63 protein-coding genes, 1 tRNA gene and 1 pseudogene (1 of these 65 running past the window's edge) are annotated in these 53816 nt (G+C 69.9%); 24 read left to right on the forward strand and 41 right to left on the reverse strand.

From position 1 onward, the window contains the following. The 5 genes from AC1DYN_RS13515 to AC1DYN_RS13535 form a co-directional block, all read right to left on the reverse strand. Positions 1-1355: TFIIB-type zinc ribbon-containing protein (locus AC1DYN_RS13515; RefSeq protein WP_477960265.1), on the reverse strand; the 1355-nt coding region annotated here is incomplete at its 3' end. Positions 1356-1387: 32 nt separating this feature from the next. Beyond that, entirely contained in the window at positions 1388-1852 is a 465-nt protein-coding gene (locus AC1DYN_RS13520; RefSeq protein ID WP_477960266.1) for a DUF6152 family protein, read from the reverse strand. 16 nt (positions 1853-1868) lie between these two features. Then, complete coding sequence (locus tag AC1DYN_RS13525; protein WP_477960268.1) at positions 1869-2288, reverse strand: hypothetical protein; 420 nt, start codon at positions 2286-2288, stop codon at positions 1869-1871. Positions 2289-2298: 10 nt separating this feature from the next. Then, complete coding sequence (locus AC1DYN_RS13530) at positions 2299-3579, reverse strand: NAD(P)/FAD-dependent oxidoreductase (protein WP_477960270.1); 1281 nt, start codon at positions 3577-3579, stop codon at positions 2299-2301. Further along, positions 3576-3896 carry a c-type cytochrome gene (locus AC1DYN_RS13535; RefSeq protein WP_477960272.1) on the reverse strand — a complete coding sequence of 107 codons (321 nt, stop codon included), beginning with the start codon at positions 3894-3896 and terminating at the stop codon, positions 3576-3578. The genes AC1DYN_RS13530 and AC1DYN_RS13535 overlap by 4 nt, the downstream gene beginning before the upstream one ends. Before the next feature lie 139 nt (positions 3897-4035). Between AC1DYN_RS13535 and AC1DYN_RS13540 the strand changes: the two genes are divergently transcribed. Genes AC1DYN_RS13540 through soxA form a run of 6 tightly spaced genes read left to right on the forward strand, consistent with a single transcriptional unit; the run spans position 4036 to position 8679 of the window. After that, complete coding sequence (locus tag AC1DYN_RS13540; RefSeq protein ID WP_477960274.1) at positions 4036-4539, forward strand: (2Fe-2S)-binding protein; 504 nt, start codon at positions 4036-4038, stop codon at positions 4537-4539. After that, complete coding sequence (locus tag AC1DYN_RS13545; RefSeq protein ID WP_477960276.1) at positions 4536-6734, forward strand: xanthine dehydrogenase family protein molybdopterin-binding subunit; 2199 nt, start codon at positions 4536-4538, stop codon at positions 6732-6734. The genes AC1DYN_RS13540 and AC1DYN_RS13545 overlap by 4 nt, the downstream gene beginning before the upstream one ends. Next, a complete protein-coding gene (soxX, locus tag AC1DYN_RS13550; protein ID WP_477960278.1) occupies positions 6734-7150 on the forward strand; it encodes a sulfur oxidation c-type cytochrome SoxX in 417 nt (138 codons plus the stop codon). The genes AC1DYN_RS13545 and soxX overlap by 1 nt, the downstream gene beginning before the upstream one ends. Then, a complete protein-coding gene (locus AC1DYN_RS13555) occupies positions 7147-7596 on the forward strand; it encodes a SoxY-related AACIE arm protein (RefSeq protein ID WP_477960279.1) in 450 nt (149 codons plus the stop codon). The genes soxX and AC1DYN_RS13555 overlap by 4 nt, the downstream gene beginning before the upstream one ends. A 7-nt stretch (positions 7597-7603) precedes the next feature. After that, positions 7604-7924: a thiosulfate oxidation carrier complex protein SoxZ gene (locus AC1DYN_RS13560; protein WP_477960281.1), complete on the forward strand. Its 321-nt coding sequence runs from the start codon at positions 7604-7606 to the stop codon at positions 7922-7924. Next, the gene (soxA, locus tag AC1DYN_RS13565) at positions 7921-8679 is read left to right on the forward strand and encodes a sulfur oxidation c-type cytochrome SoxA (protein ID WP_477960284.1); all 759 of its coding nucleotides are present in this window, start codon (positions 7921-7923) and stop codon (positions 8677-8679) included. Before AC1DYN_RS13560 ends, soxA begins: the two co-directional genes overlap by 4 nt. A 4-nt stretch (positions 8680-8683) precedes the next feature. Here the strand turns inward: soxA and AC1DYN_RS13570 are convergent, their stop codons facing one another. After that, positions 8684-9856, reverse strand: a complete 1173-nt coding sequence (locus AC1DYN_RS13570; protein WP_477960286.1) for an MFS transporter — start codon at positions 9854-9856, stop codon at positions 8684-8686. A 128-nt stretch (positions 9857-9984) separates the two neighbouring features. Here AC1DYN_RS13570 and AC1DYN_RS13575 point away from each other — a divergent pair, with 128 nt between their 5' ends. Beyond that, positions 9985-10611: a TetR/AcrR family transcriptional regulator gene (locus AC1DYN_RS13575; protein WP_477960288.1), complete on the forward strand. Its 627-nt coding sequence runs from the start codon at positions 9985-9987 to the stop codon at positions 10609-10611. Here the strand turns inward: AC1DYN_RS13575 and AC1DYN_RS13580 are convergent. From AC1DYN_RS13580 to ispB, 9 genes are all read right to left on the reverse strand, one after another. Further along, on the reverse strand, positions 10566-11258 hold the full coding sequence (locus tag AC1DYN_RS13580) for a hypothetical protein (protein ID WP_477960290.1): 693 nt from the start codon (positions 11256-11258) through the stop codon (positions 10566-10568). The genes AC1DYN_RS13575 and AC1DYN_RS13580 overlap by 46 nt on opposite strands. A gap of 89 nt (positions 11259-11347) precedes the next feature. After that, on the reverse strand, positions 11348-11560 hold the full coding sequence (locus AC1DYN_RS13585) for a DNA gyrase inhibitor YacG (protein ID WP_477960291.1): 213 nt from the start codon (positions 11558-11560) through the stop codon (positions 11348-11350). After that, entirely contained in the window at positions 11557-12312 is a 756-nt protein-coding gene (zapD, locus tag AC1DYN_RS13590) for a cell division protein ZapD (RefSeq protein ID WP_477960293.1), read from the reverse strand. Before zapD ends, AC1DYN_RS13585 begins: the two co-directional genes overlap by 4 nt. A gap of 73 nt (positions 12313-12385) precedes the next feature. Continuing rightward, positions 12386-12994, reverse strand: a complete 609-nt coding sequence (gene coaE, locus AC1DYN_RS13595; RefSeq protein WP_477960295.1) for a dephospho-CoA kinase — start codon at positions 12992-12994, stop codon at positions 12386-12388. A gap of 4 nt (positions 12995-12998) precedes the next feature. Next, positions 12999-13850: a prepilin peptidase gene (locus AC1DYN_RS13600; protein ID WP_477960296.1), complete on the reverse strand. Its 852-nt coding sequence runs from the start codon at positions 13848-13850 to the stop codon at positions 12999-13001. Positions 13851-13859: 9 nt separating this feature from the next. Further along, on the reverse strand, positions 13860-15083 hold the full coding sequence (locus AC1DYN_RS13605) for a type II secretion system F family protein (RefSeq protein ID WP_477960298.1): 1224 nt from the start codon (positions 15081-15083) through the stop codon (positions 13860-13862). 76 nt (positions 15084-15159) lie between these two features. After that, on the reverse strand, positions 15160-16881 hold the full coding sequence (pilB, locus tag AC1DYN_RS13610) for a type IV-A pilus assembly ATPase PilB (protein WP_477960300.1): 1722 nt from the start codon (positions 16879-16881) through the stop codon (positions 15160-15162). Positions 16882-17053: 172 nt separating this feature from the next. Then, a tRNA-Pro gene (locus tag AC1DYN_RS13615) sits at positions 17054-17130 on the reverse strand. 74 nt (positions 17131-17204) lie between these two features. Further along, positions 17205-18146, reverse strand: a complete 942-nt coding sequence (gene ispB, locus AC1DYN_RS13620; protein ID WP_477960302.1) for an octaprenyl diphosphate synthase — start codon at positions 18144-18146, stop codon at positions 17205-17207. 266 nt (positions 18147-18412) lie between these two features. On the opposite strand from ispB, the gene rplU reads away from it, so the two are divergent. From rplU to proB, 4 genes are all read left to right on the forward strand, one after another. After that, entirely contained in the window at positions 18413-18724 is a 312-nt protein-coding gene (gene rplU, locus AC1DYN_RS13625; protein ID WP_477960304.1) for a 50S ribosomal protein L21, read from the forward strand. A gap of 15 nt (positions 18725-18739) precedes the next feature. After that, complete coding sequence (gene rpmA, locus AC1DYN_RS13630; RefSeq protein WP_477960306.1) at positions 18740-18997, forward strand: 50S ribosomal protein L27; 258 nt, start codon at positions 18740-18742, stop codon at positions 18995-18997. A gap of 78 nt (positions 18998-19075) precedes the next feature. Further along, the gene (gene cgtA, locus AC1DYN_RS13635) at positions 19076-20143 is read left to right on the forward strand and encodes an Obg family GTPase CgtA (RefSeq protein ID WP_477960308.1); all 1068 of its coding nucleotides are present in this window, start codon (positions 19076-19078) and stop codon (positions 20141-20143) included. 5 nt (positions 20144-20148) lie between these two features. After that, a complete protein-coding gene (gene proB / locus AC1DYN_RS13640; RefSeq protein ID WP_477960311.1) occupies positions 20149-21267 on the forward strand; it encodes a glutamate 5-kinase in 1119 nt (372 codons plus the stop codon). Positions 21268-21271: 4 nt separating this feature from the next. Here the strand turns inward: proB and AC1DYN_RS13645 are convergent, their stop codons facing one another. Beyond that, positions 21272-21892: an RNA pyrophosphohydrolase gene (locus AC1DYN_RS13645; protein ID WP_477960312.1), complete on the reverse strand. Its 621-nt coding sequence runs from the start codon at positions 21890-21892 to the stop codon at positions 21272-21274. A gap of 137 nt (positions 21893-22029) precedes the next feature. Between AC1DYN_RS13645 and AC1DYN_RS13650 the strand changes: the two genes are divergently transcribed. Both AC1DYN_RS13650 and AC1DYN_RS13655 read left to right on the forward strand, forming a co-directional pair. After that, positions 22030-23775: a proline--tRNA ligase gene (locus AC1DYN_RS13650; RefSeq protein WP_477960315.1), complete on the forward strand. Its 1746-nt coding sequence runs from the start codon at positions 22030-22032 to the stop codon at positions 23773-23775. Then, positions 23772-24419, forward strand: coding sequence for a lytic transglycosylase domain-containing protein (locus tag AC1DYN_RS13655; RefSeq protein WP_477960317.1), 648 nt, complete (start codon positions 23772-23774; stop codon positions 24417-24419). The genes AC1DYN_RS13650 and AC1DYN_RS13655 overlap by 4 nt, the downstream gene beginning before the upstream one ends. A 6-nt stretch (positions 24420-24425) precedes the next feature. Here AC1DYN_RS13655 and AC1DYN_RS13660 read toward each other — a convergent pair whose 3' ends face one another. From AC1DYN_RS13660 to hemA, 6 genes are all read right to left on the reverse strand, one after another. Beyond that, positions 24426-24989 (reverse strand): UbiX family flavin prenyltransferase, encoded by a 564-nt coding sequence (locus AC1DYN_RS13660; protein WP_477960387.1) that lies wholly within the window; start codon positions 24987-24989, stop codon positions 24426-24428. 11 nt (positions 24990-25000) lie between these two features. After that, a complete protein-coding gene (gene grxD, locus AC1DYN_RS13665) occupies positions 25001-25318 on the reverse strand; it encodes a Grx4 family monothiol glutaredoxin (RefSeq protein WP_477960319.1) in 318 nt (105 codons plus the stop codon). Positions 25319-25415: 97 nt separating this feature from the next. Further along, positions 25416-25985, reverse strand: a complete 570-nt coding sequence (locus tag AC1DYN_RS13670; protein WP_477960320.1) for a hypothetical protein — start codon at positions 25983-25985, stop codon at positions 25416-25418. Between the two features lie 120 nt (positions 25986-26105). Then, positions 26106-26981 (reverse strand): peptide chain release factor N(5)-glutamine methyltransferase, encoded by an 876-nt coding sequence (prmC, locus tag AC1DYN_RS13675; RefSeq protein WP_477960322.1) that lies wholly within the window; start codon positions 26979-26981, stop codon positions 26106-26108. Further along, the gene (gene prfA, locus AC1DYN_RS13680; RefSeq protein ID WP_477960324.1) at positions 26978-28063 is read right to left on the reverse strand and encodes a peptide chain release factor 1; all 1086 of its coding nucleotides are present in this window, start codon (positions 28061-28063) and stop codon (positions 26978-26980) included. The genes prmC and prfA overlap by 4 nt, the downstream gene beginning before the upstream one ends. A 97-nt stretch (positions 28064-28160) precedes the next feature. Then, positions 28161-29453, reverse strand: a complete 1293-nt coding sequence (gene hemA / locus AC1DYN_RS13685) for a glutamyl-tRNA reductase (protein ID WP_477960326.1) — start codon at positions 29451-29453, stop codon at positions 28161-28163. A 130-nt stretch (positions 29454-29583) separates the two neighbouring features. Between hemA and AC1DYN_RS13690 the strand changes: the two genes are divergently transcribed. After that, positions 29584-29865, forward strand: coding sequence for a hypothetical protein (locus tag AC1DYN_RS13690; RefSeq protein ID WP_477960328.1), 282 nt, complete (start codon positions 29584-29586; stop codon positions 29863-29865). A gap of 21 nt (positions 29866-29886) precedes the next feature. Here the strand turns inward: AC1DYN_RS13690 and miaB are convergent, their stop codons facing one another. Then, on the reverse strand, positions 29887-31245 hold the full coding sequence (gene miaB, locus AC1DYN_RS13695) for a tRNA (N6-isopentenyl adenosine(37)-C2)-methylthiotransferase MiaB (RefSeq protein WP_477960330.1): 1359 nt from the start codon (positions 31243-31245) through the stop codon (positions 29887-29889). A 10-nt stretch (positions 31246-31255) separates the two neighbouring features. Next, positions 31256-31660 carry a hypothetical protein gene (locus AC1DYN_RS13700; RefSeq protein WP_477960332.1) on the reverse strand — a complete coding sequence of 135 codons (405 nt, stop codon included), beginning with the start codon at positions 31658-31660 and terminating at the stop codon, positions 31256-31258. A 74-nt stretch (positions 31661-31734) separates the two neighbouring features. On the opposite strand from AC1DYN_RS13700, the gene AC1DYN_RS13705 reads away from it, so the two are divergent. The 4 genes from AC1DYN_RS13705 to AC1DYN_RS13720 all read left to right on the forward strand — a co-directional run bounded on the left by AC1DYN_RS13705 (position 31735) and on the right by AC1DYN_RS13720 (position 33579). Beyond that, positions 31735-32487 carry a S1 family peptidase gene (locus AC1DYN_RS13705; RefSeq protein WP_477960334.1) on the forward strand — a complete coding sequence of 251 codons (753 nt, stop codon included), beginning with the start codon at positions 31735-31737 and terminating at the stop codon, positions 32485-32487. A 65-nt stretch (positions 32488-32552) separates the two neighbouring features. After that, on the forward strand, positions 32553-32816 hold the full coding sequence (locus tag AC1DYN_RS13710) for a hypothetical protein (RefSeq protein WP_477960336.1): 264 nt from the start codon (positions 32553-32555) through the stop codon (positions 32814-32816). 211 nt (positions 32817-33027) lie between these two features. Continuing rightward, on the forward strand, positions 33028-33246 hold the full coding sequence (locus AC1DYN_RS13715) for a cold-shock protein (protein ID WP_073462332.1): 219 nt from the start codon (positions 33028-33030) through the stop codon (positions 33244-33246). Positions 33247-33330: 84 nt separating this feature from the next. Beyond that, positions 33331-33579 (forward strand): hypothetical protein, encoded by a 249-nt coding sequence (locus tag AC1DYN_RS13720; protein ID WP_477960338.1) that lies wholly within the window; start codon positions 33331-33333, stop codon positions 33577-33579. A gap of 1 nt (position 33580) precedes the next feature. On the opposite strand, the gene AC1DYN_RS13725 is transcribed toward AC1DYN_RS13720, so the two are convergent. After that, positions 33581-33850 carry a DUF1488 family protein gene (locus tag AC1DYN_RS13725; protein ID WP_477960340.1) on the reverse strand — a complete coding sequence of 90 codons (270 nt, stop codon included), beginning with the start codon at positions 33848-33850 and terminating at the stop codon, positions 33581-33583. A gap of 200 nt (positions 33851-34050) precedes the next feature. Between AC1DYN_RS13725 and AC1DYN_RS13730 the strand changes: the two genes are divergently transcribed. Further along, positions 34051-34245, forward strand: a complete 195-nt coding sequence (locus AC1DYN_RS13730) for a hypothetical protein (protein ID WP_477960342.1) — start codon at positions 34051-34053, stop codon at positions 34243-34245. Between the two features lie 14 nt (positions 34246-34259). Here AC1DYN_RS13730 and AC1DYN_RS13735 read toward each other — a convergent pair whose 3' ends face one another. From AC1DYN_RS13735 to AC1DYN_RS13765, 7 genes are all read right to left on the reverse strand, one after another. Beyond that, positions 34260-35039: an SDR family NAD(P)-dependent oxidoreductase gene (locus AC1DYN_RS13735; protein WP_477960344.1), complete on the reverse strand. Its 780-nt coding sequence runs from the start codon at positions 35037-35039 to the stop codon at positions 34260-34262. A gap of 19 nt (positions 35040-35058) precedes the next feature. Then, entirely contained in the window at positions 35059-35946 is an 888-nt protein-coding gene (locus tag AC1DYN_RS13740; protein WP_477960346.1) for a 2-dehydro-3-deoxygalactonokinase, read from the reverse strand. 52 nt (positions 35947-35998) lie between these two features. Further along, positions 35999-36616, reverse strand: coding sequence for a 2-dehydro-3-deoxy-6-phosphogalactonate aldolase (locus tag AC1DYN_RS13745; protein ID WP_477960348.1), 618 nt, complete (start codon positions 36614-36616; stop codon positions 35999-36001). A gap of 70 nt (positions 36617-36686) precedes the next feature. Beyond that, complete coding sequence (locus tag AC1DYN_RS13750; protein ID WP_477960350.1) at positions 36687-37961, reverse strand: RNA polymerase sigma factor; 1275 nt, start codon at positions 37959-37961, stop codon at positions 36687-36689. Between the two features lie 8 nt (positions 37962-37969). Beyond that, on the reverse strand, positions 37970-38500 hold the full coding sequence (locus tag AC1DYN_RS13755) for an SRPBCC family protein (RefSeq protein WP_477960352.1): 531 nt from the start codon (positions 38498-38500) through the stop codon (positions 37970-37972). 113 nt (positions 38501-38613) lie between these two features. Beyond that, positions 38614-38967: a YciI family protein gene (locus AC1DYN_RS13760; protein WP_477960354.1), complete on the reverse strand. Its 354-nt coding sequence runs from the start codon at positions 38965-38967 to the stop codon at positions 38614-38616. A 25-nt stretch (positions 38968-38992) separates the two neighbouring features. Continuing rightward, positions 38993-40168 (reverse strand): MFS transporter, encoded by a 1176-nt coding sequence (locus tag AC1DYN_RS13765; RefSeq protein WP_477960356.1) that lies wholly within the window; start codon positions 40166-40168, stop codon positions 38993-38995. A gap of 75 nt (positions 40169-40243) precedes the next feature. On the opposite strand from AC1DYN_RS13765, the gene AC1DYN_RS13770 reads away from it, so the two are divergent. Together AC1DYN_RS13770 and otnI are read left to right on the forward strand one after the other, a co-directional pair. Continuing rightward, positions 40244-40663 (forward strand): PH domain-containing protein, encoded by a 420-nt coding sequence (locus AC1DYN_RS13770; RefSeq protein WP_477960358.1) that lies wholly within the window; start codon positions 40244-40246, stop codon positions 40661-40663. Positions 40664-40675: 12 nt separating this feature from the next. Next, positions 40676-41476: a 2-oxo-tetronate isomerase gene (gene otnI / locus AC1DYN_RS13775; protein WP_477960360.1), complete on the forward strand. Its 801-nt coding sequence runs from the start codon at positions 40676-40678 to the stop codon at positions 41474-41476. On the opposite strand, the gene AC1DYN_RS13780 is transcribed toward otnI, so the two are convergent. Then, positions 41461-42396 (reverse strand): 5'-nucleotidase, encoded by a 936-nt coding sequence (locus AC1DYN_RS13780; protein WP_477960362.1) that lies wholly within the window; start codon positions 42394-42396, stop codon positions 41461-41463. The genes otnI and AC1DYN_RS13780 overlap by 16 nt on opposite strands. Before the next feature lie 125 nt (positions 42397-42521). On the opposite strand from AC1DYN_RS13780, the gene AC1DYN_RS13785 reads away from it, so the two are divergent. Genes AC1DYN_RS13785 through AC1DYN_RS13795 form a run of 3 tightly spaced genes read left to right on the forward strand, consistent with a single transcriptional unit; the run spans position 42522 to position 45629 of the window. Continuing rightward, positions 42522-42725 carry a hypothetical protein gene (locus AC1DYN_RS13785; protein ID WP_477960364.1) on the forward strand — a complete coding sequence of 68 codons (204 nt, stop codon included), beginning with the start codon at positions 42522-42524 and terminating at the stop codon, positions 42723-42725. A gap of 13 nt (positions 42726-42738) precedes the next feature. After that, positions 42739-43632 carry a response regulator gene (locus AC1DYN_RS13790; protein WP_477960366.1) on the forward strand — a complete coding sequence of 298 codons (894 nt, stop codon included), beginning with the start codon at positions 42739-42741 and terminating at the stop codon, positions 43630-43632. Further along, on the forward strand, positions 43629-45629 hold the full coding sequence (locus tag AC1DYN_RS13795; protein WP_477960368.1) for a PAS domain-containing hybrid sensor histidine kinase/response regulator: 2001 nt from the start codon (positions 43629-43631) through the stop codon (positions 45627-45629). Before AC1DYN_RS13790 ends, AC1DYN_RS13795 begins: the two co-directional genes overlap by 4 nt. Here AC1DYN_RS13795 and AC1DYN_RS13800 read toward each other — a convergent pair. From AC1DYN_RS13800 to AC1DYN_RS13835, 8 genes and pseudogenes are all read right to left on the reverse strand, one after another. Next, the gene (locus AC1DYN_RS13800; RefSeq protein WP_477960370.1) at positions 45626-46045 is read right to left on the reverse strand and encodes a globin family protein; all 420 of its coding nucleotides are present in this window, start codon (positions 46043-46045) and stop codon (positions 45626-45628) included. The genes AC1DYN_RS13795 and AC1DYN_RS13800 overlap by 4 nt on opposite strands. 94 nt (positions 46046-46139) lie before the next feature. Beyond that, positions 46140-47147, reverse strand: coding sequence for an AAA family ATPase (locus AC1DYN_RS13805; RefSeq protein ID WP_477960372.1), 1008 nt, complete (start codon positions 47145-47147; stop codon positions 46140-46142). A 129-nt stretch (positions 47148-47276) separates the two neighbouring features. After that, positions 47277-48491, reverse strand: coding sequence for a type II secretion system inner membrane protein GspF (gene gspF, locus AC1DYN_RS13810; RefSeq protein WP_477960374.1), 1215 nt, complete (start codon positions 48489-48491; stop codon positions 47277-47279). 8 nt (positions 48492-48499) lie between these two features. Next, complete coding sequence (gspE, locus tag AC1DYN_RS13815; protein ID WP_477960377.1) at positions 48500-49921, reverse strand: type II secretion system ATPase GspE; 1422 nt, start codon at positions 49919-49921, stop codon at positions 48500-48502. A gap of 3 nt (positions 49922-49924) precedes the next feature. Then, the gene (gene gspD, locus AC1DYN_RS13820) at positions 49925-52099 is read right to left on the reverse strand and encodes a type II secretion system secretin GspD (protein ID WP_477960379.1); all 2175 of its coding nucleotides are present in this window, start codon (positions 52097-52099) and stop codon (positions 49925-49927) included. Positions 52100-52146: 47 nt separating this feature from the next. Beyond that, a complete protein-coding gene (gspN, locus tag AC1DYN_RS13825; RefSeq protein ID WP_477960381.1) occupies positions 52147-53064 on the reverse strand; it encodes a type II secretion system protein N in 918 nt (305 codons plus the stop codon). After that, entirely contained in the window at positions 53064-53600 is a 537-nt protein-coding gene (locus AC1DYN_RS13830) for a type II secretion system protein M (protein ID WP_477960383.1), read from the reverse strand. The genes gspN and AC1DYN_RS13830 overlap by 1 nt, the downstream gene beginning before the upstream one ends. After that, a pseudogene (locus AC1DYN_RS13835) lies at positions 53597-53816 on the reverse strand (GspL/Epsl periplasmic domain-containing protein) (its annotated part continues 468 nt past the right edge of the window); the annotation flags it as partial. The gene AC1DYN_RS13830 and the pseudogene AC1DYN_RS13835, both read right to left, overlap by 4 nt.

Raw genomic sequence — 53816 nt, forward strand, 5'->3', positions numbered from 1 at the left:
GCCCACAGGGCGGCGGCGCGCGACTCGGGTTGGATCCACACGTCCGGCGCCGCCGGCGACAGGCGTCCGCCGAACGCGGCGGCTTCCTCGCCGAGCGGCGGCTCGGTGGCGGCCGGTTCCGGCTTCAGTGCGCGCGACAGCTCGGCATGCCAGCGGGCGGCCACGTCGCCCTGGCGCCGGGATGGCGGCAGCGTGCCGTCGATGACCTGCCCCAGCGTGGTCGTGGCCGGCAGGTGCTCGCCCCCCAGCTGGCGCAGATGGACCGCCAGCAGCCCGCGGCGCAGCGCCTGCAGGCCGTTGCGGTCGTCGGGCTGCAGGCTGCGCCAGGCCGGCAGCAGCACCCACGCCGAGCCCGGGCGCTCGCCCAGCCGCTGGCCGCGCAGCGCCTCCAGCGGTGGGCGTGCCGGCCAGTGCAGGTCGGCGAAGACGAACGACACGATGGCGAGCGCGGCGGCCCCGGCGATCAGCAACGGCGTCCAGCCCGACAGCATCAGTTGGCGGATGCGCCGGGCGGCGCGTGAGGGCGCCTGGATCGGTGCAGCGGCACGGCGCGGGCGCTGCGTGCTGGGATAGCGCGCCAGCCGTTTCGCTTCGACCGCCGCCGCGGCGGCGAGATCGGCTTCGGCCGCTTCCAGCAAGGGATCGATGTCCGGCAGGTTCTGCGCGACGACGATGTGGCCGCAGTGCGCGCATCGGGTGTCGCGCGCCGGGTCGAGGGCCGCGCCGCAGGCCCGGCAGGGCCATGCGGTGGCACGGCCGATCGCCTGCGGCGATGCGCCCATGCCGTCCAGCTGCAGGCGCAGCGAGTGTGCGAGCCGCGGCATGTCGATCACCACCAACGCGGTGCCGCAGTAGCTGCAGTGGTCGTCGCCGGCCGAGGCCGCGCCGCCGCAGTTCAGGCAGTGCAGCGCGTGCTTCTCCTGTGCCAGCGCGCGCCGCTCGGCCACGCCCAGCGGGCGCACGAGGCCGCGCTCGGCCAGCAGGCCGCTGTGGCTGTGCAGGTGGCCGTGGCGGCGTGGGCATTCCAGCGCCGCGAAGAGGCCGAAGCGCGAGCGGTTCTGCACCTGCTTCAGCGTCGCGGCGCAGGTCGGGCAGGCCGGGTGCGCGACCTGGGCCTCGGCCAGCGGGCGGCCCGTGCCGGCTTCCATTTCGCGCAGCAGCCTCACCCAGCCGAAGCTGTCGAGCTGGACGGATTCGAACGCGTCGAACCACACGAGGCGGCAGCCGGGGCAATGCTCCACCGTGACCGGTTGCCCCTTGTGCGACGACAAGGACAGCACGCGCATCGGCGCGGCGCAGCGCGGGCAGGCGATGTGCCTGGCGGGCGCCGGACCGGTCGCGACAACCTCCTCCATGGATCTCCCCGTCCTTGTGGTGGTCCGGGCGATCAGGCCGGCGCTGAGCGCAGCCCGTAGGCCTTGCCGCCGACGAACAGGTACTCGGCGCGCAGCACCGCATCGCCTTGTTCGCCGGGATGCGTGAAGCCCAGCACCGACAGCTCGGTGCCGGGCTTGATCTCGTCGATGCTCCAGGCCTGCATGCGCGTCAGCGGCGCGAGCTCGATCTCCCAGCGGCGGTCGCGCCGCGTCGGCAGCGTGGCCTTGGCAAGCAGCGCCTCGCCGTCCACTTCGGCGCTCTGGCGCGGCAGCGGGCGCTGCTTGAGGTCGGGCGGCAGGCTCAGGCGCTCGGGCAGTTCGAGCTCGAGCTCGACGTGCGGGTTGCGCCACGACACCTTGCCGGCGCGACCGGCCAGGTAGAGCGGGCGTTCCTGGTCGAAGCTGCTCCAGCCGTGGTGGGCCAGCGCCGGCAGGCCGAAGGCGGACAGCGCGGCGAGAACGGAACGTCGTTGCATGGCAGTCTCCCCGGGATCAGACGTAGGCGATCCAGCGACCGCAGATGATGACCGCGACCCAAAACCCCAGTGACAGCAGGCACTGGAAGCGCCCCAGCCGGTCTTCGGCGGCGAGCCCGCCGCGCAGGTGGAAGTACAGCGCGTTGACGCCGGCCCCCACGATCAGCAGCAGCTTGGTGCGAAAGGCCGGGTTGGCCAGCAGCTCCTGCGGCTGGGTCGCGAACATCGCCAGGCCCGTCAGCGCGCACAGCCCGAAGCCCGCCAGCGCGGCCGGCAGCGTCAGCCGCGCCAGCGCCGCCACGCCCAGCGCGCGGCCCACGCCCAGGGCCCGCAGCTCGAAGACGAGCAGCCCGCCGAACAGCATCGCGATGCCGATCACGTGCAAGGTCTCCAGCGCCGGGTAGGCCCAGGGGTGCGAGGCCAGGCGCGACCACATGCCGGCAGGCTCAGGTTCCGGGTGCGAGGCCGAGCGTGTCGGCCCAGATGTTCTGCGCCCAGGCCGCGGCATAGGCCGCTTCGGCCTCGTTGCGCTGCGCCGAGACGCCGCCCGCGCCGGCGACCGGCTTGAAGGTCGACTCGGCCGCGACGTACTCGTGCACGCTCGCGACGTGGATCGCGTTCGCGTCGTCGACGAAGCTGTAGCAGGTGTTGGTCAGCACCGGGTGTGCATTGACCGCGACGCCCGACAACTGCGCGACGATGGCCGCCGCCGCCACCTTGGCATGCGCGTTCGCCATGTGCGCGCTCTTGGGCATGCCCGGCGCGATCTGGATCGCGTCGCCCAGCACGTGCACGTCCTGCGCCGCGGTCGAGCCGAAGTCGATGAAGTTGACGCGGCACCAGCGGTTCACCGCATTGGCCAGCCCGCTGTTCACCGCCAGCGCGCCGGCGCGCATCGGCGGCAGCACGTTCAGCACGTCGGCGCGCACGTCGTCCTGCAGCTCGATGCGCACGGTGCCGCGCGCCGCGTCGACGCCGATCGCCTTGTGCTGCGGCCGGTACTCGACCATGCCGGGGTACAGCTCGCGCCATGCGGCCTTGAACAGCGCCGGCTTCGAGACGACGTCGGCGTTGGCATCCAGGACCAGCACCTTCGAACGCGGCTTGGCGCGCCGGAAATACGCCGCGACCACGCTGGCGCGCTCGTACGGCCCGGGCGGGCAGCGGAACGGCGATTCGGGGATCGCGATCGCGAACACGCCGCCATCGGGCATCGCCTCCAGCTGGCGCCGCAGCGCCAGCGTCTCGGGGCCGGCCTTCCAGGCCTGCAGCAGGCGGCCGTCGTCGTGCGCCTGGCGCAAGCCCTGCACCTCGTCGAACATCAGCTCGATGCCGGGCGAAAGCACCAGCTTGTCGTAGCCGATGGACGCGCCCGACGCGAGTGTCACGCGCTTGCGCGCCGTGTCGATGGCGCTCGCCTCGTCGCGCACCCAGGTGATGCCGTGGCGGCCGGTCAGCGCGTCGTACGACAGCGTCAGGTCTCCCAGYCGGCGCGTGCCGGCGAGCACGAGGTTGGAGCCGGGGCACGAGACGAAGCGCGGCTGCGGTTCGATCATCACGACGTCGACGCGCTGCTGCGACAGCAGCCGCACGTAGCGCGCCGCGGTCGCRCCGCCGAAACCGCCGCCGATGACGACCACCTGCGCGCGGCCCGGCAGCACGGGCGGGGCGGCGCAGGCGGCCAGGCCCAGCGCGCCGGCACCCACCAGCAGTTCGCGGCGCTTCATGGCGCCGGGGCCGCGAAGTACGCAGCCAGTTGCGCCAGCTGCGCCGGCGTGTAGCCGCGCGCGATCTGCTGCATCACGGTGGACGGCCGGCTGCCGTCGCGCAAGGCATTCAGCTGCGCCAGCAGCTCGTCGCGGCTGCGCCCTTGCAGGGCCGGCATCGCCGCGCCGGCCACCGCGCGTCCGTCGGTGCCGTGGCAGGCGGCGCAGGTGGCGGCCAGCGAGCGCAGTTGCAGCGCGTCCGCCGTCGACTGGGCCCGGGCGGCCCCGGCCAGGGCCAGCGCGAGCCAGGCGGCGGTGCCGAAGTGCAGCGAAGTCATGCGGGTGTCTCCTCCACGCGGGTCCGGCATCTTGGAGGCCGGACAGTAACCTACGGATTTCGTCCCCTTTGCGCGTCAGGGGCTTCGGCCTGCGACCCTCCTGAGAGATGCTCCGCGCTCATCCCCAGGGAGACAAGACATGCCCAGCCTGAACGTCAACGGCAGCCCTCGCGATTTCGACGCCGAGCCCGACACCCCGCTGCTGTGGGTGCTGCGCGAGCAGCTCGGCCTGACCGGCACCAAGTACGGATGCGGCATCGCGCAATGCGGCGCCTGCACCGTGCACCTGGACGGCGTGCCCACGCGCAGCTGCGTGCGGCCGGTGTCGACGGTCGGGCCGGACGAGAAGATCGTCACCATCGAAGGCCTGTCGCGCGATGCGTCGCACCCGGCGCAGAAGGCCTGGGCCCTGCTCGACGTGCCGCAATGCGGCTACTGCCAGTCCGGGATGATCATGGCCGCGGCCGCGCTGCTGAAGGCCAAGCCGAGGCCCACCGATGCCGACATCGACGACGCGATGACCAACATCTGCCGCTGCGGCACCTACAACCGGGTGCGCGCGGCGATCAAGGCGGCGGCGCAGGGCGGTGACCCGAAGAGCGCCGGGCTGAACATCCAGCACGTCGAAGGGAGCGCGTCATGAGCGCGGTACTGTCGCGCCGCAGCTTCCTCGCCGGCTCGGGTGCGACCGGGTTGGTGGTCGCGTTCCACATCCCGTTCATCGACGAGGCCGCTGCACAGGCCGCCACGCCGGCCGCGGCCGCGCCGGAGATCAACGCCTGGGTCGTCGTGCAGCCGGACGAGACGGTGGTGATCCGGATCGCCCGCTCCGAGATGGGCCAGGGTTCGCTGACCGGGCTCGCGCAACTGGTGGCCGAAGAGCTCGACTGCGATTGGGCGCGCGTGAAGACCGAGTACCCGACGCCCGGGCAGAGCCTTGCGCGCAAGCGCGCCTGGGGCAACTTCTCGACCGGCGGCAGCCGCGGCATCCGCGAATCGCACGACTACGTGCGCAAGGGCGGCGCCACCGCACGCACGATGCTTCTGCAGGCCGCGGCCGACGACTGGAAGGTGCCGGCCGCCGAATGCCGGGTCGACAAGGGCGTCATCACGCACGCCGCGAGCGGGCGCAGCACCACGTACGGCAAGGTCGCGCTCGCCGCGGCCAGGCTCGCGCCGCCGGCCGACGTGGCCTTGCGCGACCCGAAGGACTGGAAACTCGCCGGCAAACGCCTCGCGCGGCTGGACACGCGCGGCAAGCTCGACGGCTCGCAGGTCTATGGCTCCGACCTGAAGCTGCCCGGCATGCTGAACGCGGCGATCCGCGACTGCCCGGTGTTCGGCGGCAAGCTGGCCAGCTTCGATGCCGCGGCGATCGCCAACAAGCCGGGCGTCAAGAAGGTGCTGCGCGTCGGCGACAGCGCGGTGGCCGTCGTGGCCGACACCTGGTGGCGCGCCAAGTCGGCGCTCGACGCGCTGCCGGTGGTGTGGGACGAAGGCCCGAACGCGAAGATCGGCAGCGCCGACATCGCCGCGACGCTGAAGGCCGGGYTGGACGCCCCCGAGGCGGCAGTCGGCAACGCGAACGGCGACGCGCGCGCCGCGCTGGCGTCGGCGGCGCGCACCATCGAGGCGGTGTACTCGTATCCGTTCCAGAACCACGCGACGATGGAGACGATGAACGCGACGGCGAAGTTCACGCCGGCCGCGGGCGGCGCGCCGGCGCGCTGCGAGGTCTGGACGCCGACGCAGAACGGCGAGGCCGCGCATGCCGCCACCGCCGAGGCCTCGGGCCTGCCGGCCTCGCAATGCGAGGTCTACAAGCTGCTGCTCGGCGGCGGCTTCGGCCGTCGCGGCGCGGTGCACGACTGGGTGCACCAGGTGGTGGCGATCGCGAAGGAGATGCCCGGCACGCCGGTCAAGCTGATCTGGTCGCGCGAGGAAGACATGACCCACGGCCGCTACCACCCGATCACGCAGTGCAAGCTGCGCGCCGGGCTGGACGCGAAGGGCAACCTGACGGCGCTGCACATGCGGATCTCGGGGCAGTCGATCCTGGCCGGCGTGTTTCCGCAGAACATCCGCGACGGCAAGGACCCGGTGGTGTTCCAGGGGCTCAATGCGCCGGGGCCCGAGGCGTCGATCGGCTACGGCGTGCCGAACCTGCTGATCGACCACGCGATGCGCAACCCGCACGTGCCGCCGGGCTTCTGGCGCGGCGTCAACCTGAACCAGAACACCATCTACCTCGAGTGCTTCGTCGACGAGCTTGCGCATGCGACGAAGCAGGATCCGCTGGCGTTCCGCCGCAAGCTGATGACCGCGCACCCGAAGCACCTGGCGGTGCTGAACGCTGCCGCGGAGCGCGCCGGCTGGGGCAAGCCGCTGCCGAAGGGCGTGTACCGCGGCATCGCGCAGACCATGGGCTTCGGCAGCTACGTCGCGGCGGTGGCCGAGGTGTCGGTGGCCAAGGACGGCAAGCTGAAGATCCACCGCATCGTCGCGGCCACCGACCCGGGCTACGCGGTGAACCCGCAGCAGATCGAGGCCCAGGTCGAAGGCTCGTTCGTCTACGGCCTGTCGGCGGCACTGTACGGCGGCTGCACCGTGAAGGACGGGCGCATCGAACAGACCAACTTCGACAGCTACCCGGTGCTGCACATGGACGAGATGCCGAAGGTCGAGACGGTGGTGATGCCGTCGGGCGGGTTCTGGGGCGGGGTCGGCGAGCCGACCATCGCGGTCGCGGCGCCGGCGGTGCTGAACGCGATCTTCGCGGCCACCGGCAAGCGCATCCGCGACCTGCCGCTGAAGAACCACTCGCTGAAGACGGCGTGATGCGCGCGACGGCGCCGTGGGCGGCGGCGATGCTGCTGGCGGCCTGCGCGGCGCCGGGGCCGCGAGACGGCCTTCCGGCGCCGCTGACCGATGCGCCGGGCGACCCGCAGCGCGGCCGTGCGATCGTCGCGAGCCGCCAGGCCGGGCTGTGCCTGCTGTGCCACCCGGCGCCGATCGCCGAGGAACGTTTCCAGGGCAATCTCGCGCCCGACCTGGCCGGCGCCGGCGCGCGCTGGTCGGCCGCGCAGCTGCGGCTGCGGGTCGTCGATGCGCGGCGGCTGAACCCGCAGACCCTGATGCCGCCGTACCACGACACCACCGGGCTGCAGCGCGTGGGCCCGGCGTGGCAGGGGCGGCCGGTGCTCGATGCGCAGCAGGTCGAGGATGTGGTTGCGTGGCTGGTGACGCTGCAATGAAGCCCGCATTGCAGCGCCGCGAACTGTTGCAGCTCGGTGCAGCCGGCGGCTTGGCATTGCTGGTGCGGCCGGCRCAGGCCACGGCCTTCGAGATGCAGTCGGCCATCGCCAACTACGCGTCCGGTGCACCGGTGAAGACAGGCAAGCTCAGGTTCGACATCCCGCCGTTGGTGGAGAACGGCAACGGCGTGCCGGTCACCATCAGCGTCGACAGCCCGATGACGGCGGCCGAGCACGTCACCGGCATCGCGGTGTTCAACGAGCGCAACCCGCAGCGCGACGTGGTGCGCTTCACGCTCGGGCCGCGTGCCGGCAAGGCGGTGGTGGCGACGCGCATTCGCCTGGCGACCTCGCAGCAGCTGGTGGCGGTGGCGCGCTTGAGCGACGGCACCTTCTGGTCGCACAGCGTCGACGTGCTGGTGACGCTGGCCGCGTGCCTGGAGTAGCGCCGCGATGGCCCGCACGCTGATCACCTCACCGGCCACCGCGAAACGCGGCGAGGTCATCGAGCTGCGCGCCTTGATCGCGCACCCGATGGAGACCGGCTTCCGCCCCGGGGCGGATGGCCTGCTGCTGCCGCGCAACCTGATCACGCGTTTCAGCTGCCGCTACAACGGCGACCTGGTGTTCAGTGCCGACCTGTTCGCCGCGGTGGCGGCCAATCCGTACGTCTCGTTCTTCACCGTCGCCACCGACAGTGGCACGCTGAGTTTCAGCTGGGAAGGCGACCACGGCTTCGCGCAGACGGAGACGGTGGCGCTGGCCGTGACATGACGCGGGTGCCCGGGCTGCTTCTGCTGCTGGCCGCGCTCGGGGCGGCCGCGCAGCCGGCGCGCCGCTCCGGCTTCGAGGACATGAGCCCGCAGACCCGGGCGATGCAGCGCGATGACGCGCAGAACCCCGGCATGCTGTGGGTGCAGGACGGTGCCGCGCTGTGGGAGCGCGCGCCCGGCCCGGCGGCTGCATCCTGCGCCGGCTGCCATGGCGATGCGCGCGTGTCGATGCGCGGTGTCGCGGCGCGCTACCCGGCCTGGGACGAGACGCTGCAGCACCCTGTCGACCTGGCGCAGCGCATCAACCTGTGCCGCGAGCGGCACCAGGGCGCCACGGCACTGCCGGTCGAGCAGCAGGACCTGCTGGCCCTCGAGAGCCACGTGGCCCTGCAGTCGCGCGGGCTGCCGGTCGCACCGCCGGCCGACGAGCGCCTGCAGCCGTTCCGCGTGCGCGGCGAGGCGGCTTGGCGCGAGCGCATCGGCCAGCTGAACCTGTCGTGTGCGCAGTGCCACGACGAGCGCGCCGGGCAGCGCCTGGCCGGCAGCCCGATTCCCGAGGGGCACGCCAACGGCTACCCGCTGTATCGGCTGGAGTGGCAGGGCCTGGGCTCGCTGCAGCGCCGGCTGCGCAACTGCATGACCGGCGTGCGCGCCGAGCCGTGGCCGGCCGGGTCGGCCGCGCTGGTCGAGTTGTCGCTGTACCTCGCGTGGCGCGACCGCGGCATGGCGCTGGAATCGCCTGCCGTGCGCCCCTGAGCTTTCAACGCTGCCGGGGCATCGCGGCGTAGGCGGTGACCGCCATCGCGACCAGCAGGCTGCCGTAGCCCAGCGTCGTCGCATGCAGCCCGAACCAACCGGTGAACAGGCCGGCGGCGATGGCAGGCACGCTGAACGCCAGGTAGCTGAGCACGAAGAAACCCGACATCAAGCCGGCGCGTTCGTGCGGCGCCGCCAGCGGCACCAGGCTGCGCACCGCACCGTTGAAGCCGGCGCCGAAGCCCAGCCCGGCGACCAGCGTGCCGCCGAAGAACAGGGCCGCGGAGGCGGCATGCACGCCCACCAGCGTCAGCGCCAGCCCCCCGGCCAGCGCGAGCGCACTGCCGGCCAGCACCGCACGCGGCGGGTGCAGGCGAACGACGAGGATCGCGCCGGCGCCCGCCAGCACCAGTGTCGCGATCAGCGCCCCGCCGGCCAGCGGCGTGGCCGTGCCGGTCACGAGCTTCGCCAGCGTCGGGCCGAGCGACAGGTAGAAGCCTCCCAGGGCCCAGCCGGCCGTGTTGAGCGGCAGGATGCGCCACAGCGTGGCACGCGCCTGCGGCGGGATGTTGACCTGCGGCTTCAGCGAGGCCCACACGCCGGGGCGCGGCTTCACGGTGTCGGGCAGGAACAGCGCGGCGACCAGCTGCCCGCCGAGCAGCAGCAGCAACAGGTCGAAGACCAGCCGGGTCGGCGCGGGCGCGAACTGCACCAGTGCACTCGTGCCCAGCGCGCCGACCGCCATGCCGATCATCGGCGCCACGCTGTTGAAGAGGGCGCCGCGCGCCGGGCTCAGGTCCAGCAGCATCGCGCTCAGTGCGCTGGTGGCCATGCCGGTCGCGAGGCCCTGGACGACGCGCGCCGCGAGCAGCCAGCCGGCCGACTCGGCACCCCAGAACAGCGCGATCGAGACCAGCTCGACCAGCAGCGATGCGACGATCACGCGGCGCCGGCCGAGGTGGTCCGACAGCGCGCCGAACACCAGCAACGCGCCGAGCAGCGCAAAGGCGTAGCTGGAGAAGATGACGGTCAGCGCCAGGGCGCTGAAGCCCCAGGCTTCGCGGTACAGCGCGTACAGCGGCGACGGTGCGCTGGAGGCGGCCAGGAAGCTCACGACGATGGACACGGTCAGCCCCAGCGAGGCCGATGCGCCAAGGCGAGGGCGCGATGCGGGCATCGGGGGGACGGGAAGAACGGGACTGGGCGTCGACATGATCGATTCCTTGATTAACGCAATTTCTTTGCGTTAAGTCATTGTGATCCCGTTCCGCGACTAAAGCAAATCCTTTGCGTTAGCATGGCGGCATGAACATTTCGCGAACCAGTCCGCGCCCGGGGGGGCGCAGTGCCCGCGTGCAGGCGGCGGTGCACCAGGCCACCCGGGAGCTGATCGACCAGCACGGCCGGGCGGCGCTGACGGTGCCGCTGATCGCCGCGCGTGCCGGCGTCACGCCATCGACCATCTACCGTCGCTGGGGCGACCTGGCCGAGCTGCTGTCCGACGTGTCGGTCGAGCGCATGCGGCCCGACGGCGAGCCGGCCGACACCGGCTCGGTGCGCGGCGACCTGTCGGCCTGGGCCGAGCAGTTCCACGAAGAGATGTCGTCGGAGGTGGGTCTCGCGATGCTGAAGGACGTGCTGTCCACCGGCACCGTCGGCGAGGGCACCGGGGCGTGCCAGTGCGCCCAGTTCACCGCCGCGCAGATCGAGGTGATCGTGCACCGCGGCATGGCGCGCGGCGAGGCGGTGCCCGAGGTCGAATCGGTGATGGACGGGCTGGTGGCCCCCATCATTTACCGCGCCCTGTGGGGGCCGGCGCCGGCGACCTTGGCGCTGGTCGGGCGCTGGGTCGATGGCTGCATGAAGGCAGCTGCCGTGCGTGCGCCTCAGGGGCCTGCGTCGACCTCGCTGCGCCAGACCGGCATCGCCTGATCGAAGGGCGTGGCGCCTTGGCGCAGCATCGCCGGGTCGGCGGCGCGCCGCAGCCAGGCGCGGGTGTCATGGTGGGCGCCGGGAACCGGCTGGTCGGCCCGGAACCGCTCGAACCAGTCGTGCACCGCGCGGTACTGCGCCGGATGCCGGGATTGCGTCCAGGCCAGGCCGACCAGGTCGGCGAACCCCTCCTCCCAGCGGGTCGCGCGCATGTCGCGCTTCATCGCGGCGAGCGTGGCATCGTCGGCCGCGGTGTCGTGCGCATCGGTGAAGCCGGCCGGCGGCGTGTGCCAGGCCCCCTGCACGTAGCGCCAGCAATGGCCCAGCTCGTGCGCCGTCATCGCCTCGACCACCGGCCCGAGCAGTTCGGCGGGGATGTCGTCCAGCGTGGCCTGCGCATCGGGATTGCCGCGCATCGACAGCACCAGCTTGCAGCGGGCGTCGACGAAGCCCATCGCGAGCGGCGGTTCGCCGGGCCTGGCGGCCGGCTGCACGACGATGTCCAGCGGCAGCGCCTGCTGGCGCGCGTAACTGACGACCGGCCAGCCGGCCTGAAGCCAGCGGGTCTCGAGCTCGGTCAGGTCGGCGGCCTGGCCCGGCAGCGAACTGCAGGCCAGGGCGAACACAACGGCAAGGCACTTCCACATGGCTTCCCATTGAACCGGGAACCCGCGCGTCGAAGGCGACGATCAGCGTGCCGAAACTGCGCCAGTTCGCACGATGTGACGGACTGCGTTCAGTCGTCCTCGTGCTGCGGTTGCCCGGTGCCCGCACCGGGCGGGGGCGGGGCGGCCACGCGGTAGCTCTCGCTGGCCCAGGCGCCGAAGTCGACGTTCTTGCAGCGCTCGCTGCAGAACGGGCGGAACGGGTTGTCGCTCGAGTAGACGCTGTCGCCGCCGCAGGTGGGGCAGCGCACCAGGCGCGGCTTGGGGCTGTTGCTGCTGCTCATGCGCAGAGGGTCAGTTCGAAGGTGGTGTCGACCGCGGCCGGCTTGAGCCGGCCTTCGGCGTCCTGGCGCATCAGCCGCACCATCACCATCAGGCGGTGGCCGCTGATCTCGGGGACGATCTGCTGGCTGCCATCGATGCGCACGCGCAGCAGCTGGTAGACGCGGCCGGCCGGCAGGCTTTGCTGGTACTGGCCGCCCTGGGTGACGACCTTGTGCGGCACGCCGGCATCGCGCAGCAGCCCGAGCAGCACGCTCAGGGCCTCGGCCAGCGGGGTCAGCGTGGCGATCCAGCCGGACAGGTCGGCGCGCCGGCTCGCGGCATCGCGCTGCTGCCAGGCGWAGTAGGMCGGCAGGTCGAACTCGCAGGTGCCGCCGGGGATGCTGATGCGGCTGCGGATGCTCATCAGCCATTCGTTCGCGTTCAGCGCGTGCCCGGCCTTGCCGGGCAGCTGGTTCAGCCCGTTGAAGGCATGGTCGACACGGGCCATCACGCCCTGCAGCGCGGCCTCGGAGATCGCCGGGTTGCCGCGGTAGCTCTGCAGCAGCGCACGCTGGCGCTCGAGTTCCTTCAGCAGGTCGGATTTCAGGTCGGCCCGCGACGCGACGTCGATGATCTCGAACATCGTCGCCAGCGCGTAGTGGTGGTCCACCGCCTCGTCGCGCGGCAGCAGGCGCCCCAGGCGGTCGAACAGGTGTTCGAGCCGGAGCATCGTGCGGATGCCCTCGTTGAACGGGTATTCGTACAGGACCAAAACCGGGCTTTCCAGGCGTTCAGTGTGACAAAGTGACGCTGGATTGTTCCACAGGGTTGCGCATCGGTGCGTCTCAGTGCGCAGCGGTCCAGCTTGTCCACAGACTGCGGGTCTGCGCGGCGAGTTCCGCCAGGCTCAATCCGTCGTTGAAGATCACCGCATCGGCCGCGGCCCGCCGCGCCGCGCGACTGGCCTGCTGGCCGATCACCGCCTGCACCGCATCGGCGGGCCAACCCGAGCGCTGCGTGACGCGCGCCACCTGCGTGGCCTCGCTGCAGTCGACCACCAGCACCCGGTCGACGCGGCTGCGCCAGCGGCCGGATTCGACCAGCAGCGGCACGTCGAACACGAGGGGCTGCGCGCCGGCGGCCAGCGCCTGGCGGTCGCACTCGATGCCGATCAGCGGGTGCAGGATGGCCTCGAGGCGCGCCTTGGCGGCAGGGTCGGCGAACACGATCTGACGCATGCGGGCGCGGTCGAGGCCGCCATCGGTACCGATGGCCTCGGCACCGAATTCGGCGCGCAACGCATCGATCGCCGCGCCACCGGGCTGCGCCAGCCGGCGCGCGATCGCATCGGTGTCGATCAGGGCTGCACCCAGGTCGGCCAGCATGCCGGCGACGGTGCTCTTGCCACTGCCGATGCCGCCGGTCAGCCCGATGCGCAGCGTCGTGGCAGCCACCCCATCAGGCCCAGCCGAGCCACCCCAGGACGCGCTGCTGCCCCGCCAGCAGCACGACGATGCCGCCGCCGGCCAGGAACGGCCCGAAGGGCACGTAGCGGCCTTCGCGCAGCGAACTCATCAGCTTCATGCCGATGCCGACCACCGCGCCCAGCACCGAGGCGCCGAGCACGATCGGCAGCACCATCTGCCAACCCAGCCATGCGCCCAATGCCGCCAGCAGCTTGAAGTCGCCGAAGCCCATGCCTTCCTTGCCGGTGGTCAGCTTGAACAGCCAGTAGACCGACCACAGCGACAGGTAGCCGGCCACGGCGCCCCAGAGGGCCAGCGGCAGCGGCAGCGTCCAGCCGAGTGCGCTCGCGACCAGGCCCGCCCACAGCAGCGGCAGCGTCAGGTTGTCGGGCAGCAGCGTGGTGTCCCAGTCGATGCCGGCCAGCGCGATCAGCACGGCCACCATCGCGCACCACAGCAGCGCGACCGGCTGCGCGCCGAAGCGCCAGCCCACGGCGGCGAACAGCGCGGCAGTGAGCAGCTCGATGAACGGATAGCGTGCCGAGATGCGCGTCTTGCACGCCGAGCAGCGGCCGCGCAGGCGCAGCCAGCTGATGACCGGGATGTTCTCGTGCCACGCGATCATGTGCCCGCAGGATGGGCAGCGCGAGCGCGGCTTCGACAGCGTGATCGGCTCGGGCACGTCGATCTTGACGCCGAGCATCTCGGCGCTGTCGATCTTCCAGCCACGCTCCAGCGCCATCGGCAACCGATGGATCACGACGTTGAGGAAACTCCCGATGCACAGGCCGAAGAGGGCCAGTGCAAAGGGGTTCAGGAAAGTGTCAGCAAGCTCCTTGTCCATCGCGACCGGTCACACCACTTGACCGATCTTGAAGATGGGCAGGTACATCGAAACCACGATGCCGCCGATCAGGATGCCCAGGATCACGATGATGAACGGTTCCATCAGGCTGGACAGGCCCTTGACCGCCTCGTCGACCTCGTCCTCGTAGAACTCGGCCGCCTTGCCCAGCATGCCGTCGAGCGAACCGGATTCCTCGCCGATGGCGCACATCTGCAGCACCATGGTCGGGAACACGCCGGTGGTCGTCATCGACGTCGTCAGGCTCGCGCCGGTGGAGACGTCCTTCTGGATCTGCTCGGTGGCTTCCTTGAAGACGGCGTTGCCCGAGGCGCCGCCGACGGAGTCGAGCGCCTCGACCAGCGGCACGCCGGCGGCGAACATCGTCGACAGCGTGCGCGTCCAGCGCGCGATGGCCGACTTGTTGATCAGGTCGCCGAACACCGGGATGCGCAGCATCAGCCGGTCCATCGCCTTCTGCATCTTCTCGGAGCGCTTCCACGACTCCATGAAGAAGTAGATGCCGCCGCCGAGGAAGCCGAAGATCGCCCACCAGTAGCTGACGAAGACCTTCGACATCGCCATCACGAACAGCGTCGGAGCGGGAAGATCGGCGCCGAAGGACTTGAACACCTCCTCGAAGGCCGGGATCACGAAGATCATGATGACGGCGATCACGACGAAGGCCACCACCAGCACGGCCACCGGGTACATCAGGGCCGATTTGATCTTGTTCTTGATGGCCATCGTCTTTTCTTGATAGATGGCCAGGCGATCGAGCAGCTCTTCGAGGATACCGCCCGCTTCACCGGCCTCGACGAGGTTGCAGTAGAGCAGGTCGAAGTACAGCGGGTGCTTGCGGAAGGCCGAAGACAGGCTGGTACCGGTCTCGACGTCGGTGCGGATGTCGGTCAGCAGCTTGGTCAGCCGCGGATTGGAACTGCCGCGCGCGACGATGTCGAAGGCCTGCAGCAGCGGCACGCCGGCCCGCATCATCGTGGCCAGCTGCCGCGTGAAGATGGCGATGTCCTTCTGCTTGATCGAGCGGCCGCCGCCCATGCGACGCTTGCGGACCTTGGTGACGAGGACACCCTGGCGCCGCAGGCTGGCACTGACCACGGCTTCGCCGCCGGCGCGGATCTCGCCGCGGACGATCTTGCCGTTCTTGTCCTTGCCTTCCCACTCGAAGACGAATTCCTTGATGTTGCTCTTCGCCGCTGTTGCAGTTGCCATGGTGCCTCCGAGAACGCGCCGGTCCTCGTCCCGTTGAATAGTTGTTCGACGCGCGCGGGTCGCGGCGCGCCACGGATCACTCGTTGGTGACGGAAATGACCTCTTCCAGCGTCGTGGCGCCCGCGCGGACCTTGATCAGCCCCGATTGGCGCAGATCGCGCACGCCTTCCTTCTGCGCCTGGCTGGCAATGTCCATCGCCGTCCCTTCGGCCAGGATGATGCGCTGGATTTCCTCGGTGATGGGCATCACTTGGTAAATGCCGACGCGTCCCTTGTAGCCGTTGCTGCAGGCCGAGCATCCGACGGCACGGTAGGGCCGCCAGGTGCCGTCGATGTCCTTCTCGGCAAAACCGGCCTTCAGCATGGCCTCGCGCGGGTAGTCCGCCTGCACCTTGCAGACCTCGCACAGCTTGCGGGCCAGGCGTTGCGCGGTGATCAGCAGCACGCTCGAGGCGATGTTGAACGGCGCAACGCCCATGTTCAGCAGCCGCGTCAGCGTGGTCGGAGCGTCGTTTGTGTGCAACGTCGACATCACCATGTGGCCSGTYTGSGCSGCCTTGATCGCGATGTCGGCSGTTTCCAGGTCGCGGATYTCGCCGACCATGATGAYGTCGGGATCCTGGCGCARGAAGGACTTCARMGCGRCRGRGAARGTCAGGCCGGCYTTKTCRTTGACGTTGACCTGGTTSAYGCCGGGCAGGTTGATYTCGGCCGGGTCCTCGACGGTCGAGATGTTGACGCCGGGCTGGTTCAGGATGTTCAGGCAGGTGTAGAGCGACACCGTCTTGCCGCTGCCGGTCGGGCCGGTGACGAGGATCATCCCGTAGGGCCGCGCAATGCACTTGAGCAGGCGGTCTTTCTCGATCTTCTCGTAGCCGAGGGCCTCGATGCCCAGCTTGGCGCTGGAGGGATCGAGGATACGGATCACGATCTTCTCGCCAAACAGTGTCGGCAGCGTGCTGACCCGGAAATCGATCGCCTTGTTGCCGAACTTCAGCTTCATGCGACCGTCCTGCGGCACGCGTTTTTCGGAGATGTCGAGCCGCGAGATCACCTTGATGCGCGACGCGAGCTTCTCCTTGATGGCGATCGGCGGCTGCGTGATCTCGCGCAGTTCGCCGTCGACGCGGAAGCGCACGCGGTAGTGGTACTCGTAGGGCTCGAAGTGCAGGTCGGATGCGCGCGCGTTGATCGCGTCGATCAGCATCTTCTGCAGGAAGCGCACGACCGGGGCGTCTTCGACGTCGGTGGTGACTTCCTGGTTTTCGGGCGCCGCCGTCGTGTCTTCATCGCTGACGTCGAATTCGAAATCGCCGCCGACGATGTTTTCCAGCGATTCGGTGGCGCTGGCGCCGCTGGCTTCCAGGATCTTCGCGAGCTTGTCGTGCTCGACGATGATCCATTCGGGCGACAGCTGGGTCGCGAACTTGATGCGTTCGGCCGCTTCCTGGTCGGTGGGGTCGGCGCCGCCGATGAACAGCCGGTTGCCGCGCTTGCCCAGCACGAGGATCTGGTACTGGACGGCGAGTTTCGCCTCGATGACGTTCTTCGGCAGCTTCTGCGGGTCGACCGCGTTCAGGTCGAGCAGCGGCAGGGCGAGCGCGGTGGCCAGCGTGTGCGCCAGGTCGCCGGGCGACACGGCGCCTGCGGAAATCACCGACGAGACGAAGCTGGCTTTCTTTTCCTTGGCCGTCTTGAAGAGGTCTTCTGCCGTCTTGGGATTCAGCTTGCCTGCATGCACCAAGACCCGCGCCACGCCGGACAGTGCAGATTGGGGAGATTCGACAAGAGTATCCACAGGCGGGTTTCGTGCAATAAGGCAGGGCGGAGATCAAACGATGATCGCCGATTCACGTGGCACTGTAAACCGAAGCCCGGGCTGGAGCGCCCAAGAAGTCACGGCCTGCGGCTTGCAGGCTTGCAACAGATTGCGTCAGGACAGGGGAAGAGAGGGAAACGGGAAGGAAAACTGGTCGGGGTGAGAGGATTCGAACCTCCGGCCTCTACGTCCCGAACGTAGCGCTCTACCAGGCTAAGCTACACCCCGATCGCCGATGGAAACCTGCCTGAACGGCAGGTCATCGTGGTGATCAACAAATCAAACTGTTCTGAAGCGGGTACTCAGAACGACCTGTCGATCGATCGAAAACACAATTCTAGCAGAGCTTCGCGGTGTTTCGAATCGGGAAGCGGCAAGAGACTCGCGCGCGCCTTGCCTGCCTCGTCGCGGGCGGCTTGTCGCGTGGCCTCCAGTGCGCCGGTGCGGCGCACGATGTCGACGATCTCGGCCAGCCGGTCGACCTCGCCATGCTCGATGGCATGGCGCACCAGGGCGCGTTCCTGCGCAGAACCGCGTTCCATCGCGATCAGCAGCGGCAGCGTGGGCTTGCCTTCGCGCAGGTCGTCGCCGACGTTCTTGCCCAGTTGTTCCGTCGCGCCTTCGTAGTCCAGCAGATCGTCGACAAGCTGGAATGCCGTGCCCAGCGCCCTGCCGTAGGAGGCGCATGCGTCCTCGATCTCCGGGGGGGCATCCGACAGCACCGCGCCGAGCCGGGCGCTGGCCTCGAACAGCTTGGCCGTCTTGAAGCGGATCACGCGCAGGTAGTCCTCGACCGCCAAGTCGGGGTCATGCATGTTCATCAGCTGCAGCACCTCGCCCTCGGCAATCACGTTGGTTGCGTCGGCCAGCACCTCCAGCACGCGCATGCGGTTGACCGACACCATCATCTGGAAGGCGCGCGAATACAGGAAATCACCGACCAGCACGCTGGCGGCATTGCCGAACAGCGCGTTGGCGGTCGCGCGGCCGCGGCGCAACTCCGACTCGTCCACCACGTCGTCGTGCAGCAAGGTGGCGGTGTGGATGAACTCGACGATGGCCGCCAGTTCGAAGCGCTCCAATCCTCGAAAACCCAGCGCATTCGCGAACAGCAGCACCAGCATCGGCCGGATGCGCTTGCCGCCGGCGCTGATGATGTAGTTGGAAATCTGGTTGATCAGGGCCACCTCGGACGCCAGGCGCTGGCGTATCACCTGGTCGACCTCGCTCATTTCCGATGCCATGAACTGCGCAATGCCTGGCGCGGGAGGGGAGGGTTGAGGTGTGGAGGTCTGCACGGAGGGCTCGGGTGATTGCGCGAAATTATAGGAAGGGGTGGCGCACGGACCGCGGAGCTGGGGATTGCGGCCGCCGCCCCGGCATCGGGGCCGGCATGGGGCTTTCCCTGATGAACCCTTGCGTGGTAGACTCGCGGGCTCTGCATCTTTTGCAGGGTTCGTCCAATGGGCCAATAGTCGGGCCAACGGCGAAATTCACTGAAAGGGCTGATATGTACGCGGTCATAAAAACCGGCGGYAAACAAGAAAAAGTTGCTGCAGGCGAAAAGATCAAGATAGAACAGATTGCTGCGGATGTTGGCCAAGAGATCACGATCGACCAGGTGCTGGCTGTCGGAAACGGCGCGGATCTGAAAATCGGGACTCCCTTGGTTGCGGGCGCAAGCGTGAAGGCCACCGTGGTGGCGCAAGGCAGGCACGACAAGGTGCGCATCTTCAAGATGCGTCGTCGCAAGCACTACCAGAAGCGGCAGGGTCACCGCCAGAACTACACCGAGATCGAAATCACTTCGATCGTCGGCTGATCAAGGAGCTACACCATGGCACAGAAAAAGGGCGGCGGTTCCACCCGGAACGGCCGCGATTCCCAACCCAAGATGCTCGGCGTCAAGGCCTTCGGCGGCCAGCAGATCCCGGCGGGTTCGATCATCGTTCGCCAGCGTGGTACCAAGTTCCACGCCGGCCTGAACGTGGGCATCGGCAAGGATCACACCTTGTTCGCGCTGGTCGACGGCGAAGTCAGCTTCGCGGTCAAGGGCCCGCGCAACCGCCAGACGGTCAGCGTCAAGGCGGCGTAAGCTGCAGCTGCACGACGCAGCGCGTGGTGCTGAAGCCCCGGCATGCCGGGGCTTTGTTTTTTCTGCTGGGCAAGACCAATGAAATTCGTAGACGAAGCGACCATCGATGTCGCGGCAGGCAACGGCGGCAACGGCTGCATGAGCTTTCGCCGCGAGAAGTTCATCCCGTTCGGCGGCCCGAACGGTGGTGACGGCGGCCGTGGCGGCAGCGTCTACGCCGTCGGCGACCGCAACCTGAACACGCTGATCGATTTTCGCTACGCGCGCCGCCACGAGGCGCGCAGCGGCGAGAACGGCCGCGGCTCCGACCAGTACGGCGCCGCCGCGGAAGACATCGTGCTGCGCATGCCGATGGGCACGATCATCACCGACACCGAGAGCGGCCAGGTGCTGGCCGAGCTGCTGGTGCCCGACGAGAAGGTGCTGCTCGCCAAGGGCGGCGACGGCGGTTTCGGCAACCTGCACTTCAAGACCAGCACCAACCGTGCGCCGCGCCAGAAGACGCCCGGCTGGCCCGGCGAGCAGCGCAAGCTGAAGCTCGAGCTGCGCGTGCTGGCCGACGTCGGCCTGCTGGGCATGCCGAACGCGGGCAAGTCGACGCTGATCGCCGCCATCTCGAACGCCAAGCCGAAGATCGCCGACTACCCGTTCACGACCCTGCACCCGAACCTGGGCGTGGTGCGCGTCGCGCCCGAACAGAGCTTCGTCGTGGCCGACATCCCCGGCCTGATCGAGGGCGCGGCCGAAGGCGCCGGCCTCGGCCACTACTTCCTGCGCCACCTGCAGCGCACCCACCTGCTGCTGCACCTGGTCGACATGGCACCCTTCGACGACGCGGTCGATCCGGTCGCCCAGGCCAAGGCCATCGTCACCGAGCTGAAGAAGTACGACCAGTCGCTGCATGACAAGCCGCGCTGGCTGGTGCTGAACAAGCTCGACATGGTGCCGCTCGAAGAGCGCGACAAGCGCGTGAAGGACTTCGTCAAGCGCTTCAAGTGGAAAGGCCCGGTGTTCCAGATCTCGGCCCTCACGCGCGAGGGTTGCGAGCACTTGGTGCATGCCATCTACCAGCATGTCGCGGCCTTGAAGAACGTCGTTCCGGACGATCCCGATCCCCGCTTCGACGCTGCTGCCACGCAAGAGTGACCGCCATGACCGACGCCCTGAAGAACGCCCGCCGCATCGTTGTCAAGGTCGGCTCGAGCCTGGTCACGAACGAGGGCCGCGGCGTCGATGCCGATGCCGTGGGCAACTGGTGCCGGCAGATGGCGCACATCGCGGCGCAGGGCCGCGAGATCGTGATGGTGTCCAGCGGTGCCATCGCCGAGGGCATGAAGCGCCTGGGCTGGAGCGTGCGCCCGAAGGCGATCCACGAGCTGCAGGCCGCGGCGGCCGTCGGCCAGATGGGCCTGGCGCAGATCTACGAGAGCCAGCTGCGTGCCTACGGCATGGGCAGCGCGCAGGTGCTGCTGACGCATGCCGACCTGGCCGACCGCGAACGCTACCTGAATGCCCGCTCGACGCTGCTGACCTTGCTGCGGATGCACGTCGTGCCGGTCATCAACGAGAACGACACCGTCGTCAACGACGAGATCAAGTTCGGCGACAACGACACGCTGGGTGCCCTGGTCGCCAACCTGATCGAGGCCGATGCGCTAGTGATCCTGACCGACCAGCAGGGCCTGTATTCGGCCGACCCGCGGCGCGACGAGTCGGCCCGCTTCATCCACGAGGCCCAGGCCGGTGCGCCCGAACTCGAGCGCATGGCCGGCGGCGCCGGCTCGAGCATCGGGCGCGGCGGCATGATCACCAAGGTGCTGGCCGCCAAGCGGGCGGCGCGCAGCGGCGCCTCCACGGTGATCGCCTGGGGCCGCGAGCCCGACGTGCTGATCCGCTTGACGCAGGGCGAAGCGATCGGCACGGCCCTCGCCGCGCCGACGCAGAAGATGGCCGCTCGCAAGCAGTGGATGGCCGATCACCTGCAACTGCGCGGCGCGGTCGTCATCGACGACGGGGCGGTCGCCAAGCTGCGCGACGAAGGCAAGAGCCTGCTGCCAATCGGCATGATCGAGGTGCACGGCGAGTTCGCCCGCGGCGACGTGATCGCGGTGCGCTCGGCGTCGGGCCTGGAGATCGCGCGCGGCCTCGCGAACTACGCCAGCTCAGAGGCGCGGCTGATCGCGCGCAAGCCGTCGAGCGAGTTCGAGCGCCTGCTCGGCTTCACCGGCGAACCCGAGATGATCCACCGCGACAACCTGGTGCTGGGCTGAAGCGTCAGCCTTTCGATTCGTCCGGGTCGTCGCCCAGCGACGCCGGTTGCGAATCGGCCGGCTGCGAATCGGCATGCGGGCGCGAATCGTCGAAGCCGTCGTCGCGGTGGTGCGGGCGCATGCCCGAGCGCAGGTAGCGGTTGTGGTGGTTGCCGCGCGGCAGGAAGCGCGCAAGCTCGGTCAGCGCCATCTGGTAGACGTCGCGCTTGAACTCGATCACCACCTCGAGCGGCACCCAGTATTCGTTCCAGCGCCAGGCGTCGAACTCGGGATGGTCGGTGGCGCGCAGGTTCATGTCGGTGTCGCGACCGGTGAGCTGCAGCAGGAACCAGATCTGTTTCTGCCCGCGGTAGTGGCCACGGGCGTCGCGGCGGATGAAGTGATCGGGTACTTCATAGCGCAGCCAGTCGCGCGTGCGCGCGATGATGCGAACATGGTCCTGCGTCAGCCCCACCTCCTCGTGAAGCTCGCGGAACATCGCCTGCTCAGGCGTCTCACCGTATTTGATGCCCCCTTGCGGGAACTGCCAGGAGTGGGTGCGTATCCGCTTGCCCCAGAAAACCTGGTTCTTCGTATTGAGCAGGATGATGCCGACGTTGGGTCTGAACCCTTCTCGGTCGAGCATAATCAACCTCAAATTCCTTAGTTGAATTCATTATTGCACCGGCATGACGGGAATCAACCCCGTGGCTTTCCCTCAAGGCTCGCCGGTCCTGCCGCCCTGAGCTGTCCTTTTCGTCGGCGTTCACCCACGCATCTCCCATGAAAGCCTCCCAGTTCTTCATTTCCACCCTCAAGGAAGCGCCTGCCGACGCCGAGGTCGTCAGCCACCGGCTGATGATGCGGGCGGGGCTCATCAAGCGCCTGGGCGCCGGGATCTACAACTACATGCCCATGGGCCTGCGGGTGATCCGGAAGGTGGAGGGCATCATCCGCGAGGAGATGAACCGCGCGGGTGCGGTGGAGCTGCTGATGCCGGTGGTGCAGCCTGCCGAGCTGTGGCAGGAAACCGGCCGTTTCGAAGCGATGGGGCCCGAGCTGCTGCGCCTGAAAGACCGGCACGAGCGCGACTTCGTGCYCCAGCCCACCAGCGAAGAGGTCATCACCGACATCGCACGCCAGGAACTGCGCAGCTACCGGGCACTGCCGAAGAATTTCTATCACATCCAGACCAAGTTCCGTGACGAGCGCCGGCCGCGCTTCGGGCTGATGCGCGGCCGCGAGTTCACGATGAAGGACGCTTACTCCTTCGACCGCGACGAGGCCGGCGCAGGCCGCAGCTACGACCAGATGTACGCGGCCTACCAGCGCATCTTCGAGCGCCTGGGCCTGACCTACCGTGCCGTCGCTGCCGACACGGGCGCCATCGGCGGAGACCGCTCGCACGAGTTCCAGGTGATCGCGGACACCGGCGAGGATGCGCTGGTGTACTGCCCGCAGTCCGACTACGCCGCCAACATCGAGCTGGCCGAGGCCGTGCCGCTCATTGCGTCGCGCGGCACGCCGACCCGGCCCATGGCCAGGACGCCCACGCCGGGCAAGAGCACCTGCGAGGACGTCGCCGCGCTGCTGGGCGTGCCGTTGCAGAGCACGGTGAAGTCGCTGGTGCTGGCCACCGACGAGAAGAACGAGGCCGGCGACGTGCTGAAGACCACGGTGTGGCTGTTGCTCGTGCGCGGCGACCATGCGCTCAACGAAGTGAAGGCCGGCAAGGTGCCGGGCCTGAAGGAAGGCTTCCGCTTCGCCACCGTGGCCGAGATCGACGCCCACTTCGGCTGCAAGCCGGGCTACCTCGGGCCGATCGGCTTGAAGAAGCCGGTGAAGATCGTGGCCGACCGCACGGTCGCGAACATGAGCGACTTCATCTGCGGTGCCAACGAGATCGACTTCCACCTGACCGGCGTCAATTGGGGCCGCGACCTGCCCGAGCCCGACCTGGTGGCCGACATCCGCAACGTGGTGGAGGGCGATCCCTCGCCCGATGGCAAGGGCCTGCTGGCCATCCAGCGCGGCATCGAGGTGGGCCACGTGTTCTTCCTCGGCACCAAGTATTCCAAGGCCATGAACGCCACCTACCTGGACGAGACCGGCAAGCCGCAACTCATGCAGATGGGCTGCTACGGCATCGGCGTGACGCGCATCGTCGGGGCGGCCATCGAGCAGGGCCATGACGAGCGCGGCATCATCTGGCCGGATGCGCTCGCGCCGTTCCGCGTGGTGATCTGCCCGATCGGCTACGACCGTTCGCCCGAGGTGCAGGCCGCGGCCGACCAGCTGCACGACCAGCTGGACGCCGCCGGCATCGACGTGATGCTCGACAACCGCGGCGAGCGCCCGGGGGCGATGTTCGCCGACTGGGAGCTGATCGGCGTGCCGCACCGCGTGGTGCTGTCCGACCGTGGCCTGAAGGAAGGCAAGGTCGAGTACCAGGGCCGCACCGATGCGCAGGCGACGCCGGTCGGTGCCGCCGAGGTGCTCGACTTCGTGAAGGCGAAGCTGGCCTCATGACCGCGTTGCTCCCCTCGCCGGGGAGGTCGCGCAGGCGCTGGCTGGTCGCGGCGGCCGCGAGCCCGTGGCTGGCGGCGCTGCCGATGCGCAGCGCCTGGGCGGGGGCGCAGGTCGAGGAGCCCCTGGCCGATGCGGTGCGCACCGCGCTGGCGGCGTCGATCGCGAACAGCGCGCCGCCCAAGCCCAGCTTCGCCACCACCGATGCGCGGCTGCTCTACCTGCGCTGGCTCGGCGAGATGAGCACCCGGCTCAAGAAGCGCAAGGCCGAGCACGTCACCCGCGTCGAGTTCCTCGACACGCTCTGGTACGAGAGCACGCGCGCCGGGCTCGAGCCGGCGCTGGTGCTCGGGCTGGTGCAGGTGGAGAGCGGTTTCCGCAAGTACGCGATCAGCAGCGTCGGTGCGCGCGGCTACATGCAGGTGATGCCGTTCTGGGCGCGCCTGATCGGCGACGGCGACGTGAGCCGGCTGTTCCACATGCAGACCAACCTGCGCTTCGGCTGCGTGATCCTGCGCCACTACCTGGGCATCGAGCGCGGCGACCTCTACATGGCACTCGGCCGCTACAACGGCAGCCGTGGCCGGCCGGAGTATCCGAACCTGGTGTTCGGCGCGCGCAAGTACTGGGACTACAAACCGGACTGACGGCGCTCAGAGGCCCGACCAGGCCTTCGGCGTCGCCGCGTCCACGCCCAGCAGCGACAGCACCCGCTCCACCGATTCGTTCACCAGCTCGTCGATCGAGGTCGGGCGGTGGTAGAAGGCCGGCAGCGGCGGGAAGATCACGCCGCCCATCTCGGTGACGGCGGTCATGTTGCGCAGGTGGGCCAGGTTGAAGGGCGTCTCGCGCACCATCATCACGAGGCGGCGGCGCTCCTTCAGCGTCACGTCGGCGGCGCGCGTCAGCAGGCTGTCCGAGAGGCCATGGGCGACCGCCGCGAGCGTCTTCATCGAGCAGGGCGCGATCACCATCGCCGAGGTCGCGAACGAGCCGCTCGCGATCGCGGCGCCTACATCTGCTGGGTGGTAGGCGGTGTAGGCCAGCGATTCGAGTTCGCGCCGGTCCAGCCCGAGCTCGTGGTGCACGTTCAGCACGCCGGCCGGGCTGGCCACCAGGTGGGCCTCGCAGCCGAGCACCTTCAGCCGCTCGAGCAGCCGCACGCCATACACCGCGCCGCTGGCGCCGGTGACGCCGACGACGATGCGCTGCGGCACGCTCACCCGGTTCAGGCCTTGACGCCCAGCACCTGCTGCAGTTCGCCGGCCTGGTACATCTCCATCATGATGTCCGAGCCGCCGACGAACTCGCCGTTCACGTACAGCTGCGGGATGGTCGGCCAGTTGGCGTATTCCTTGATGCCCTGGCGCACGCCTTCGTCCTCGAGCACGTTGACCGTCTTCAGGTCGGTCACGCCGCAGGCTTTCAGCACTTGTACGGCGCGGCCCGAGAAGCCGCACATCGGGAATTGCGCCGTCCCCTTCATGAAGAGAACCACGCGGTTCTGTTTGACGAGGTCGTCGATGCGTTGTTGTACGTCGCTCATGGTCTTGCGCCGGCGAGCCCGGCAGAGTTCAGGGGTGTGAGGGCGAGGTTATACGGCAAACGGCGCATCCGCTGCCCTCGGCACCCGTGAAGGCCCCTCAGAATGAATAGGAGACGCCCAGCTGCAGAACCGGGGCCAGGCGCAGCTCGCGGACCTGGTCGTCCAGGCTTTGCCCGAGGTTGCGGCCCAAGCGCCCGGCCAGGATGCCGACGTCGGCCGAGAAGCCCCAGCCGCCCTTGACCGACAGGCCGGTGTAGCCGATGCCGAGGTAGGGCGTGGTGCCGGTGTCGGTGCTGCCGTCGACGACGGCCGGCAGCATGCGCCGGTCGACGTTGAACAGGCCGCCGGTGCCGGGACCGCTCCACGGCGACGAGCGCGGGCCGAACAGCACCCCGCTGGTGGCACGCAGGCCGCCGGCGCTGCCTTGCAACGCGGGTGTGAGGTAGTAGTCGGCCATCAGGCTCAGGCTGCTGAGCTTCAGGCTGGCGGTGTCGAAGCCCGGCGCCTCGATGCGCAGGCTGGGGCTGGCGGTGCCCAGGCTCAGTCGCCCCTGGAACTGGGTCCAGCCGGGGTTGCTCCCGGCGTGGCTGTCGAGGGCCAGCGCCGCCTGTGCGCCCACGAGCGTCAAGACACCTGCGCCGATCCACTTCCACGCTGCAGTCCACATGGCGAGCTCTCCTTGCTGGGTCCGAGAGACCATGCTACGCCGGCGGTGCCGGCTTGTGGGGGCAGTCCCCTCGTCTGAGTGGCAACAAGCGTGAGCGCGTGCAGTCGTGCCACAAATCGGTCAGCGTGTGGTTCCCGGCCAACGTCCGCCGGTGCAGCGCTGATGGCCCGCCAAGTCGCAGCGGGTCGCGATGTCGCGCAGCCCCTGCGCCGCCAGCAGGCCCTGCACGGCCTCCGCCTGGTCGTGGCCATGCTCCAGCAACAGCCAGCAGCCGTCGCGCAAGTGGGCGCTGGCGTCCGCGATGATGCGGCGCAGCGAATCCAGGCCGTCGCCGCCGGGTGTCAGCGCCAGATGGGGCTCGTGCTTCAACGCGGCAAGGTGGCGATCGCCGGCGGCGATGTACGGCGGGTTGCTCAGCACCAGGTCGAAGCGGCGGCCGTCGACGGGTGACCACCAGTCGCCATGCAGCAGGTCGACCGGCAGGCCCAGCCGCTCGGCGTTCGCGCCGGCAACGGCCAGCGCCGCCGGGCTGGTGTCGACCGCCGTCACCTGGGCCGCCGGCCAGGCGTGCTTCACGGCCAGCGCGATCGCCCCCGATCCGGTGCCGAGGTCCAGCACCTGCGGCGCCGGCTGCCCGGCCAGTTCGCGGCTCAGCACGTCGAGCGCCCAGTCGACCAGGGTCTCGGTGTCCGGCCGCGGCACCAGCACCGCAGGCGACACCTGCAGCGTGAGCCCGTGGAACTCCTTTTCGCCCAGCAGGTAGGCCACCGGCTCGCCGTCGGCGCGGCGCGCGGCGGCCTGGTCGAAGCGCTGCACCTGTTCTGCGGTAAGCGCGTCGCTGCCATGCGCCAGCAGCCAGGTCCGGTCGCGCGCCAGCACATGGCCCAGCAGCAGCTGCGCGTCCAGCCGGTCCAGGCCACGCGCCCGGGCTGCCGCCAGTGCCGTGTCAACGCTCACTGGAGCACCTTCGCCCGTGGGGCGGCCCGGCGGGCTCATGCCCCGCGGCCTTCCAGCTCGGCCAGCTGCTCGGCCGCGCTGGCCGCCTGCAAGGCTGCCACCACGTCGTCCAGCTCGCCCTCCATCACCGACTGCAGCTTGTACAGCGTCAGGTTGATGCGGTGATCGGTCAGCCGGCCCTGCGGGAAGTTGTAGGTGCGGATGCGGTCGCTGCGGTCGCCGCTGCCGATCAGGCCCTTGCGGGTTGCGGCCTCCTTCGCGGCGCGCTCGCTGCGATCCTTCTCGCGCAGGCGCGCGGCCAGCACCGCCATCGCCTTGGCCTTGTTGCGGTGTTGCGAGCGGTCGTCCTGGCATTCGGCCACGAGCCCGGTCGGCAGGTGGGTGATGCGGATCGCGCTGTCGGTCTTGTTGACGTGCTGCCCGCCGGCACCGCTTGCGCGGAAGGTGTCGATGCGCAGGTCGGCCGGGTTCAGCTGGATCTCTTCCGCCTCGTCCGGCTCGGGCATCGCGGCGACGGTGCAAGCGCTGGTGTGGATGCGGCCCTGCGTCTCGGTCTGCGGCACGCGCTGCACGCGGTGGCCGCCGGATTCGAACTTCAGCCTCGCATACACGCCGTCGCCTTCCACGCGCAGCACCACTTCCTTGTAGCCGCCCAGGTCCGACATGCTCTCCGACATCAGCTCGGTGCGCCAGCCGCAGCGCTCGGCATAGCGGGTGTACATGCGCAGCAGGTCGGCGGCGAACAGCGCGGATTCATCGCCGCCGGTGCCGGCGCGGATCTCGAGGAAGGCATTGCGGCCGTCGTCCGGATCGCGCGGCAGCATCGCGGCCTGCAGCTCCTGCTCGAGCCGCGCGATGTCCGCTTCGGCACCGGCGATCTCTTCGCGCGCCATGTCGGCGAGTTCCGGGTCGGCGAGCATCTGGCGCGCTTCGGCGAGGTCGCTCTCGCGCTGCCGGAAGCGCCGGTAGCGCTGCACCATGCCGTCGACCTCGGCATGCTCGCGGGTCAGGCCGCGGAAGCGGTTCATGTCGCTGACCACCGACGGATCGGCCAGCGTCGCGTCCAGTTCGGTCAGGCGCAGCGCGAGGCGTTCGAACTGCTGGCGGAGGGTGTCTTTCATCAGGGGCTCCGGAAGGGATCGCGGAGCCTGGCGCGCGGCGTTCGCCGCTTCGGAATGCGCCCGCTCCGCCGGCTGTGCGGCGGAAGTGCGGACGTCGCTAATGCTGGCCGTCGACGGGCTTGCGCGGGCTGCCGCGCAGGAACAGGCGCGATACCGTCTGCGCCAGCGCGGCGCGATGCTCGCCGTCGGCCGCGTGCAGCTCGGCCAACGTGCCGTGCAGCATCTTCTGCGTCAGCCCGCGCGACAGCGCCTCGAGCACCGACTCCAGGTCTTCGCCCTTGGCCAGCATCTTGCGGGCGCGTGCGATCTCGGCGGCGCGCCAGTCGTCGGCCTGGGCGTTCAGTGCCTGGATCAGCGGCACGGTGCCGCGCTGGTCCAGCCAGTGCACGAAGCTCTGCACGCCGGTCTCGATGATGACCTCGGCCTGCTCGACGGCGGCCTGGCGCTTCTCGCCGGCGGTCTGCACCAGCGCCGACAGGTCGTCGACGGTGTAGAGGTAGACGTCGGACAGGCGCGAGACCTCGGGCTCGATGTCGCGCGGCACGGCCAGGTCGACCATGAACATCGGGCGGTGCTTGCGGGCCTTCAGCGCGCGTTCCACGGCACCCAGGCCGATGATGGGCAACGAACTGGCGGTGCACGAGATGATGGCGTCGAACTCGCCCAGGCGCGCCGGCAGGTCGGACAGGCGGATCGCCTCGGCGCCGAAGCGGCCGGCAAGCTTCTCGCCGCGCTCGAGCGTGCGGTTGGCCACCGCCATCGCGCGCGGCGAACGCGCCGCAAAGTGCGTCGCGACCAGCTCGATCATCTCGCCGGCACCGACGAACAGCACCTTGGTGTCGCGCAGGTCCTCGAACAGCTGCGAGGCCAGGCGCACGGCAGCGGCGGCCATGCTGATCGAATGCGAGCCGATCTCGGTCGAGGTGCGCACGTCCTTGGCGACCGCGAACGAGCGCTGGAACATCTGGTGCAGCGTCGTGCCCAGCGTGCCGGCGGTGCTGGCTTCGCGCACCGCCTGCTTCATCTGCCCGAGGATCTGCGGCTCGCCCAGCACCATCGAATCGAGGCCGCTGGCGACGCGGAAGGCATGCCGTGCCGCTGGCGCACCCTCCAGTACGTAGGCGTGGTCCATGAAATGCTGGCTCGCGACGCCGCCCAGTCCGGCCAGCCAGTCGATGGCCGGGCGCACCAGCGCCGGCTCGGCGGCGCAGTACAGCTCGGTGCGGTTGCAGGTGGACAGGATGGCGGCTTCGGGCGCCGCGCTCGGGCGCGACACGCGCTCGCGGAAGCCCTGCAGCGTCGGCGCCAGCTGCTCGAGCGTGAACGCAAAACGGCCCCGCAAATCCAGCGGAGCCGTCGTGTGGTTCAGGCCGAGGGCGAAAACACTCATTTGCAGATTATAAAATTTGCGGCGCCGTCCGGTATTTGTCGATTCTCAAGGCGGCCATAGGCACTGACGAATCGACACATCTGGCGGTTTATCGGCAATATCCGGGCCAGCTTTTGCGAGAAACCAGTCGATGGGACCTTTGGACGCACTGTGGCACCTGTTGAACTTCCTCGGCCCGGCTTTCGGCGTCACCGGCCTGGCGTCGGCGATGACCAAGCTGCTGTGGCGCCGCGAACTGGCCGGCGTCAGCTGGGCCCGGCTGTGGCTGTGGTCGGCCGGCGTCGCCAGCGTCGTCACCATCGTCGGGCTGGCCTGGCTGGGGCGCGACGGCAAGATGGCCACCTATGGCGCGATGGTCGCCGGCTGCGCGCTCACGCTGTGGTGGGCCGGTTTCGGTCCGGGGAGGCGCTGAAACCGGGGTCGCATCCTCGCTTCAGGCCAGCGCTTCCGCCTCCCGCGTGACCACCTCGGCCCGCAGCGAGTGCGGATAGGCCTGCGTGATGTTCACGTCGATCATCTGCCCCACCAGCCGGGCCGGCCCGGCGAAGTTGACGATGCGGTTGCACTCGGTGCGGCCCATCAGCTCGCTGGCGTCCTTGCGCGACGGGCCTTCGACCAGGATGCGCTGCACCGTGCCGACGCGCGACTGCCCGATGCGCCGCTGGTTGTCCTCGATCACCGCCTGCAGGTGCTGCAGGCGCGCGAGCTTGGTCTCGTGCGGCGTGCCATCGGCCAGCGCAGCGGCCGGCGTACCGGGGCGCGGGCTGTAGATGAAGCTGAAGCTCGAATCGAAGCCGACGTCGTCGATCAGCTTCATCATCTTCGCGAAATCGTCCTCGGTCTCGCCGGGGAAGCCGACGATGAAATCGCTGGACAGGCTGATGTCGGGCCGCACCGCGCGCAGCTTGCGGATCGTGCTCTTGTACTCGAGCACCGTGTAGCCGCGCTTCATCGCCATCAGGATGCGGTCGCTGCCGTGCTGCACCGGCAGGTGCAGGTGGTTCACCAGTTGCGGCACGCGGCCGTAGACCTCGACCAGCCGGTTCGTGAACTCGTTGGGGTGGCTGGTGGTGTAGCGGATGCGCGCAATGCCGGGGATCGCGGCCACGTACTCGATCAGCAGCGCGAAGTCGGCGATSTCGSYTGTCCCGCCCATCGCGCCGCGGTAGGCGTTGACGTTCTGGCCCAGCAGCGTCACTTCCTTGACGCCCTGGCCGGCCAGGCCCGCCACCTCGGCCAGCACGTCGTCGAACGGCCGCGACACCTCTTCGCCGCGCGTGTACGGCACGACGCAGTAGCTGCAGTACTTCGAGCAGCCTTCCATGATCGACACGAAGGCCGTCGCGCCTTCGACGCGCGCCGGCGGCAGGTGGTCGAACTTCTCGATCTCGGGGAAGCTGATGTCGACCTGCTGGCGCTGCTGCTGGCGGCGCTGCGCCAGCAGCTGCGGCAGGCGGTGCAGCGTCTGCGGGCCGAACACGACGTCGACGTAGGGCGCGCGCTCGATGATGGCCGCGCCTTCCTGGCTGGCCACGCAGCCGCCGACGCCGATCATCACGCCCTTGGCCTTCAGGTGCTTGACGCGGCCCAGGTCGCTGAACACCTTCTCCTGCGCCTTCTCGCGCACCGAGCAGGTGTTGAACAGGATCAGGTCGGCCTGCTCCGGGTCCTGCGTGGGTTCGTAGCCTTCGGCGGCGTGCATGACGTCGGACATCTTGTCCGAGTCGTATTCGTTCATCTGGCAACCGAAGGTCTTGATGTAGACCTTCTTCGTGCGTTGTGCGTCGTCCATCACGGCCCCGTCACGGCTTGGTCCAGACCTGGGCGGCCGGATCGAAGGTCCAGGTCTGCAGCTGTTCGGGCGTGGTCGGCCACGGCACGACCTTGATCTCCTCGTCGCGCAGGATCCACACGTCCTTGACCAGGCCGATGGTCTCGACCGTGTAGTGCACGACCAGCTTGCGGCCGATCAGCGGGCCGGTCATCACCAGCAGGTTGTTCTGCCCGCGGATGCGCACCCCCGGGGCCAGCTGGGCCGGCTTGCCGTTCAGCGTGACCTGGGGCGGGTTGTCGAAGACCATGATGCCGCGCAGCGCGTTCTGCGGGAACTGGCGCTGCACCTGGGCGGCGGCCGGCAGCGCTGCGGCGAAGAAGGCGAGGGCTGCCGAGGCAGCGAGAAGGTGGCGACGCGTCGCGCAGCGGTACATGGTGTTGATCCAGTGGCTGTCGGGGAAGGCCAGGATTCTAAGTCAGGGGTCCTGCGAGGCCTCACACTCCGCGGATGATCGAACCCCTGCTGCTGACCACCGCCCGCGTGTCGACCTTCGACGGCGACATCCCCCTCACCGGGGCCAGCGGCTTCTTCTTCGAGCGCGGCGAGCGCCTGTTCATCGTCACCAGCCGCCACGTGCTGATCGACAAGCCGAGCAAGCACTACCCGAGCCGCATCGAGATCGAGCTGCACACCGACGCCGGCAACCTGACGCGCTCGATCGGGCTGTCGATGCTGCTGTACCGCGACGGCAAGAGCACCTGGCGCCAGGGCCGCGACCCGGGCGGCGAGATCGACGTCGCCGCGCTCGAGATCGAGCGCAGCGCGCTGCCCGCCGCGGTGGCGATGCGCGCGTTCACGCCGGCGCACCTGCAGGGTTCGCTCGAAGAGGTCGAGGTTGGCAGCTCGCTGCTGGTGGTCGGCTTCCCGCTCGGCTTCCACGACACCTTGCACCACCTGCCGGTGGTGCGCCAGGCGGCGATCGCGTCGTCCTTCGGGCTGCGCTTCCAGGGCCAGGGCTATTTCCTGACCGATGCGCGCACGCACCGCGGCACCAGCGGCGCGCCGGTGGTGATGCGCGATGCCGGCGCGCCCGACGGCCTGCCATGGAAGCTGCTGGGCATCCATTCGTCGCGCATGGACATGGGTGGGCGCGACCTGGAGCACGACGAGTCGCTGGGGCTCAACTGCGCCTGGTATGCCGACATCCTGATGACGCTGACCGACGACGGCGCGCCGACCGAAGCCGGATCCGCCGCTTGACCTTGTGCCCGTCACAGGTATGACGCGCGGCGGTGGTACTGTGCGGGAGTCCAACGAAAGGCTCCATGACACTGACCCGACGCCATGTGCCCGCCGCCGCGAACGCGCCCCGGCCCCCCGCGACAGCCGCCGCGAAGAAGCGCCAGGCGCTGCGCAACGACCTGCTCGCGACGGTGGAACTGCTGCAGCAGCGCCAGGCCGAGCAAATCAACGCATCGCTGATTGCCGAGTACGTGGCGCTCGACTGGTTCGAGTGGAACGGAGGTGCCTTGCGCATCACGCTCACCGGCCAGAACATCTGCAAGCAGATCCGCAGCGGACTGGTCTAGGGATAGCCGAGCAGGGCTTTGTGAACAGGCCCGTTCAGGGCCGTGGGTTACCATGCGTCGCGTAGGCATGCACAAGGCCGTCGTTCAGCAAGTCCTCCTCCCCCTGTTCCCGGCACTCGCCCGGGGATGTCGGTCGAATTCCCATCGTTGATTTTCTTGGCGTCTCTGCACTGTGCAGCATGTGCTGCGCATGACTCGAAAGGAAATCGACATGACGACAACTCAAACCCAGACCGGCACCGTGAAGTGGTTCGACGAAGGCAAGGGCTTCGGCTTCATCACGCCGGACGGCGGCGGCAAGGACCTGTTCGCCCACTTCAGCCAGATCCAGGGCGGCGGCTTCAAGAGCCTGGCCGAAAGCCAGCGCGTGCAGTTCGAGGTGACGCAAGGCCAGAAGGGCCCGCAGGCTTCGAACATCGTGCCGGCCTGATCCGGCTGGCGGACCCTTCACCGGGTCTTCCTCCCCCAAAAACCGCGGCCTCGGTCGCGGTTTTTTCATTTCCAGGAGCGTGCAATGAAGAACCTGCAGGAAGCCACCGAGCGCATCTGCGACCTGAAGGGCTCGCTGGTGGCAATGGACGCGTTGCTGTCGGCCGTGATCCGCCAACTGCCCGCCGCCGAGCGGGCCGAGCTGCTGATCGCCTTCGAAGCCAATGCGGAGGTCGCGCGCACGGTGCTGTTGCACACCGCGATCTCCGAACTGTCGATCGCGGCGTTCGAGCGCGACGTGGCGCGCAACACCGCGCTGCTGGACGCCGGCTGAGCTACCCCTGCTGGGGCTGGACCGCCACGTCGTGCTCGCGCAGCATCACCGGCTCCAGCGAGCCGTTGGCCACGCGGCGGCGCACCGCGGCGTCGATCTCGGCGCGGTTGGCGGTGTAGGTGGCGACCGCATCGGTGCCATCCATCGTGGCGCGGAAGCGGTAGTGCAGCGCCCGCATGCTGATGCTCGCCCCGATGGTCTCGCCATCGTCGAGCAGCACCCAGAACCGGACGGCGCCGGAGTCGTTGTGGAAAAACGGGGTGGGCAGCATGGCATCGCGCTCGAAAGGAAAGTCCCTGATGCTATACCCCTGACGCGTCGCGGCATTGTCGAACCAGGACTGTCGGCGGTGTGACGCAATGCGCACCCCGCCCGGCGCGCTCCCCGGGCACCGCCGGGCTGCGGCGGCTGGTCCGCAACTTGCCAAGGAATGCCTGTCGCCGCGCGATGCGGTCCCCCGAAAGGCTTCTCATGGCATCCCCCGAGTCGTCGACCGCCGAAATGGCCCAGTTGCTGCACCGCCTGTGGATGCGCGTGAGCCGCGGCGATGCGAACTTCGGCGCCGACGAGCAGGACACGGTGCTCGACCCCGACACCGGCTCCGGGTTCGCCGAGACGGTGGTCGAGGATCGCTTCCGCTTCGGGCCGTCCTACCGCCTGAACTGACGAGAAGGGTTCGCTCAGGACCAGCCCGCGTCGACGACGAAGCTCTGCGCGGTGCACATCCGCGAATCGTCGGCGGCCAGGAACAGCGCCATCGTCGCGATGTCGTCCGAGTGCAAGCGCCCCGGCAGGCACTGGTTGGCGTCCAGGTCCTTCTCCGACTCGGGCGTCACCCACATCCGCAGCTGCTTGTCCGTCATCACCCAGCCCGGCACCAGCGCGTTGACGCGGATGTTGCGCTTGCCCAGGTCCTTGGCGAGCGAACGCGTCAGGCCGTGGATGGCGGCCTTGGTCGTCGCGTAGGCCGGGTAGCCGGCGCCCTTGATCATCCAGCTGATCGAGCCGAGGTTGATGATCGAGCCGCCGCCCAGGCCCGCCATGTCGTCGACCACCGCCTGTGCCGCGAAGAACTGGTGGCGCAGGTTGACGTTCATGCACTGGTCCCAGAATTCCGGCGTGACGGCCTCGACCTGGTGGCGCTGGTCGTTGGCCGCGTTGTTGACCAGCGCGCCGATCGGGCCGAAGGCCTGGCGGGTCTGCGCGATCGCGGCCTGCAGCGCCGGGATGTCGGTCACGTCGCAGGGGACGAACAGCGGCTTCGGCGCGCCGTGGGGGTTGGGCCGGGCGGCGATGCCGGCCAGCAGTTCGTCGGCGGCCGCGCGGTTGCGGCCGACGAAGCCGACCTTGGCGCCCTGCGCATGGAAGTGCTCGACGAAGGCGGTGCCGATGCCGGTGGTGCCGCCGCTGATGAAGACGGTGCGGCCTTCCAGGCTCGGGTAGTGGGCGAATGCGGTCATGGGCGTCTCCGGGAAGGAATCAGTCGGCCAGGCCGCGGGCGCGGGCCAGGCGGTGCAGGCCGCGCGCGGTCAGCGCCTCGGCGTGGGCGACGGGCTGCAGGCCGCGCGCCGCCAGCGCCCGCTCGTAGCGCCGCGTCAGCGAGGCACTGCCGATCAGGTGCACGCGGCCGCCGGCCGGGGCCAGACCGTTGAGCTCGTGGCCGACCAGCAGGCCCGACAGGTAGGACGGCGCCGCCGCCGGGCTCAATGCGCCGAACAGCCCCAGCGTGCGCACGCTGAACAGCTGGTTCGGCAGCCCGCCGGCGGCGCGGCTCGCCTCGAGGCCGCGCGCGAACGCCACCTCGTCGTCGCCGGCCTCCTTGTCCATCAGCGCGCCCAGCAGGCTGTGCTGCGTCAGCAGCGCGAACAGCTCGCCGGTCATCGCGGTGTGGAACTGCACGATGCGGCCGGCCTCGACGCGGATCCACTTGCTGTGCGTGCCCGGCAGGCACAGCGTGTGCGGGCCGTCGCCCGCCAGCTCGTCGAGCAACCCCAGCACCTGGGTTTCCTCGCCGCGCATCACCTCGGGCGTGCCGGCCTCGGGTTGGTGGCTCAGGCCCGGCGCGATGAAGAGGCGGCGCCCGGGCAGGGCCGGCGCCTCGAAGGCCAGCATGCCCTGCGCGATCGCATCGGCGCCCGCCGGGCACGCGACATAGGGCACCTCGCGCCAGCCGTTGCGGCTGCCGATCATGCCGGCCATCACGATGTGCGCGTCGCTCCAGCCGTCGATCTGCTCGGCCAGCACCGCGTCGAAGCGGCCCTGGCAGGCCAGCAGCGCGGCCGCGGTGCTGCGCTGCGCCAGCACGGCCCCGTCGGCCCCCAGCCGATAGGCGCGCAGGCTGCTCGTGCCCCAGTCGATGGCAATCATCTCGTTCGTCTCCGTCGTCGTGGTCGCCGGCGCGCAGGGGCGCCGGTCGTTTTCAGCCGCGGGCGGCCTTCAGGGCATCGATGAAGGCGCGCGCCATCTGCGTGGTGCGCGCGACATCCTGCCCCGGCTTGTAGAGGTCGCTGCCGAGTCCGGCGCCCAGGCAGCCGGCGCGCACGTAGTCGCCCAGGTTGTCGGGCGTGATGCCGCCCACCGCGAACAGCGGCACGCCGGCCGGCAGCACCGCGCGCAAGGCCTTCACGTGGCCGGTGCCGTAGGTGGTGGCCGGGAACAGCTTCAGCGCCTGCGCACCGGCGTCCAGCGCATCGAAGGCCTCGCTCGCGGTCGCGAAACCGGCCGCCACCTGCAGGCCGCGCTGCACGGCGTACTCGATCAGCGAGGGCCGGGTGTTGGGCGTCACGACCAGCTTCGCCCCGGCCTCGACCAGCGCGTCGACGTCGGCCGGCTTCAACACCGTGCCGCCGCCGATCAGTGCCTTGTCACCGAAGCGCTGCACGATGTCGGCGACGCTGCGCTGCCACTGCGGCGAGTTCAGCGGCACCTCGATCGCGTCGAAGCCGGCGTCGATCAATGCGCCGGCATGGGCGAGGGCTTCTTCGGGGCGGATGCCGCGCAGGATCGCGATCAGCGGCAATGAGGTCGGCCGAGTCATGGGGCGACAGCGTAGCGAGCGCGTTGCCCAGGCACAAATGAAATTTTGCGCCCGCGGCATACACAAAAGCTCAGGCGGGGAGGTCGCGGGCCCGCTGAAGCAGCAGCTCGCGCTCGCGCGCATTGCGCGTCATGCCGGCGGCGCGTTCGAAGGTTTCGCRTGCCTCGTCGTTGCGGCCCAACTTGGCCAGCAGGTCGGCGCGCACGCTGGGCAGCCAGTGGTAGTTGGCGAGGGCCGGTTCGGATTCGAGCTCGTCGACGATGGCCAGCCCGGCGGCCGGCCCGAAGGCCATGCCGACGGCGACGGCCCGGTTCAGCGCCACCACCGGCGACGGCGCCACCTGCGCCAGCGCGTCGTACAGCGCGACGATCAGCGCCCAGTCGGTCTCGTCGGCGCTGCGCGCCCGCGCATGGCACGCCGCCAGCGCCGCCTGCAACGCATACGGGCCACGCGCGCCGCCCAGCGCTTCCGACTGCGCCAGGGCCGCCAGCCCGCGGCGGATCAGCAGCGGGTCCCAGCGGCTGCGGTCCTGCTCGAGCAGCAGCACCGGCCGGCCTTGCGCATCGGTGCGCGCATGCGTGCGCGAAGCCTGGATCTCCATCAGCGCGACCAGCCCGTGCACCTCGCCTTCGGCCGGCATCAGCCCGGCCAGCACGCGGCCCAGGCGCAGCGCTTCCTCGGTCAGCGCCGGGCGCATCCAGTCGTCGCCGGCGGTGGCCGAATAGCCTTCGTTGAAGACCAGGTAGATCACCTCCAGCACCGAGGCCAGCCGCACCGCGCGCTCGGCCGCCTGCGGCACCTCGAAGGGCACGCGCGCCGCGCTCAGCGTGCGCTTGGCGCGCACGATGCGTTGCGCGATCGTCGGCTCGGGCACCAGGAAGGCGCGCGCGATCTCGTCGGTCGTGAGGCCGCCCAGCAGGCGCAGCGTCAGCGCGACGCGCGCGTCGGTCGACAGCACCGGGTGGCAGGCGGTGAAGATCAGGCGCAGCAGGTCGTCGCCGATGTCGTCCTCGCGGGCCGCGTCGAGCCCGTCGACGAAGTCCGGCACCACGTGCATCTGCATCGCGTCCATCTCGTGACCCAGCTCCTCCTGCTTGCGCGCATGCAGCGCGTCCTGGCGCAGGCGGTCGAGCGCGCGGTGCTTGGCGGTGGTCATCAGCCAGGCCGCCGGGTTGTCCGGCAGCTGGCCGTCGTCCCAGTGCTCCAGTGCGGCCAGCAGCGCGTCCTGTGCCAGCTCCTCGGCCAGGCCCACGTCGCGCACGATGCGGGCGACGTGGGCAATGACCTTGGCGGATTCGATCCGCCAGACGGCCTCGATCGCACGGTGGGTTTCGGCGGATGCCACCAGCGGCCTCAGGCGCTTTTCTCGGCCAGCGTCTTCAGGTTGGCCAGGCCCGCCTCGAAGTCGCTGCCGACCATGCGGTCGACGTTGAAGAACAGGTGCATCACCTTCGCGACGTACGGCACCGGGCCGTGCAGCGCCCAGGTCACGCGGGTGCCGCCCGGCTCGGGCCGCAGCGTGAATTCGGCATGGTTGTGCGCTTCGAAAGGCTCGATGAAGTCCAGCGTCATCGTGACCTTCGAGGCCGGCACGGTGTCGACGATGGCCATCCTGCCGCTGCCGATCTCCTTGCTCTGCCAGCCGTAGCTCGCACCCTTGCCGACCGTGGTGGCACCGTAGCTGCCCTGCAGCGCCGGGTCCTTGCGTTCGTACGGGTTCCAGGTGTTGAAGCTGCGCAGGTCGTTGATCATCGCGTGCAGCCGTTCGGGCGGTGCCTGGATCCGCAGGCTGCGCTCGACGCGGAAGGTGTCGGGGCGCGTCGCGGCATAGGCGAGCAGCACGGCGAGCGCCGCGGCGATGGTGAGCAAGGTGGTCTTCAGCATGATCGGCTCCTGGGCGTGGCGGGCGGCGCGGATCGATCCGCACCTGTTGCCACGACGGCCGATCGCGCCGGGAATCGACACCGCTGCCGATGACAAAGGGAAAACCCTGAGCATCAGGCGAAGCAGGGGCCCAGCTCGCGCACTTCGATCGTGCACCACTCGGCGGCCGGGCAGTCGGCGGCGATGGCCACGGCCTCTTCGCGCGTCTTGCAGTCCAGCACGAAGAAGCCGCCGATCATCTCCTTGGCCTCGGCGAACGGGCCGTCGACCAGGCGCGCCTCGCCGCTGCGCTTTTGCACGCGCACCGCGCGGTCCTGCGACAGCAGCGATTCGGCGCTCTTCAGCAGGCCGCGGGTCTTCAGCTGCTCGGCATAGCCCAGCATGCGGTCGTAGGCCTCCTGGCCTTGCGCGGGCGTGCGCTGCTTGCGCTGTTCGACGGGTTCGACGATGAGCATCATGTACGACATGGGGTCTCCGTTCGCGGTGAAGGTGTCATTGTGAAGCGGGTGGGGCGGGGTGGGGGTAGGGCAGCACCAACGCGAGGCTGAGCCCGCACAGCAGCAGCATCGCGACCGCCAGCGGCAGCGCCGACGCGGCCGACATGAAGGGCGCCACCGCCTGCGTGCCGAGCGCGCCGGCGGCCAGGATCGCGAGCATCAGCATCGCCGAGGCCCGGCCCATCTGCACCGGCGGCAGCGCGAGCGCCTCGCTGAAGGCGGCCGGGCCGCGCACCGCCAGCACCGCGCAGAAGCCGCACCAGAACACCGCCACCGCGGCGAAGTCCAGCCTGAACCATGCCGCGGCCAGCACGAAGAGGCCGCACAGCGCGACATGCGCCCAGCAGCCCCACTGCACCGCGCGTGCGGCGCCGATGCGCCGGCTGATGCGGCCCGACTGGCTGGCCACGCCCATGAAGCACAGCACGCTCATCACCTGCAGCGCCGCGAAGCTGCCGGCGCCCCGTCCGAAGGCGTGCACCATCAGCTGCGGCGCACTGGCAACGAAGCTCAGCAGCGCGCCGAAGCACAGCGCATGGCACAGCGCCAGCCGCACGTACTTGCGGTTGGCCAGGATGGCGCCGTAGTGCGCCACCGCGCTGCGGTCCAGGCCCGGCAGCTCGCGCGGCGTGACGCGCACGACGAACGGCAGCGCGAGCAGCGTGACGCCGCCGAGGATCCAGAAGGTCGCGCGCCAGTCCATCACCAGCAGCAGCGCGCTGCCCAGCACCGGCCCGGCGGCCGGCACCGCCGATTCGATCATCGCGATCGACGCGATGCCCTTGACCGCATGCTCGTCGGGAAGCGTCGCGCGCACGACGCTGGGCGCGACCACCGTCGCGGCACCGGCCGCGGCGCCCTGGACCGCGCGCATCGCGAGCAGCCAGCCGATGTCCGGCGCGAGCGCGCAACCGAAGGCCGACAGCACCAGCAGCGTGATGCCGGCCAGCACGCAGCGGCGCGGGCCGAACCGCGTCAGCGCTTCGCCCCAGATCAGCTGCGAGGCCGCAAGCCCGGCCAGGAACACCGCCACCGTCGCCTGCGCCTGCGTGACGTCAATGCCCAGCGAGGCCTGCAGCGTCGGCACGGCCGGCAGGAACAGGTCCATCGCCAGCATGCTGGTGGCGGTGACGATGGACAGCGGCAGGACGGTGCGGATGGCGGAGGGCATCGGGGTTCGGCAGGCGAGGGCGCACTGTAGCAACGCCGCCCTGCTATCGTCACGCGCCAGTCAACGAGGAACACCATGTCCAGCTACATCGAAGGCGCCCTGACCCCGGATGAACGCGTGCTGCACCACGCCCATGTGAGCCTGTGGTCGCTGTGGGTGCCGCTGCTGCTCGGGCTGGTGCTGCTGCCGGCCTTCGGCATCGGCCTGATCGCCTGGGGTTATGCCTACGTGATGTACAAGACCACCGAGCTGGCGGTGACCAGCAAGCGGGTGATCGTCAAGCAGGGCTTCATCTCGCGCCAGACCATCGAGATCAACATCAACAAGGTCGAGTCCATCCAGGTCGACCAGACGGTGATGGGGCGCATGCTCGATTTCGGCTCGCTGCTGATCTCGGGCGCCGGTACGCCGCAGGCGCCCTTGAAGGGCATCTCGAAGCCGCTGGCCTTCCGCCGCGCCTTCATGGAAGCGCAGGACGGCGCCTCGCAGCGCTGAAAGGGACGCGCCGTGCCGAAGTTCGCCGCCAACCTGAGCCTGATGTATGCCGAGCACGCCTTCGCCGACCGCTTCGAGGCGGCGGCGCGCGACGGCTTCACCGCGGTCGAATGCCTGTTCCCGTACGAGCTGTCGGCGGCGGAGCTGAAGGCGCGGCTGCACGGCCACGGGCTGCAGCAGGTGCTGTTCAACGCGCCGCCGGGCGATGCGGCGCAGGGCGAGCGCGGCCTGGCCTGCCTGCCCGGGCGCGAGGCGGCGTTCCGCGAAGGCATCGAGCACGCGCTGGCGCTCGCGGCCGACATCGGCTGCCCGCGCCTGCACGTGATGGCCGGCATCGCGCCGGACCACGTCGACCGCGGCTGGCTGCGCGAGTGCTACCTGGCCAACCTGGCCTGGGCCGCCGACCGAGCGGCGCCGACCGGCATCGACCTGATGATCGAGCCGATCAACACGCGCGACATCCCCGGCTACTTCCTGAACCGCCAGGCCGAGGCGCATGCGGTGGTGCTCGAACTCGGGCGCCCGAACCTGAAGGTGCAGATGGATCTGTACCACTGCCAGATCGTCGAGGGCGACGTCGCGATGAAGCTGCGCCAGTACCTGCCGAGCGGCCGCGTCGGCCACATGCAGGTGGCCGGCGTGCCGCAGCGCCACGAGCCCGACGTCGGGGAGCTGAACTGCGCCTACCTGTTCGACGTGATCGACGAGCTGGGCTACGACGGCTTCATCGGCTGCGAGTACCGGCCGCAGCACGGCACCTCGGCCGGCCTGGGCTGGTGGCGCAAACGGGCGGCCGATCAGCGCTCGGTCTGAGCCGCCGCCTTCACCTGCGCGATCAGGTTCGACACGCCGGCCGCCACGTGGCCGGACGGCACGTGGGCCGACGCGTTCTCGATGTGGCCGGTCTGGTCGTCGAAGAAGAAGTCGGGTTCGAACTCGCGCAGGAACTCGCCCTTGGGCAGGCCGCCGAGGAACATCGCCTCGTCGACCTCGATGTCCCAGTCCATCAGCGTGCGGATCGCGCGCTCGTGCGCCGGTGCGCTGCGCGCGGTGACGAGCGCGGTGCGCACCCGCATCGCCGGCGAGGCCTGGCGTTGCAGCAGCTGCAGGGCCTCGAGCAGGGGCTTGAACGGCCCGGCCGGCAGCGGCTTCAGCGCCTTGTCGCGCTCGTGGGCCTGGAAGGCGTCGAGGCCGGCGCTCTGGAACACCTGCTCGGCCTCGTCGGAGAACAGCACCGCGTCGCCGTCGAACGCGATGCGCACCTCGTGCGGATGGGCGTCGGACGCGCGCGCCGAATGCGGGTACACCCGCGCCGCCGGCACGCCGGCCTGCAGCGCCGAGCGCACGTCGGCCTCGTTGGTCGACAGGAACAGGTGCGCGTTCAGCGGCCGCAAGTAGCGCCACGGCGATTCGCCGCGCGTGAACACGCCGCGCTGGATCGGCAGCCCGTAGTGCTGGGCCGAGCGGAACACGCGCATGCCCGACACCGGGTCGTTGCGCGACAGGATCACCACCTCGACCGAGGCCTGGGGCGAAGCGGCATTGAAGGCCAGCAGCTTGTTGACCAGCGAGAACGCGACGCCCGGCTTGGCCGGTTCGGCCACGCGCTGCAGCTGCAGTTGCATGTAGGCGCGGTCGTCTTCGGCCTCGAAGAGCTGGTTCTCTTCTTCGAAGTCGAACAGGGCGCGCGAGGAAATGGCCACGACGAGCTGGCCGGCGAGGGTGGCGGGCATGCCGGGATGATACGAGGCGGCGCTGAAACAAATGAAACGCGGCGCGGCGGACCGGAAACGGCACTGATACCGGCGCTGCCGACACTGGCGGCATCCGAACACCAACAAGTCCCCAGGAGCCTTCCATGACCGCGACCCTCGTCACCGCCACGCTGCAACGCCTGTTCTCCCGCCAGGGCGGCACGCCCGCGCGCCGGCCGTCGCGCGTCGCGGTGCAGCGCGCCCGCTTCGCGCAGGCGCACCGGCTCGACTTCGCCGACACCCGGCCGGTGGTGTTCCGCAGCGAAGCCTTCGCCGAAGACATCGCCCACATCCACCTGACACTCTGAACCGGGCCGCCCGATGAACACGCCGACCGCCACCGAATGGATCACCGCGGTGCTGAGCGGCGCGAACCGCGCCCGCGTCGCCCCGCCGGACCGATATGATCCGACGCGAATCACCCGCGACAACCCAGACCGAGGGACCCTGCCCATGGCGACCGGCGCGCAAGCCGCCACCCCCGTCGTGCTGGTCGTGGACGACGAGCCCGAGATCCGCTCGCTGCTGAGCGAATACTTCGGCCGCCACGGCCTGAGCGTGCGCACCGCGCAGGACGCGGCGCAGGCGCGCGAGATGCTGGCCGACGCCGTCCCCGACCTGGCCATCCTCGACGTCAACATGCCCGGCGAGAACGGCCTGTCGCTCGCGCGCTGGATGCGTGAGCGCCACCCGCGCATGGGCCTGGTGATGCTGACGACGGCCGGCGAGTCGGTCGACCGCATCGTCGGGCTGGAACTCGGTGCCGACGACTACGTGCCCAAGCCCTTCGAGATGCGCGAGCTGCTGGCGCGCATCCGCGCCGTGCTGCGCCGGGTGACGCTGGCGACCCTGGCGCCGCAGCTGGCCGCCGCCGCCGCGCAGCCCGTGAACACCAAGCGGGTGCGCTTCGGCATCTGCGAACTCGACCTGGACCAGCGCCGCCTGTTCGCGATCGACGACCAGCGCGAGGTCGAGATCAGCGCCGCCGAGTTCGACCTGCTGTCGCTGTTCGCGCGCAACCCGAACCGGCCGCTGAACCGCGACCAGATCATGGAGCAGGCGCACAACCGCGGCTGGGACGTGTTCGACCGTTCGATCGACCTGCGCGTGATGCGGCTGCGGCGCAAGATCGAATCCAACCCCGACAAGCCGGAAGTGCTGAAGACCGTTCGCAACGTGGGCTACGTGTTCGTGCCCCACGCTGCGGACGCATGAGGGGGCTGCAGCGCGAGTTCAGCTGGACCGGCAACCTGAGGTGGGGCGAGCGCCCCGACACGGAAGCCGCCGCGCTGGACCCGGCGCTGATGAGTTCGCTGCTCGACCACATCACCGCGCGCGTCGCGGTGATCGGCCCCGACCACTGCTACCACTATGCGAACCGCGAGGCCGCCGCCTTCTTCGGCCTGACGCCGCAGCAGATCGCCGGCCGCCACCTGGCCGAGGTGATCGGGCAGGCCTCGTACGAGGGTTACCTGCCGTGGGCCGGCCGGCTGTTCGGCGGCGAGTCGCTGCGCTGGCAGGGCTGGGTCGAGTACCCGACGCGAGGGCGCCGCTTCATCCACGAGACCCTGGTGCCCTACGGGCCGCCCGGCGAGCCGGTGCAGGCCATCGTGGTGTTCGGGCGCGACCACACCGAGCTGAAGCTGCACGAGGAGCAACTGGCCGAGCAGCTCGAGCAGCTGCGTGCCAGCGAGGCACTGAAGTCGGCCATCGTCGACCACGCGCTGGCCGCGCTGATCTCGACCGACGGCCACGGCCGCATCGTCGAGTTCAACCCGTCGGCCGAGGCGATGTTCGGCCGCACCCGCGCCGAGGTGATCGGCCGGCGCGTCAGCGAGGTCGTGATGCCCGAACGCTACCGCGGCGCGCACGAGGCCGGCATCGGGCGGCTCGAGGCGGGCGGTGCGCCGCGCGTGCTGGGCAAGCGCCTCGAGCTGTTCGCGCTGCGCGCCGACGGCAGCGAGTTCCCGATCGAGATGGTGCTGTGGCGTACCGACGTCGGCGGCACCGCGTTCTACACCGCGTCGATGGTCGACGTGACCGAGCGCCACGGCGCGGCGCAGCAGATCGAACGCCAGCGCGAGGCGCTGCGCCAGAGCGAGAAGCTGACCGCGATGGGCAGCCTGCTGGCCGGTGTCGCGCACGAGCTGAACAACCCGCTGGCGATCGTGATGGGGCGTGCCAGCCTGCTGGAGGAGAAGTGCGAGGACGACGCGTTGAAGGCCGACGTGCTGCGCATCCGCGAGGCGGCCGAGCGCTGCGGGCGCATCGTGCGCACCTTCCTGGACATGGCACGCAGCAAGCCGCCGCAGCGCGGCACGGTCGACATGAACGACCTGGTGCGCGCCGCGGTCGAGATGCTGCACTACAGCTACCGCACGCACGGCATCGAGCTGGAGACCGAGCTGGAGCCGGGGCTGCCGGCCATCCACGCCGACGGCGACCAGGTCGGCCAGGTGGTGCTGAACCTGCTGGTCAATGCACAGCAGGCGCTGGCGGGGCTGGATGCGCGGCGGCGCGTCAAGGTGCAGACGGGCGTCGAGGCGCGGCGCGACAACCGCGCGCAGCGCGTGTGGCTGCGGGTGGCGGACAGCGGGCCGGGGGTGTCGGCGGAGCTGGCGGCGCGCATCTTCGAGCCCTTCTTCACGACCAAGGCCGAGGGCATGGGCACCGGCCTCGGGCTGGCGGTGTCGCGCTCGCTCGCGCGCGAGCATGGCGGCGACCTGATCCTCGAATCGGCCGGCGCGGAGGGCGGCGCGAGCTTCCGGCTCAGCGTGCCGGTCAGCGGCGTCGCGGACGAGGTGGCCGCGGCACCGCAGGCGGCGGCCGCCGAAGCGCCGTCGAAGGCGCGGCTGCTGGTGGTCGACGACGAGCCCGAGCTGCTGGGCCTGATGCGCGAGATGCTGGAAGGCGCCGGCTACGACGTGGCCGTCGCCGAATCGGGCGCGGTCGCGCTGGCCTTGCTGGAGATGGCAGGCTTCGACGCGATCGTCTCCGACCTGCGCATGCCCGACATCGACGGCGCGACGCTGTGGCGCGAGGTGCAGCGGCGCCGGCCGGCGCTTGCACGGCACATGCTGTTCGTCACCGGCGACACCTTGTCGCCGGACGCGCGGGAGTTCCTGAGGGAGGCGCGCTGCGCGGGGCTGGACAAGCCGTTCTCCAAGGCGGACCTGCTGGCGCGCGTCGCGGCACTCGTGTCCTGCAGCTAGGCGGTGGCGCCTTCGCGCGCCGCTTCCATCATCGTGCGCGACACCACGCGGTACATCGCGGCCCAGGCGTCGTGCACCTCGGGCGTGAAGGCCTCGCCCAGCCCCTGGTGCAGGGTCTTCAGCAGCGCGCCGCCGACGGTGCCGTAGTGCTCGTCGTGCACGCCATAGGCGGCGTGGCGCTTGCCGAGCAGGCGCAACGCGGCGTGCAGCGTGAACGGATCGTCCAGCACGCGGATCGCGGCGGCCAGCATCGTCATCAGGCGTTCGCCCTGGTGGCGGATGTCGGTGCGGAACAGCTCGCGCAGGCCCGGGTCGGCGGCGAACAGGTTGTCGTAGAACAACTGGGCCGTCCGGGCGGAGTCCGGCTGGATGCGGCCGAAGCTGTGGCGGATCAGGTGGATTTCTTGCGGCGTCATGGGGGCGAATCCTGCTGCGTTCGTGTCAGGAACACAGGATCGCCGCCGAATGATTCGGCGCCGTTTCAGCTTGCGCGCGGCCGTGTTTCGTTTGTCACTGCATGAAGCCGATGGCCGACTTCTTCGCGCCGAAATCGGGCAGGTCGGCACAGGCGACGTGCTCGCGGCGCGCCAGCTTGGCGTTGCCGAAGGCCGTCATCCAGGCGCGGCGCATCTCGCGCGGCGCCATCTCGCTCATGCGGTCGAGCACGTCGGCGCGCGGTTCGGCCTCGAAGCGCTCGCCCCAGGCGTGGTCGCGGCGGATGCCGTCGTACAGCCGGGCGGCGATGCGGCGCGCCGCGTCGCGGTCGGGCGCCTGCACCTCGTAGACGTTCATGCGGTTCAGGATCGGGTCGGGGATGGCGCGGCCGTCGTTGGCGGTCGCGACCCAGATCACCTGGCTGGCGTCGATCGGCACCTCGGCGAACTCGTCGACGAAGCTGCCGGCAGTGTCGTGCTCGAGCAGGCCGTACAGCGCGCCCAGCGGGTCGTAGGCGTGTTCTCCGCCGGCCTTGTCGATCTCGTCGACCACCATCACCGGGTTGGCGTACTGGCCGTCGACCAGCGTCTCGAAAAGCTTGCCGGGGCGGGCGCCCTTCCATTGGCTGGAGGCGCCGCTGAGCACCCAGCCGGCGGTCATCGAGCTCATCGACATGAAGCCCATGCCGGTGCCGAGCAGCTGCGACAGCTCGCGGGCGAAATGCGTCTTGCCGACGCCGGGCGGGCCGAGCAGCAGCAGCGGCGTGATCTCGAGCGCATCGCGGCTGTCTTCGCACAGCGCGAGCTGGCGCTTGACGTCGTCGAGCACCTCGGTGAAGTTGGGCAGTTCGTCGTACAGGTGGTCCATCGCCGGCAGGCCGGACGGCTTGACCTGGAAGCGATCGGGGCCCTTCTCGAGCATGCGTTCGTAGGTGGAGCGCAGGCTCTCGTGTTCCTTGTGCGGCAGCTTGTCGAGCTTGCGGCCGACCTCGTCGACTCGGTAGAGGCTGCGCATGCGGGCAATCGGGATGCCGCCTCGCGAAGAAGGGGACGACACCGGGACCAACTGCTTGGATGCGCTCATCGAAACCTCCAGAGGACGCAGACCTTGGAGTTCATTGAAGCAAAGCCGTTCACCGGCGAGCCATCAATGAAAACCCGAAACACCGCTCAGTTCCGGGGGAGGGCATGCAGGACGCATGCCAGCGGGGCCCTATTTCACCCAGGTATTGAGCTGGATGATCGGCAACAGAACCGCGAGAACGATCAGCATCACCGCCCCGCCCATCGCGACGATCAGCAGCGGCTCCAGGATGGTGGCCATCGCCATCGCGCGGCGCTGCACCTCCTGCCCCAGCTGCTTGGCGGCGCGGTCCAGCATCTGCGGCAACTGCCCGGTCTGCTCGCCCAGCCGCGCGAACATCGACAACAGCCCCGGGAAGCGCTTCTTCGCCGCCATCGCCGATGCGAAGGGCGCGCCCTCGCGCACCTGCACCAGCGCATCCAGCGCATCGGCACGCATGGCATGGTTGGACAGCGTCTCGGCGGCCGCCTGCAGCGCCTTCAGGATCGGCACGCCGGCATTCGCCAGCATCGCCAGCGTGCCGGCAAAGCGCGCCGCGTTGTAGCCGCGCGAGAGTTTGCCGATCAGTGGCAGCGTCAGCCAGCTCGCATCGAACTGCTCGCGGAACAAGGCGTTGCGCAGCATCAGCCGCAGCGTCACGACGCCGCCGGCGATCAGCAGCAGCAGCACCCAGCCGTAGTTGCGCAGGAACGCGCTGATCGCGAGCATCGCGACCGTCAACCCGGGCAGCGCCCGCTTCGAGCTGGTGAACACCGACGCCACCTGCGGCACCACGTAGGTCACCAGGAAGATCACGATCACCACCGCGATCAGCGACACGATGGCCGGGTACAGCGTTGCGCCGATGATCTTGGACTTGAGCTGCTGGCGCTCYTCCAGGTCGTCCGCCAGCCGTTCCAGCACGCGGCCCAGCGCGCCGCTTTGCTCGCCGGCCCCCACGACCGCGCGGTAGACGTCGTCGAACTCGCGCGGCGCCCCGCCCAGCGCGCGGGCGAACGGCGAGCCGCCGTTGACCTCGCTGCGCAGGTGGGCGATCAGCTCGCGCTGCTTCGGGTCTTCGGCCTCGTCGCTCAGCGCCGTCAGCGCCCGTTCCAGCGGCAAGCCCGAGCCCACCAGCCCGGCCAGCTGGCGCGTCCATACCGCCAGCCCGGTCGAGCTGAACACGCGGCGCACCATCTTCAGGCCGGTCGGCTGCGTGCCGGCCGACGCCACCTGCGTCACCTCCAGCGGCACCAGCGCCTGCGCACGCAGCTGCGCCCGCGCCGCCTTGGCGTTGTCCGCCTCCAGCAGGCCACTGCTGGATTTGCCGGCGGCGTTGATCGCCTCGAAACGATAAGCAGGCATGGCCGAACCTATTCGCGCGTGACGCGCATGACTTCTTCAGCCGAGGTCACGCCTTCCGACACCAGGCGGTCGCCGTCCTCGCGCATCGAGCGCATGCCGCCGGCTTCCGCCGCGACGAACACCTGCGATTCCGCCGCGCGGCTGTGGATCAGCGCCCGCACCTTCTCGTCGGCCACCATCAGTTCGTAGACGCCGGTGCGGCCCTTGTAGCCGGAGTTGCCGCATTCGCTGCAACCCACCGGGTGCCAGCGGCCCTTGGCATCCTGCTTCTTGCAGTGCGGGCACAGCTTGCGCACCAGCCGCTGCGCCAGCACGCCCAGCAGGCTGGAGCTGAGCAGGAAGGGCTCGACGCCCATGTCGGTCAGCCGGGTCACCGCGCTCGGCGCGTCGTTGGTGTGCAGCGTGGCCAGCACCAGGTGGCCCGTCAGCGAGGCCTGGATCGCGATCTGCGCGGTCTCGAAGTCGCGGATCTCGCCGATCATGATGACGTCCGGGTCCTGGCGCAGGATCGCACGCAGCGCCTTCGCGAAGGTCAGGTCGATCTTCGCGTTGACCTGGGTCTGGCCGATGCCGCCCAGTTCGTATTCCACCGGGTCCTCCACCGTCAGCACGTTGGTGGTGGCGGTGTCGACGCGGCCCAGCGATGCGTACAGCGTGGTCGTCTTGCCCGAACCGGTCGGGCCGGTCACCAGCACGATGCCGTGCGGCTGCTGCACCAGCTTGTTGAAGCGCGCCAGCGTGTCGCCGCCCATGCCCAGGCCTTCGAGCGTGAACTTGGATTCGCCCTTGTCCAGGAGGCGCAGCACCGCGCGCTCGCCGTGCGCCGACGGCAGCGTCGACACCCGCACGTCGACCGCGCGGCCGCCGATGCGCAGCGAGATGCGGCCGTCCTGCGGCAGGCGCTTCTCGGCGATGTCCAGCTCGGCCATGATCTTCAGCCGCGAGATCAGCGCCGCGTGCAGCGCCTTGTTCGGTTGCACCACCTCGCGCAGCGTGCCGTCGACGCGAAAGCGCACCGAGCTCGAGCGCTCGTAGGGCTCGATGTGGATGTCGCTCGCGCCGTCCTTCGCGGCCTGCGTCAGCAGCGCGTTCAGCATGCGGATGATGGGCGCGTCGTTCGACGCTTCCAGCAGGTCCTCGATGGCCGGCAGGTCCTGCATCATGCGGCTCAGGTCGACCTTGCTCTCGACCTCGCCGATCACGACCGCGGCGCTCGATTCGCTGCCGGCATAGGCGGCGGCGATGCGGTTGGCCAGCGTCGAGGCCGGCTCGCGCTCGAGCGCATCGATCGAGTACAGCCGCAGCACCTCGCTCAGCGCCGGCAGCGACACCGTCTCGGGCGCCCACAGCACCAGGCGCTCGCCTTCGTCTTCCAGCAGCAGCGTGTGCGCCTTCGCGTAGGCGTAGGGCAGGGGGTGGCGGGTCGACATGGCCTACTGCCCCGGCTGGCTGGCGGCCGGATCGGGGGCCGACGCGCCGTTCGCGGGCGCCGCCGGCAGCGCCGGGTTGCGGATCGGCTTCGGCGGCGGGGCGGCCAGCGCCTTCTCGGAGCTCTGCAGCGTGTTCAGCGGCGGCAGCACCGGCGATTCGTTGATCGGCGTGATCCAGCTGTTGCGCGGCTGCTCGGACCTCTGCTGTGCGCGGATGGTCTCGTAGCGGTCCAGCGAGACGGCGTTCGACGTGGCCGCATCGCGCATCACGATCGGGCGCAGGAACACCATCAGGTTGGTGCGCGTCTTCTGGCGGCTCTGGCTGCGGAACAGCGCACCCACCACCGGGATGTCGCCGAGCAGCGGCACCTTGTTGTTGGTCTCGGTGAACTTGTCCTCGATCAGGCCGCCCAGCACGATGATCTCGCCGTCGTCGACCACCACCGTCGATTCGATCGAGCGCTTGTTGGTCGACGGGCCGGCGCTGGTGGTGCCGGGCGCGACCTTGTCCGACAGGCTGGACGATTCCTGGAAGATCGTCATGCGCACCGCGCCGTTCTCGCCGATCTGCGGCTTGATCTTCAGCGTGATGCCGACGTCCTTGCGCTCCACCGTCTGGAACGGGCTGGTGGTCGCGGTGCCGGTGTTGGTGAACTGGCCGGTGATGAACGGCACGTTGCTGCCGACGATGATCTTCGCTTCCTCGTTGTCGAGCGTGATCAGGTTCGGGGTCGAGATGATGTTGCTGTTGGTCTGGCTCTGCAGCAGGTTGGCGATCGCGGCCAGCCCGTACTGCCCGGCGAACTTGCGGATCACGCCGATGTTCAGGCCTTCGCCCAGGCCGGCGGTGACGCCGGTGGCGTCGATGTTGATCAGGTTGCCCTTGCCGCTCTGGCCGAAGTTGGTGCCGCCGACGATGCCGGTGGAGTCGCCGCTCTTGCCGATCAGGCCCTGCCACTGGAAGCCGGCCTGCGCGGCGTTGTCGCCGGTCACCTCGACGATCATGCTCTCGATGTAGACCTGCGCGCGGCGCGAGTCGAGCTGGTCGATGACGGCGCGCAGCTGCTTGTAGACCGGCTCGGGCGCGGTGATGATCAGCGAGTTGCTGGCCGGGTCGGCCTGGATCATGCCGCCGGTGGACGGTGCGGCCGACGGGCTGAGGGGTGCGACCGCCTGCGGGCTGGCACCGCCCTGCTGGTTCGGGTTGGCGGCCTGCGCCAGCGAGGCGGTCGGCGAGCTGCCACCCCCGCCGCCGCCGGCACCGCCGCCGGTCGCGCTGAACGCGGCGCGCAGCACCGTGGCCAGCTTCACCGCGTCGCCGTTCTTCAGGTAGACGACGTAGATGTTGCCCATCGGGTTGTCGCCCACCATCGGCTTGTCGAGCTTCTCGATCACCGACTTGATGTTGGCCATGCGGGCCGGCGTCGACGCGCGCACGATCAGTGCGTTGCTGCGCGCATCGACCAGGATCGACGACGTGGCGCCGATGCCCGGCGCGCCGCCCTGGGCCGCGCCGCCGCTGCCGTCGCTCAGGCGCTGCACCACGGTGGCCAGGTCGGTGGCCACCGCGTACTTCAGCGGGATGATCTCGACGTCGCCCGAGCTCGGCGTGTCCATCGCCGCGATGATCTTGCCGATGCGCGTCAGGTTGTCGGCGTAGTCGGTGATGACCAGCGTGTTGTTGCCGGGGTTGGCGTTGATGGTGTTGTTGGGGCTGATCAGCGGACGCAGCACCGGCACCAGGTTGTTGGCGTTCTCGTGGCTGAGCTTGAAGATCTGCGTCAGCACCTGGTCGCCCTGGCGCGACACCGAGCCGATCGACACCGTGCCCGACTGCAGCTTGGCGTCGGCCTCGGGCACCACCTTGAACAGCCCGCCGACCTCGACCACCGTGAAGCCCAGGCCGCGCAGCGCCGCCAGGTAGTTCAGGTAGGCCTCGCGCGGCGTCATCGGCTCTTCGCTGAAGAGCGTGATCGTGCCCTTGACGCGCGGGTCGACGACGAACTGCTGCTTCAGGATCGCGCCCATCGCGCGCGACACGCCCTCGATGTCGGCATTGACGAAGTTCAGCGTCACCGGCTCGCCCTTGAAGCGCGACGGTGCCGGCACGGCGGGGGCGGCGTTCTGCGCCAGCACCAGCGGCACGCTGCCGAAGTGGGTCGCCAGCAATGCGGCCACCAGCGCAGAAACGAGAGGGCGCTTTGCGAGAGGGCGCTTTTTCATACTCATCCGATCGAAATGACGGACACGGCGCCATTGCGCCGCCCGATGATGTTCAGCAAATTGCTCAGGGCAGCTTCGTCGCCGCTGTTCGCGCGCGCCTCGCCGCGAAACCGCACGCCATTGGCGCCGACGCTGCCATTGCCCGAAAGTTGCAACGCGCCCTCGAGCGTCGTCAGCGAGAGCTGCGACGGCCCGCCGCCGGGGTTGCCCGACACCGACAGCCGGTAGCTGCCCAGCCTCTCGAGCGACGACACCCGCGAGGCCGCGCCCAGCAGCTCGACGTCGGCACTGCCGCTCAACAGCCAGCGGCCCTGCACCCACTCCATCGTCAGCCCGGGCGAGGCCAGGCGCAGCGCGCCGCCGAGCTGCAAGGTGTTCCACGGCGTGCCCAGCCCGCCCAGCAGCGCCCCCGGCCACTGGCCGGTCCAGCCGGGTTGCGGCATCAGCGTGAGGGCCAGGCGGCCGAAGCCGGGCTTGATCTGCAGCGCGACGTTGCCGTTCAGGCAGCAGGCCTGGCGCGCCACCAGCTCGAGGCCGAGACCGCGCAGCCCGAGCGACCAGTCGAGCCGGCCGGGCAGCGAGGCGGCGTCGCGGCTGCCCGGCCCGCCGGTCAGCACCACGACGGCGCTGCCCGACCACACGGTGCCGCGCGCATCGGCCAGCAGCACGCGCTCGCCCGAGGCCGACGCGATGGCCGAGGCCAGCCAGCTGGCCGGCGCGAACGCGACCAGCCCGAAGAGCAGCCCGAGCACCGTGCCGGCCACCGCCCAGCGCGTGGCGGCGCCGCGCGACTGGTCCCAGGCCATCTCGGCGAAGGTCGATTCCTGCCAGGCCGACGGGCTCAGGCTGGCGGCGAAGCGGCGCTTGGCGACGCGCTTGGGCACGGCACGCCCGAGCGGCCGCAGGAAGGGGCGGGCCATCAGGCACCTCCCCCGAAGCTGACGATCAGCGTGCCGCCGTAGCCCTGCGGGCCGCGCGTCAGCTGGGCCTCGATCGGGCGCGCGCGGGCGCCGCTGCGCACCTCGCCGAGCCAGCCGCGCAGGCGCTCGCCGGAGATGCCGGCCAGCGTCAGCGTCGCACGGTCGCCCTGGATGGAGATGCGGGCCTTGTCGCCCAGCCGGTCGGTGGCCGATTTCAGCGCGTCCGCGGCCTGCGAGGTCGACACCGGCGCGACGCTGCGCAGTTCGCGCACCTCGCCGGCCAGGCGTTGCATCGATTGCAGCTGGGCATCCAGCGCATCCAGCGTGGCCGGCGCGCTGCGCAGCACGCGCAGTGCCGGGGCCACCGCGATCATCCAGACGATCAGCAGGCCGACGAACAGCATCGCGGCGCCGGCGCCCATGCGTTCGCGCGGGGCCAGGCCGCTCCAGGTGGYGAGCAGCTGGGTGCGCACGGCCGCGAGGGGGGCGGGCAGGGCGATGCCGCGCGAGGGTCTTGAAGGGCGGGCGGTGCTCACAGCGGGCGTCCTGGCGTCGATGGCGGCGCGCGGCTGATGGTCAGGCGGCCGTCGACGGCCTCGACCTGCCAGCCGGCGGGGGTCAACTGGTTGCGGAATTGCTCGATCTGCGGCGGGCTCCAGCCGGTGGCGGCCAGCGTCAGCTTGCCGGGCTCGAAGCGCAGCGTGTCGACCGGCGGGCGGTCGGGCGGCCAGGCCGCGGCGGCGGCCTGCAGC

This window comes from Rhizobacter sp. P2_D12, from assembly GCF_056404395.1.

Coding starts and splice junctions, on each gene's coding strand:
- AC1DYN_RS13725 (WP_477960340.1), bottom strand. CDS start 33,850: ATGCTGCCCACCCCGTTTTTCCACAACGACTCCGGCGCCGTCCGGTTC.
- hemA (WP_477960326.1), bottom strand. CDS start 29,453: ATGAGTGTTTTCGCCCTCGGCCTGAACCACACGACGGCTCCGCTGGAT.
- AC1DYN_RS13585 (WP_477960291.1), bottom strand. CDS start 11,560: ATGAGCAGCAGCAACAGCCCCAAGCCGCGCCTGGTGCGCTGCCCCACC.
- AC1DYN_RS13770 (WP_477960358.1), top strand. CDS start 40,244: ATGTCCAGCTACATCGAAGGCGCCCTGACCCCGGATGAACGCGTGCTG.
- soxX (WP_477960278.1), top strand. CDS start 6,734: ATGCGCGCGACGGCGCCGTGGGCGGCGGCGATGCTGCTGGCGGCCTGC.
- AC1DYN_RS13705 (WP_477960334.1), top strand. CDS start 31,735: ATGATCGAACCCCTGCTGCTGACCACCGCCCGCGTGTCGACCTTCGAC.
- AC1DYN_RS13745 (WP_477960348.1), bottom strand. CDS start 36,616: ATGACTCGGCCGACCTCATTGCCGCTGATCGCGATCCTGCGCGGCATC.
- AC1DYN_RS13720 (WP_477960338.1), top strand. CDS start 33,331: ATGAAGAACCTGCAGGAAGCCACCGAGCGCATCTGCGACCTGAAGGGC.
- AC1DYN_RS13575 (WP_477960288.1), top strand. CDS start 9,985: ATGAACATTTCGCGAACCAGTCCGCGCCCGGGGGGGCGCAGTGCCCGC.
- AC1DYN_RS13645 (WP_477960312.1), bottom strand. CDS start 21,892: ATGCTCGACCGAGAAGGGTTCAGACCCAACGTCGGCATCATCCTGCTC.
- AC1DYN_RS13560 (WP_477960281.1), top strand. CDS start 7,604: ATGGCCCGCACGCTGATCACCTCACCGGCCACCGCGAAACGCGGCGAG.
- AC1DYN_RS13580 (WP_477960290.1), bottom strand. CDS start 11,258: ATGTGGAAGTGCCTTGCCGTTGTGTTCGCCCTGGCCTGCAGTTCGCTG.
- AC1DYN_RS13740 (WP_477960346.1), bottom strand. CDS start 35,946: ATGATTGCCATCGACTGGGGCACGAGCAGCCTGCGCGCCTATCGGCTG.
- prmC (WP_477960322.1), bottom strand. CDS start 26,981: ATGAGCCCGCCGGGCCGCCCCACGGGCGAAGGTGCTCCAGTGAGCGTT.
- gspN (WP_477960381.1), bottom strand. CDS start 53,064: ATGGCCCGCCCCTTCCTGCGGCCGCTCGGGCGTGCCGTGCCCAAGCGC.
- AC1DYN_RS13790 (WP_477960366.1), top strand. CDS start 42,739: ATGAACACGCCGACCGCCACCGAATGGATCACCGCGGTGCTGAGCGGC.
- proB (WP_477960311.1), top strand. CDS start 20,149: ATGACCGACGCCCTGAAGAACGCCCGCCGCATCGTTGTCAAGGTCGGC.
- AC1DYN_RS13535 (WP_477960272.1), bottom strand. CDS start 3,896: ATGACTTCGCTGCACTTCGGCACCGCCGCCTGGCTCGCGCTGGCCCTG.
- AC1DYN_RS13605 (WP_477960298.1), bottom strand. CDS start 15,083: ATGGCAACTGCAACAGCGGCGAAGAGCAACATCAAGGAATTCGTCTTC.
- cgtA (WP_477960308.1), top strand. CDS start 19,076: ATGAAATTCGTAGACGAAGCGACCATCGATGTCGCGGCAGGCAACGGC.
- AC1DYN_RS13570 (WP_477960286.1), bottom strand. CDS start 9,856: ATGCCCGCATCGCGCCCTCGCCTTGGCGCATCGGCCTCGCTGGGGCTG.
- AC1DYN_RS13735 (WP_477960344.1), bottom strand. CDS start 35,039: ATGACCGCATTCGCCCACTACCCGAGCCTGGAAGGCCGCACCGTCTTC.
- AC1DYN_RS13690 (WP_477960328.1), top strand. CDS start 29,584: ATGGGACCTTTGGACGCACTGTGGCACCTGTTGAACTTCCTCGGCCCG.
- grxD (WP_477960319.1), bottom strand. CDS start 25,318: ATGAGCGACGTACAACAACGCATCGACGACCTCGTCAAACAGAACCGC.
- AC1DYN_RS13795 (WP_477960368.1), top strand. CDS start 43,629: ATGAGGGGGCTGCAGCGCGAGTTCAGCTGGACCGGCAACCTGAGGTGG.
- AC1DYN_RS13655 (WP_477960317.1), top strand. CDS start 23,772: ATGACCGCGTTGCTCCCCTCGCCGGGGAGGTCGCGCAGGCGCTGGCTG.
- gspE (WP_477960377.1), bottom strand. CDS start 49,921: ATGTCGACCCGCCACCCCCTGCCCTACGCCTACGCGAAGGCGCACACG.
- AC1DYN_RS13710 (WP_477960336.1), top strand. CDS start 32,553: ATGACACTGACCCGACGCCATGTGCCCGCCGCCGCGAACGCGCCCCGG.
- prfA (WP_477960324.1), bottom strand. CDS start 28,063: ATGAAAGACACCCTCCGCCAGCAGTTCGAACGCCTCGCGCTGCGCCTG.
- AC1DYN_RS13525 (WP_477960268.1), bottom strand. CDS start 2,288: ATGTGGTCGCGCCTGGCCTCGCACCCCTGGGCCTACCCGGCGCTGGAG.
- AC1DYN_RS13715 (WP_073462332.1), top strand. CDS start 33,028: ATGACGACAACTCAAACCCAGACCGGCACCGTGAAGTGGTTCGACGAA.
- AC1DYN_RS13785 (WP_477960364.1), top strand. CDS start 42,522: ATGACCGCGACCCTCGTCACCGCCACGCTGCAACGCCTGTTCTCCCGC.
- rpmA (WP_477960306.1), top strand. CDS start 18,740: ATGGCACAGAAAAAGGGCGGCGGTTCCACCCGGAACGGCCGCGATTCC.
- AC1DYN_RS13805 (WP_477960372.1), bottom strand. CDS start 47,147: ATGAGCGCATCCAAGCAGTTGGTCCCGGTGTCGTCCCCTTCTTCGCGA.
- AC1DYN_RS13670 (WP_477960320.1), bottom strand. CDS start 25,985: ATGTGGACTGCAGCGTGGAAGTGGATCGGCGCAGGTGTCTTGACGCTC.
- AC1DYN_RS13755 (WP_477960352.1), bottom strand. CDS start 38,500: ATGCTGAAGACCACCTTGCTCACCATCGCCGCGGCGCTCGCCGTGCTG.
- AC1DYN_RS13540 (WP_477960274.1), top strand. CDS start 4,036: ATGCCCAGCCTGAACGTCAACGGCAGCCCTCGCGATTTCGACGCCGAG.
- AC1DYN_RS13700 (WP_477960332.1), bottom strand. CDS start 31,660: ATGTACCGCTGCGCGACGCGTCGCCACCTTCTCGCTGCCTCGGCAGCC.
- AC1DYN_RS13520 (WP_477960266.1), bottom strand. CDS start 1,852: ATGCAACGACGTTCCGTTCTCGCCGCGCTGTCCGCCTTCGGCCTGCCG.
- AC1DYN_RS13600 (WP_477960296.1), bottom strand. CDS start 13,850: ATGGACAAGGAGCTTGCTGACACTTTCCTGAACCCCTTTGCACTGGCC.
- AC1DYN_RS13800 (WP_477960370.1), bottom strand. CDS start 46,045: ATGACGCCGCAAGAAATCCACCTGATCCGCCACAGCTTCGGCCGCATC.
- AC1DYN_RS13765 (WP_477960356.1), bottom strand. CDS start 40,168: ATGCCCTCCGCCATCCGCACCGTCCTGCCGCTGTCCATCGTCACCGCC.
- soxA (WP_477960284.1), top strand. CDS start 7,921: ATGACGCGGGTGCCCGGGCTGCTTCTGCTGCTGGCCGCGCTCGGGGCG.
- AC1DYN_RS13760 (WP_477960354.1), bottom strand. CDS start 38,967: ATGTCGTACATGATGCTCATCGTCGAACCCGTCGAACAGCGCAAGCAG.
- ispB (WP_477960302.1), bottom strand. CDS start 18,146: ATGGCATCGGAAATGAGCGAGGTCGACCAGGTGATACGCCAGCGCCTG.
- AC1DYN_RS13730 (WP_477960342.1), top strand. CDS start 34,051: ATGGCATCCCCCGAGTCGTCGACCGCCGAAATGGCCCAGTTGCTGCAC.
- AC1DYN_RS13780 (WP_477960362.1), bottom strand. CDS start 42,396: ATGCCCGCCACCCTCGCCGGCCAGCTCGTCGTGGCCATTTCCTCGCGC.